At 60.7% G+C, this 57671-nt stretch carries 50 protein-coding genes (1 of these 50 running past the window's edge); 24 read left to right on the forward strand and 26 right to left on the reverse strand.

Annotated elements, in window-relative coordinates; translation table 11 throughout:
* The 3 genes from dnaA to gyrB all read left to right on the forward strand — a co-directional run bounded on the left by dnaA (position 1) and on the right by gyrB (position 5292).
* Positions 1-1398: a chromosomal replication initiator protein DnaA gene (dnaA, locus tag KI617_RS00005; protein ID WP_226449463.1), complete on the forward strand. Its 1398-nt coding sequence runs from the start codon at positions 1-3 to the stop codon at positions 1396-1398.
* A gap of 209 nt (positions 1399-1607) precedes the next feature.
* The gene (gene dnaN, locus KI617_RS00010; RefSeq protein ID WP_226449465.1) at positions 1608-2714 is read left to right on the forward strand and encodes a DNA polymerase III subunit beta; all 1107 of its coding nucleotides are present in this window, start codon (positions 1608-1610) and stop codon (positions 2712-2714) included.
* Positions 2715-2808: 94 nt separating this feature from the next.
* Complete coding sequence (gene gyrB, locus KI617_RS00015; protein WP_226449467.1) at positions 2809-5292, forward strand: DNA topoisomerase (ATP-hydrolyzing) subunit B; 2484 nt, start codon at positions 2809-2811, stop codon at positions 5290-5292.
* Positions 5293-5356: 64 nt separating this feature from the next.
* On the opposite strand, the gene KI617_RS00020 is transcribed toward gyrB, so the two are convergent.
* A protein-coding gene (locus KI617_RS00020; protein ID WP_226449469.1) for an IS3 family transposase occupies positions 5357-6534 on the reverse strand; the annotation gives its coding sequence in 2 pieces (ribosomal slippage) (positions 5357-6285 and positions 6285-6534; 1179 coding nt in all).
* Positions 6535-7136: 602 nt separating this feature from the next.
* Between KI617_RS00020 and KI617_RS00025 the strand changes: the two genes are divergently transcribed.
* Positions 7137-7586, forward strand: coding sequence for an HIT family protein (locus tag KI617_RS00025; RefSeq protein ID WP_226449471.1), 450 nt, complete (start codon positions 7137-7139; stop codon positions 7584-7586).
* Between the two features lie 12 nt (positions 7587-7598).
* Complete coding sequence (gene dtd, locus KI617_RS00030) at positions 7599-8051, forward strand: D-aminoacyl-tRNA deacylase (protein ID WP_226449473.1); 453 nt, start codon at positions 7599-7601, stop codon at positions 8049-8051.
* Between the two features lie 3 nt (positions 8052-8054).
* Here the strand turns inward: dtd and KI617_RS00035 are convergent, their stop codons facing one another.
* From KI617_RS00035 to KI617_RS00045, 3 genes are all read right to left on the reverse strand, one after another.
* A complete protein-coding gene (locus KI617_RS00035; RefSeq protein ID WP_226449475.1) occupies positions 8055-8870 on the reverse strand; it encodes an SIR2 family NAD-dependent protein deacylase in 816 nt (271 codons plus the stop codon).
* A gap of 87 nt (positions 8871-8957) precedes the next feature.
* The gene (locus KI617_RS00040) at positions 8958-10097 is read right to left on the reverse strand and encodes a response regulator (RefSeq protein WP_226449477.1); all 1140 of its coding nucleotides are present in this window, start codon (positions 10095-10097) and stop codon (positions 8958-8960) included.
* A gap of 26 nt (positions 10098-10123) precedes the next feature.
* A complete protein-coding gene (locus KI617_RS00045; RefSeq protein WP_226449479.1) occupies positions 10124-14293 on the reverse strand; it encodes a response regulator in 4170 nt (1389 codons plus the stop codon).
* On the opposite strand from KI617_RS00045, the gene KI617_RS00050 reads away from it, so the two are divergent.
* Complete coding sequence (locus KI617_RS00050; RefSeq protein WP_226449481.1) at positions 14288-14464, forward strand: hypothetical protein; 177 nt, start codon at positions 14288-14290, stop codon at positions 14462-14464. The two genes, KI617_RS00045 and KI617_RS00050, sit on opposite strands and share 6 nt — an antisense overlap.
* Positions 14465-14574: 110 nt before the next feature.
* Here the strand turns inward: KI617_RS00050 and KI617_RS00055 are convergent, their stop codons facing one another.
* From KI617_RS00055 to KI617_RS00070, 4 genes are all read right to left on the reverse strand, one after another.
* Positions 14575-15615, reverse strand: coding sequence for an FAD:protein FMN transferase (locus tag KI617_RS00055; protein WP_226449483.1), 1041 nt, complete (start codon positions 15613-15615; stop codon positions 14575-14577).
* Positions 15600-16619: a glutathione synthase gene (gshB, locus tag KI617_RS00060; protein ID WP_226449485.1), complete on the reverse strand. Its 1020-nt coding sequence runs from the start codon at positions 16617-16619 to the stop codon at positions 15600-15602. Before gshB ends, KI617_RS00055 begins: the two co-directional genes overlap by 16 nt.
* 6 nt (positions 16620-16625) lie before the next feature.
* A complete protein-coding gene (gene gshA / locus KI617_RS00065; protein WP_226449487.1) occupies positions 16626-17912 on the reverse strand; it encodes a glutamate--cysteine ligase in 1287 nt (428 codons plus the stop codon).
* Positions 17913-17979: 67 nt separating this feature from the next.
* Positions 17980-19113 (reverse strand): response regulator, encoded by a 1134-nt coding sequence (locus KI617_RS00070; protein ID WP_226449489.1) that lies wholly within the window; start codon positions 19111-19113, stop codon positions 17980-17982.
* 130 nt (positions 19114-19243) lie between these two features.
* Here KI617_RS00070 and KI617_RS00075 point away from each other — a divergent pair, with 130 nt between their 5' ends.
* A complete protein-coding gene (locus tag KI617_RS00075) occupies positions 19244-20866 on the forward strand; it encodes an ABC-F family ATPase (RefSeq protein WP_226449491.1) in 1623 nt (540 codons plus the stop codon).
* Positions 20867-20965: 99 nt separating this feature from the next.
* On the opposite strand, the gene KI617_RS00080 is transcribed toward KI617_RS00075, so the two are convergent.
* Complete coding sequence (locus tag KI617_RS00080) at positions 20966-21460, reverse strand: hypothetical protein (RefSeq protein WP_226449493.1); 495 nt, start codon at positions 21458-21460, stop codon at positions 20966-20968.
* Between the two features lie 78 nt (positions 21461-21538).
* Positions 21539-22009, reverse strand: a complete 471-nt coding sequence (locus tag KI617_RS00085; RefSeq protein WP_226451921.1) for an SRPBCC family protein — start codon at positions 22007-22009, stop codon at positions 21539-21541.
* 115 nt (positions 22010-22124) lie between these two features.
* Between KI617_RS00085 and KI617_RS00090 the strand changes: the two genes are divergently transcribed.
* Positions 22125-22832 carry a pseudouridine synthase gene (locus tag KI617_RS00090; RefSeq protein ID WP_226449495.1) on the forward strand — a complete coding sequence of 236 codons (708 nt, stop codon included), beginning with the start codon at positions 22125-22127 and terminating at the stop codon, positions 22830-22832.
* Positions 22829-23743 carry a hydrogen peroxide-inducible genes activator gene (locus KI617_RS00095; protein ID WP_226449497.1) on the forward strand — a complete coding sequence of 305 codons (915 nt, stop codon included), beginning with the start codon at positions 22829-22831 and terminating at the stop codon, positions 23741-23743. The genes KI617_RS00090 and KI617_RS00095 overlap by 4 nt, the downstream gene beginning before the upstream one ends.
* A 98-nt stretch (positions 23744-23841) precedes the next feature.
* Here KI617_RS00095 and KI617_RS00100 read toward each other — a convergent pair whose 3' ends face one another.
* From KI617_RS00100 to KI617_RS00110, 3 genes are all read right to left on the reverse strand, one after another.
* Positions 23842-26361, reverse strand: coding sequence for a DNA topoisomerase III (locus KI617_RS00100; RefSeq protein WP_226449499.1), 2520 nt, complete (start codon positions 26359-26361; stop codon positions 23842-23844).
* Positions 26362-26437: 76 nt separating this feature from the next.
* Entirely contained in the window at positions 26438-27514 is a 1077-nt protein-coding gene (gene dprA, locus KI617_RS00105) for a DNA-processing protein DprA (RefSeq protein WP_226449501.1), read from the reverse strand.
* Entirely contained in the window at positions 27511-28542 is a 1032-nt protein-coding gene (locus KI617_RS00110) for a LysM peptidoglycan-binding domain-containing protein (protein ID WP_226449503.1), read from the reverse strand. Before KI617_RS00110 ends, dprA begins: the two co-directional genes overlap by 4 nt.
* 143 nt (positions 28543-28685) lie before the next feature.
* Between KI617_RS00110 and def the strand changes: the two genes are divergently transcribed.
* From def to htpX, 3 genes are read left to right on the forward strand one after another with little or no spacing between them, the layout of a single operon-like run.
* The gene (def, locus tag KI617_RS00115; RefSeq protein WP_226449505.1) at positions 28686-29189 is read left to right on the forward strand and encodes a peptide deformylase; all 504 of its coding nucleotides are present in this window, start codon (positions 28686-28688) and stop codon (positions 29187-29189) included.
* On the forward strand, positions 29186-30109 hold the full coding sequence (fmt, locus tag KI617_RS00120) for a methionyl-tRNA formyltransferase (protein WP_226449507.1): 924 nt from the start codon (positions 29186-29188) through the stop codon (positions 30107-30109). The genes def and fmt overlap by 4 nt, the downstream gene beginning before the upstream one ends.
* A 58-nt stretch (positions 30110-30167) precedes the next feature.
* Positions 30168-31010 carry a zinc metalloprotease HtpX gene (gene htpX, locus KI617_RS00125; RefSeq protein WP_226449509.1) on the forward strand — a complete coding sequence of 281 codons (843 nt, stop codon included), beginning with the start codon at positions 30168-30170 and terminating at the stop codon, positions 31008-31010.
* Between the two features lie 9 nt (positions 31011-31019).
* Here htpX and KI617_RS00130 read toward each other — a convergent pair whose 3' ends face one another.
* The 4 genes from KI617_RS00130 to KI617_RS00145 form a co-directional block, all read right to left on the reverse strand.
* Positions 31020-31370: a ribbon-helix-helix domain-containing protein gene (locus tag KI617_RS00130; RefSeq protein WP_226449511.1), complete on the reverse strand. Its 351-nt coding sequence runs from the start codon at positions 31368-31370 to the stop codon at positions 31020-31022.
* A gap of 50 nt (positions 31371-31420) precedes the next feature.
* Complete coding sequence (locus KI617_RS00135) at positions 31421-32002, reverse strand: DJ-1/PfpI family protein (protein ID WP_226449513.1); 582 nt, start codon at positions 32000-32002, stop codon at positions 31421-31423.
* A 99-nt stretch (positions 32003-32101) separates the two neighbouring features.
* Positions 32102-32500 (reverse strand): adenosylmethionine decarboxylase, encoded by a 399-nt coding sequence (gene speD, locus KI617_RS00140; RefSeq protein ID WP_226449515.1) that lies wholly within the window; start codon positions 32498-32500, stop codon positions 32102-32104.
* Between the two features lie 9 nt (positions 32501-32509).
* The gene (locus KI617_RS00145) at positions 32510-33424 is read right to left on the reverse strand and encodes a S1/P1 nuclease (RefSeq protein WP_226449517.1); all 915 of its coding nucleotides are present in this window, start codon (positions 33422-33424) and stop codon (positions 32510-32512) included.
* A 34-nt stretch (positions 33425-33458) separates the two neighbouring features.
* Here KI617_RS00145 and rsmB point away from each other — a divergent pair, with 34 nt between their 5' ends.
* The 9 genes from rsmB (at position 33459) to KI617_RS00190 (ending at position 46052) form a co-directional block, all read left to right on the forward strand.
* Positions 33459-34718, forward strand: coding sequence for a 16S rRNA (cytosine(967)-C(5))-methyltransferase RsmB (gene rsmB, locus KI617_RS00150; protein WP_226449519.1), 1260 nt, complete (start codon positions 33459-33461; stop codon positions 34716-34718).
* Positions 34711-35292: a DUF4390 domain-containing protein gene (locus KI617_RS00155; RefSeq protein ID WP_226449521.1), complete on the forward strand. Its 582-nt coding sequence runs from the start codon at positions 34711-34713 to the stop codon at positions 35290-35292. The genes rsmB and KI617_RS00155 overlap by 8 nt, the downstream gene beginning before the upstream one ends.
* Positions 35289-37445 carry a sensor histidine kinase gene (locus tag KI617_RS00160; RefSeq protein ID WP_226449523.1) on the forward strand — a complete coding sequence of 719 codons (2157 nt, stop codon included), beginning with the start codon at positions 35289-35291 and terminating at the stop codon, positions 37443-37445. The genes KI617_RS00155 and KI617_RS00160 overlap by 4 nt, the downstream gene beginning before the upstream one ends.
* Complete coding sequence (locus KI617_RS00165) at positions 37423-38688, forward strand: sigma-54-dependent transcriptional regulator (RefSeq protein ID WP_226449525.1); 1266 nt, start codon at positions 37423-37425, stop codon at positions 38686-38688. The genes KI617_RS00160 and KI617_RS00165 overlap by 23 nt, the downstream gene beginning before the upstream one ends.
* A 21-nt stretch (positions 38689-38709) precedes the next feature.
* The gene (trkA, locus tag KI617_RS00170; protein ID WP_226449527.1) at positions 38710-40143 is read left to right on the forward strand and encodes a Trk system potassium transporter TrkA; all 1434 of its coding nucleotides are present in this window, start codon (positions 38710-38712) and stop codon (positions 40141-40143) included.
* A gap of 10 nt (positions 40144-40153) precedes the next feature.
* On the forward strand, positions 40154-41608 hold the full coding sequence (locus tag KI617_RS00175) for a TrkH family potassium uptake protein (RefSeq protein WP_404826762.1): 1455 nt from the start codon (positions 40154-40156) through the stop codon (positions 41606-41608).
* A 58-nt stretch (positions 41609-41666) separates the two neighbouring features.
* A complete protein-coding gene (gene hemE, locus KI617_RS00180) occupies positions 41667-42734 on the forward strand; it encodes a uroporphyrinogen decarboxylase (RefSeq protein ID WP_226449529.1) in 1068 nt (355 codons plus the stop codon).
* A gap of 300 nt (positions 42735-43034) precedes the next feature.
* Entirely contained in the window at positions 43035-45017 is a 1983-nt protein-coding gene (locus tag KI617_RS00185) for a primosomal protein N' (protein ID WP_226449531.1), read from the forward strand.
* A 51-nt stretch (positions 45018-45068) separates the two neighbouring features.
* Positions 45069-46052, forward strand: a complete 984-nt coding sequence (locus KI617_RS00190; protein WP_226449533.1) for a hypothetical protein — start codon at positions 45069-45071, stop codon at positions 46050-46052.
* On the opposite strand, the gene KI617_RS00195 is transcribed toward KI617_RS00190, so the two are convergent.
* The 4 genes from KI617_RS00195 to KI617_RS00210 are packed head-to-tail and all read right to left on the reverse strand — an operon-like array spanning position 45996 to position 49476.
* Positions 45996-47213, reverse strand: a complete 1218-nt coding sequence (locus KI617_RS00195) for an MFS transporter (RefSeq protein ID WP_226449535.1) — start codon at positions 47211-47213, stop codon at positions 45996-45998. The genes KI617_RS00190 and KI617_RS00195 overlap by 57 nt on opposite strands.
* Positions 47210-47914: an MOSC domain-containing protein gene (locus KI617_RS00200; RefSeq protein ID WP_226449545.1), complete on the reverse strand. Its 705-nt coding sequence runs from the start codon at positions 47912-47914 to the stop codon at positions 47210-47212. The genes KI617_RS00195 and KI617_RS00200 overlap by 4 nt, the downstream gene beginning before the upstream one ends.
* Before the next feature lie 18 nt (positions 47915-47932).
* Entirely contained in the window at positions 47933-48826 is an 894-nt protein-coding gene (locus tag KI617_RS00205) for an ROK family protein (RefSeq protein WP_226449547.1), read from the reverse strand.
* Positions 48826-49476: a class I SAM-dependent methyltransferase gene (locus KI617_RS00210; protein ID WP_226449549.1), complete on the reverse strand. Its 651-nt coding sequence runs from the start codon at positions 49474-49476 to the stop codon at positions 48826-48828. Before KI617_RS00210 ends, KI617_RS00205 begins: the two co-directional genes overlap by 1 nt.
* An 83-nt stretch (positions 49477-49559) precedes the next feature.
* On the opposite strand from KI617_RS00210, the gene KI617_RS00215 reads away from it, so the two are divergent.
* Positions 49560-49889, forward strand: a complete 330-nt coding sequence (locus KI617_RS00215) for a DUF1840 domain-containing protein (protein WP_226449551.1) — start codon at positions 49560-49562, stop codon at positions 49887-49889.
* 7 nt (positions 49890-49896) lie between these two features.
* Here KI617_RS00215 and KI617_RS00220 read toward each other — a convergent pair whose 3' ends face one another.
* The 4 genes from KI617_RS00220 to KI617_RS00235 are packed head-to-tail and all read right to left on the reverse strand — an operon-like array spanning position 49897 to position 54854.
* The gene (locus KI617_RS00220; protein WP_226449553.1) at positions 49897-53490 is read right to left on the reverse strand and encodes a PAS domain-containing hybrid sensor histidine kinase/response regulator; all 3594 of its coding nucleotides are present in this window, start codon (positions 53488-53490) and stop codon (positions 49897-49899) included.
* A 24-nt stretch (positions 53491-53514) separates the two neighbouring features.
* Positions 53515-54084 (reverse strand): hypothetical protein, encoded by a 570-nt coding sequence (locus tag KI617_RS00225; protein ID WP_226449555.1) that lies wholly within the window; start codon positions 54082-54084, stop codon positions 53515-53517.
* Positions 54085-54121: 37 nt separating this feature from the next.
* The gene (locus tag KI617_RS00230; protein WP_226449557.1) at positions 54122-54484 is read right to left on the reverse strand and encodes a cupin domain-containing protein; all 363 of its coding nucleotides are present in this window, start codon (positions 54482-54484) and stop codon (positions 54122-54124) included.
* 1 nt (position 54485) lies between these two features.
* The gene (locus tag KI617_RS00235; protein ID WP_226449559.1) at positions 54486-54854 is read right to left on the reverse strand and encodes a c-type cytochrome; all 369 of its coding nucleotides are present in this window, start codon (positions 54852-54854) and stop codon (positions 54486-54488) included.
* A 55-nt stretch (positions 54855-54909) separates the two neighbouring features.
* Between KI617_RS00235 and KI617_RS00240 the strand changes: the two genes are divergently transcribed.
* The gene (locus KI617_RS00240) at positions 54910-55620 is read left to right on the forward strand and encodes an N-acetylmuramoyl-L-alanine amidase family protein (protein WP_226449560.1); all 711 of its coding nucleotides are present in this window, start codon (positions 54910-54912) and stop codon (positions 55618-55620) included.
* Between the two features lie 6 nt (positions 55621-55626).
* On the opposite strand, the gene murB is transcribed toward KI617_RS00240, so the two are convergent.
* Positions 55627-56640 carry a UDP-N-acetylmuramate dehydrogenase gene (gene murB, locus KI617_RS00245; protein ID WP_404826763.1) on the reverse strand — a complete coding sequence of 338 codons (1014 nt, stop codon included), beginning with the start codon at positions 56638-56640 and terminating at the stop codon, positions 55627-55629.
* 167 nt (positions 56641-56807) lie between these two features.
* Here murB and KI617_RS00250 point away from each other — a divergent pair, with 167 nt between their 5' ends.
* Positions 56808-57671, forward strand: the 5' portion of a protein-coding gene (locus KI617_RS00250; protein ID WP_226449562.1) for an ABC transporter ATP-binding protein/permease. The gene runs 855 nt beyond the window's last position; only the first 864 of its 1719 coding nucleotides appear in the window; it begins with the start codon at positions 56808-56810; its stop codon lies beyond the right edge, outside the window.

Raw genomic sequence — 57671 nt, forward strand, 5'->3', positions numbered from 1 at the left:
ATGGCTGGTTTTTGGGAATCCTGTTTGCAGCGCTTCGAGCAGGAATTGCCCGCGCAACAATTCAACACCTGGATCAAGCCCCTCCGGCTCGAAGGTGAAACCACAGCCCTGGAAGACGGCCTGCGCCTGATTGCGCCCAATGGCTTCATCCTGAAGTGGGTGCGCGATCGTTACCTGACGCGGATCGAAGATTACAGCCGCACTTTCTTCGAAGGACCCGTCACCATTGCGCTGGTCATTGGCAGTGGCAAGGCGACAGCCGCCCGGATTCAGACATCAACGGCTGATTCCGGCCAAAATGCCCCGGCCAATCCGGCGACGACCTCGGAAAAACGGACTGCAGCCTCAGAGAAGGCGCGCGGCAAGGGCAGCAATTACGAAAAATCACGGCTCTTCCCATCCTTTACCTTTGACAATCTGGTGGTTGGCAAGGCCAACGACCTGGCCCGTGCCGCCGCCGTCCAGGTCGCCAATAATCCGGGTGGCGCCTACAACCCGCTTTTTATCTACGGCGGGGCTGGTCTCGGCAAGACTCACCTGATTCACGCGATTGGCAACACGATTGCCACCGAGAATCCGGAAAAGATCGTTCGTTACGTACACGCGGAAGATTATTACTCCGACGTCGTTCGGGCTTATCAGCAGAAGTCTTTCGACAGCTTCAAGCGAACTTACCGCTCGCTCGATGTGCTGTTGCTGGACGATGTGCAATTCTTCAATGGCAAGAATCGTTCACAGGAAGAGTTCTTCTTCCTGTTCAATGCGCTGATCGAAGCCCGCAAGCAGATCATCATCACCTGCGATACCTATCCCAAGGATATCAACGGTCTTGACGATCGTCTGGTCACCCGTTTCGACTGGGGTCTGACAGTGCAGATCGAGCCGCCGGAACTGGAAATGCGCGTCGCCATTCTGAAAAAGAAGGCGGAAGCAGAAGGTATCCAGCTCGACGATGAAGTTGCCTTCTTTATTGCCAAGCATCTGCGTTCCAATGTTCGTGAACTGGAAGGCGCCCTGAAGAAGGTGCTGGCCTATTCTTCTTTCCATGGTCGTGCCATTGCGCTGGACCTGGCCAAGGAAGCCTTGAAGGATGTCATCGGCTCGGTGCGCAATGTGGGCATGGACAACATCCAGAAGACCGTCGCCGACTATTACAAGATCAAGGTTGCCGAACTGTTCTCCAAGAAGCGCACGCGCGCCATTGCCCGGCCGCGTCAGGTTGCCATGTGGCTATGTCGCGAAGTGACCTCGCACAGCTTTCCGGAAATTGGTGATGCCTTCGGTGGCCGTGATCACACCACGGTCATCCACGCAGTGAAAACGATTGATTCCCTGCGCACCAAGGAAAATGAACTCAATCACGACCTGCATGTTTTGCTGCAAGTATTGAAAGGATGAGTCTGTAGATAAGCCTGTGTACAAGTTGTCTATCAATTGTGAGTCATCTGTTGATTCCCGCTTTGTGGGAAAATTATCCGGATTTCATCCACAGGCAATTCAGGCACTTTCGCAGAACCGAAAATCTGATTCAGTACATTGAAATTAAAAGTAATTTTTCAGTTATCCACAGAATTGTTCCCGATATAGTCTATTAAGGAATTTAATATATGATTCTTATTAAAACCCAAAGAGACACGCTTCTGGCCCCGTTGCAGTCTGTGTCGGGAATTGTCGAACGTCGTCATACGCTGCCTATCCTCTCCAACGTGCTGCTGGAGAAGAAGGGCGACCGCCTGACCTTGTTGGCGACTGACATCGAAATCCAGATCACCACCTCCACGCAATGTGCTGGTGGCGAGGGCGATGGTGCGGTCACTGTGGGTGCTCGCAAAATGCAGGAGATCCTGCGCTCCTTGCCGGATACTTCCGAAGTCAGCCTGGTTCTGGAAGACAAGCGCCTGCAAGTGCGCGCTGGCAAGAGCCGCTTCAGCCTGCAGACCCTGCCGGCCGATGACTTCCCGCGCATGACGATGAGCGAAGGTGAAACCAAGCAGTTCTCGATTTCGCAAAAGGCATTCCGCCAACTGGTCGGCAAGACCCAGTATTCGATGGCAGCGCAGGACGTGCGCTACTACCTGAACGGCCTGCTGTTGCTGGTCGAAGGCAAGGAACTGCGTGCCGTGGCCACCGACGGCCATCGTCTGGCTTACGCCAGCGTCGAAATCGACACCGATCTGCCGCGCCAGGAAATGATTCTGCCGCGCAAGACCGTGCTCGAACTGAACCGCCTGCTGGTCGATACCGACGACGCGCTGAACATTACGCTGACCCCGAACCAGGTGCGTTTCTCCTTCGGCTCCGTGGTGCTGGTTTCCAAGCTGATCGACGGCAAGTTCCCGGACTACGAGCGTGTCGTGCCGGCAACCTTGAAAAACCACATGAAGGTTGGTCGTCAGACGCTGATGCAGGCCATGCAGCGCGCCGCCATTCTGACCAACGAAAAATTTCGTGGCGTTCGCGTTGTGCTCGGCGAAAACAGCTTGAAGCTGATCGCCGCCAACGCCGAACAGGAAGAAGCCGTTGAAGAAATTGAAGTTGATTACACCGGCGACGTCATCGATGTCGGCTTCAATGTCGGCTACCTGCTCGATGTGCTGAACAACATCCACGCCGATGAGATTCAGTGGAGCTTCAACGACGCCAATTCCAGTGCCCTGATCACCCTGCCTGGCAACGACCGCTTCAAGTACGTCGTGATGCCGATGCGCATCTAGGAATCAAAGCAGCAATTGAATGAAGGTCAGCCCGCCGGGCTGGCCTTTTGCAGTTTCACGTGGAACACAAAGTATGAGCGAAGAAAACACGCCAATGAGCAGTCCCCAGGACGCCGCATCGCCGGCCTACGGCGAAGCCAGCATCCAGATCCTCGAAGGCCTGGAGGCCGTCCGCAAGCGCCCGGGCATGTACATTGGCGATACCTCCGATGGCACCGGCCTGCATCATCTGGTCTTCGAAGTCGTCGATAACTCGATCGACGAGGCGCTGGCCGGGCATTGCGACGACATCATCGTCACCATTCACACCGACAACTCGATTTCCGTCATCGACAACGGCCGGGGCATCCCGACCGGCGTCAAGATGGACGACAAGCATGAGCCGAAGCGTTCGGCCGCTGAAATTGCGCTGACCGAACTGCACGCTGGTGGCAAGTTCAACCAGAATTCCTACAAGGTGTCCGGCGGTCTGCACGGGGTGGGGGTTTCTTGCGTCAATGCGCTGTCCAAGTTCCTGCGCCTGACCATCCGTCGCGACGGCAAGAAGCACTTCATGGAGTTTTGCCGTGGCGTGCCGGTTGACCGCAGCATTGAGGTTCGTGACGGCTTTGAAGTCTCGCCGCTCAAGGTGCTTGGTGATACCGAAAAGCGCGGTACCGAAGTGCACTTCCTGGCCGATGACGAAATCTTCGGTCACGTTGAATTCCACTACGAAATCCTCGCCAAGCGCCTGCGCGAGCTGTCTTTCCTGAACAACGGTGTTTCCATCAAACTGGTTGATCAGCGTGCCGGCAAGGAAGAGCTTTTTGCCTTTGCCGGTGGCGTGCAGAGCTTCGTCGAATACATCAATCGCACCAAATCGGTTCTCCACCCGACCATTTTCTACTCGGCTGGTGATGCCAAGGTGGGCCAGGGTGCTGCCGATTCCGCCATCACCATCGGTGTCGAAGTGGCGATGCAGTGGAACGATTCCTACCAGGAACAGGTGCTCTGCTTCACCAACAACATTCCGCAGTCGGATGGTGGTACCCACCTGACCGGCCTGCGCGCCGCGATGACCCGCGTCATCAACAAGTACATCGACGAAAACGAGATCGCCAAGAAGGCCAAGGTCGATATAGCCGGCGACGACATGCGCGAAGGTCTGGCCTGTGTGCTGTCGGTCAAGATGCCCGACCCGAAATTCGCCTCGCAGACTAAGATGAAGCTGGTTTCCTCCGAAGCGCGTGCGGCCGTCGAGGAAGTCGTCGCCCAGAAGCTCGCCGACTTCCTGCTCGAACGCCCGGTCGATGCCAAGATGATTTGCGGCAAGATCGTCGAAGCCTCCCGCGCTCGTGAAGCTGCCCGTCGTGCCCGTGAAATGACGCGGCGCAAGGGTGTTCTCGACGGCGTTGGCCTGCCCGGCAAGCTGGCTGATTGTCAGGAAAAAGACCCGGCGCTGTGCGAAATCTACATCGTCGAGGGTGACTCCGCCGGCGGCTCCGCCAAGCAGGGTCGTGACCGGAAGTTTCAGGCCATCCTGCCGTTGCGCGGCAAGGTGCTCAACGTCGAGAAGGCCCGTTTTGACAAGCTGATCTCGTCCGAACAGATCGTCACGCTGATTACGGCGCTTGGCACCGGCATCGGCAAGGACGATTTCAACGTCGACAAGCTGCGCTATCACCGCATCATCATCATGACCGACGCGGACGTCGACGGCGCGCACATCCGCACTCTGCTGCTGACGCTGCTCTATCGCCAGATGCCGGAGCTGATCGACCGTGGTTACGTCTATATCGCCCAGCCGCCGCTCTACAAGGTCAAGCACGGCAAGACTGAGCGTTACCTGAAGGACGATCAGGAATACCACCAGTTCCTGCTCAACATGGCGCTCGATGAAGCGGTCCTGACGCCGCGGGCCGGCGCCGAAGGCATCACCGGCCCGGCCCTGGAAGGTCTGGCCCGCTCGTGGCTGGCCACCGAGGCTGTGATTGACCGTCTGTCCCACCTGATCAATCCCGAAGTGCTGCAGTCCATCGTTCGTCACAACATCGCGATCGACCTGTCCAGCGAAGAAAACGCGCGGGCCAGTGCCGAGCGTATCGCCGGGTTCATCCCGGCCGGAACCCGCATGGTGCCGAAGTTTGACGATATTCAGGAACGCTGGATACTGCGCGTCGAGCGCATGCACCACGGCAACCTGAAGGTTGGCCTGATCGATGAGGACCTGCTGCTTTCCGGCGACTTCACGCAACTGCGCCGGACAGCCGAAACGCTGGCTAACATGTTCGGGGCCGGTGCCATCATGGCGCGCGGCGAGAAGAAACAGGTTGTCACCAACTTCGCCGATGCCATGAAGTGGCTGCTCAACGAAGTCGAGCGTGGCATTGCCAAGCAGCGCTATAAAGGTCTGGGCGAAATGAATCCGGGCCAGCTCTGGGAAACGACCATGGACCCGAAGGTACGCCGCCTGCTGCGCGTGCAGATCGACGATGCCATTGCCGCCGACGAAATCTTCACGACACTGATGGGCGAGGATGTCGAGCCGCGTCGAGCCTTCATTGAAACCAACGCCTTGAGTGCCCGGGTCGATATTTGACCGATTTGTCGGATGACAGAGAAAGTGAGCTTCCCTCGGTTTTTCGTCTGCCAACGGATGGGTTTCATGCTACCCGTTTTTCCTGATGCTGCTCTCTGATCCAGGTCTCCAGAAACTGAACAGGCGACTTGTAACCGAGCGTCGAATGCTGCCGTTTCCGATTGTAAAAAACCTCGATGTATTCAAAGGTTGTGGCCTTGATCTCGGCGTGCGTGGCGTAGCGAACACCATGGACTCGCTCGTTCTTGAAGCTGTTGAACCAACTCTCCGTCGGCGCATTGTCCCAGCAGTTTCCTTTCCGGCTCATCGAGCAGGTCATGCCGTAGGCTCTGAGCTTCTCCTGAAAGACCTGGCTGGCGTATTGGCTGCCCCGGTCGGAGTGATGCATCAGCCCCGGCGCCGGCCGCTTCCTGAACCAAGCCATGGTCAGCGCATCCGTCACGATGTCCGCCGTCATGCGCGGCTTCAACGACCAGCCAACCACTTCGCGGTTAAACAGGTCGAGAACGATCGCCAGATAGAGCCAGCCTTCATCGGTCCACAGGTAGGTGATGTCCGACGTCCAAACCTGATTCGGCGCCGTCGGCATAAAGTTTCTGGCGAGCAGGTTCTCCGCCACCGGCAGGCCGTGCTTCGAGTCGGTCGTAACCTTGTAGCGCCGCTTGTGGCGGGCGTAGATGCCGTTGTCACGCATCAGCCGTTCAACCCGTGCCTTGCTCGCCGAGAAGCCTCTTGTCCGCAGCTCGCGCACCATGCGCGGACTGCCGTAGGCCCCTCTGAGTTCGGCATGAATAGCGCGGATCAGGGCCAGCATCTGGCTGTCGGACAGGCGCTTGCGATCCGGTTTGCCGCCGCGCTTCCAGGCGCGATAGCCGCTGATGCTGACGTCGAGGACATCGCACATTTCTGTCAGGGAATACGCCTTGCCCTGCGCAGCAATCCAGGCGTACTTCACAGAACATCCTTTGCGAAGTACGCCGTCGCTTTTTTTAGGATTTCGTTCTCCCGCTTGAGCCGGAGATTCTCGGCACGCAGCCGGGTGAGTTCCATCTCTTCTGGCGTCACTACTCTGCTACCCGCCCCGGCAAGCTTGCCTTCTGCTGATGCCTTGACCCAGTTGCGCACGGTCTGGTCGCCGAGGCCGAGTTCCTTGCACACCGTGCTGACGCTCTGGCCATCTTTGATTCGTTTGACCGCCAGTTCCTTGAACTCGATCGTGTATGCCTGTTTCGGTATCTTCATTTCCTGCCTTCCAAAAGTGACTCGATTTTATGTCACCCTTGGCAGACGAAATTTCGGGGGAAGCTCACCGTATTGTTGGGCTAGATTTGGTTCCTCATCCGAATAAGCCATACCATGAAATTATTGCGATGGACTACGGGATGGCTCTAACGGAACAGGTGCTCAGGGTGAATGTACGTGCAGCTCTAGTTGGCTATTTCCTGAGGCAGTGGAGCGTGGATTGTTCGCCTGCGCACACGTTGGATGGTCCGGCGGTCAGATTGTGGCTCCGTAATCCATTGGCGCTTTATGATGTAGAAAGCGCTAATTTAGCCCCGGGATATCCACCTGCTGATGAGTCGGGGCACAATAACCCGGCAAATTAATCGTAGGCACGAAGCCACGCCAATTGTCGGAAGTTTTCACTAACCGTGGCACAAAGTTCGAGTTTTTTCACTATCAGTGACACTACCGCCTAATAGTGATGACACAAAAAATGAAAAATCGTAAGCAAAGCAAGAACCTGTTTTTTCACTTTCTGTGTCATCCGACACGATTCCGTCGCGTACCGCCAAAATGAAGGCCAGCCGATTTCCGGCTGGCCTTTTTCTTGACTTGCGGACATGCCCAAATTCATCGATAACTCACCACCCGGCCAATGTATTTTCTGTCGCCTGATTGCCGGCGAAATCCCAGCCGCCAAGGTTTATGAGGATGAGCAGACCCTGGCCTTCATGGACCTCGGGCAGGTCAATCCCGGCCATACGCTGGTGACCGTCAAGCGCCACGCCGCGACCTTGCTCGATCTGACACCCGATGAAGCGGCAGCGGCGATGCGCACGGCCCAACGGGTGGCGCAGGCGGTGAAGGATAGCTTTGATCCTCCCGGACTGACCTTGCTGCAGGCCAACGGCAAGGAGGGCGACCAGACCGTTTTCCACTTTCACCTGCACGTCGTCCCCCGCCATGGCGACGACGGTATCGCCTTGTCCTGGCCACGCAAGGATCCGTCGCGCGAAACGCTTGAGGGCTACGCCCTGCGTTTGCGTCAGGCCATGCTGACAGTCGGCTGAGCGGAGAACGGCATGCGCGTGGTGGTACAGCGTGTCCGTGCGGCTTCGGTCGCGGTAGATGGGGACATCGTCGGGAAAACTGGTCCTGGTCTGCTGGTGCTGGCCGGTTTCGAAGAGGCTGATACTGAGACTGATCTCGACTGGATGGCCGGGAAAATCATTCGCCTGCGGCTTTTTGCTGACGAAAACGGGGTGATGAACAGGAGTGTGCTCGACGTTGGCGGCGAAGTTCTTGCCGTGTCGCAGTTCACGCTCTATGCCTCGGTCAAGAAGGGTAATCGGCCGTCGTGGAGCCGGGCCGCACGGGGTGAGGTGTCACAACCGCTGTTTGAGCGTTTCGTTGCCAAGTTGTCGGTGGAACTGGGCAAGGCAGTGCCGACCGGTGTGTTCGGGGCCGATATGCAGGTCAGCCTGATCAACGATGGGCCGGTGACCTTGTGCATCGACTCCAAGGCGCCGGATTAGGCGCTACAAAGCCTGGCTGAGCAGGGAAATACCGGCCAGGCCACCCAACTTCAGACTGATGCCGGTCGCCGGGTTTGGCACCTCGGGTTCTCCAGGATTGATCCGGATCAGCTTGCCCCCGCAGTCTTCGGAGAAGTGCCGGACGGTCGGGATGTTGGTGCCGGCCCCGATTTCGATACAGACCAGCCGCTCAACCGTCGCCAGCCATTGCTGCAGTCGCTGATATTGCAGGGTAGTGCGTCGCTCCAGCCAACCCCAGTCGTTGAACATCAGGATATTGGGCCGGGCGAGGGCGCCGCAGTGCGGGCAATGGGGCTGCTCGCCGAGCAGGCGGCAGTTCTCGGCATCGACTGCAGGCTGAAATTCGTCGGCAGACCAGATGTGTTCGCCACAGCCGGCGGTGCATTGCAGGTGATGGATGGAGCCGTGGATTTCACAGATCCGGTCAGCGGCAAAACCGGCTTTCTGGAACTGGCCATCGACGTTACTGGTGAAAACCCGGATGCCATGCTGCATCCCCTGCGCCATCTCGAGCAGCATCCGGAACCCGGGATGAGGCGTGGCATGCCGGTAGAGATCGAGGCGGTGGCCGTAGAAGCCCCAGGCTTGCTGCGGGTCGCATTCGAAGGCTGCCGGGTTGGCGATGGACTCAAAAGCGATTCTGGCGCGCCCCAGGGCGGGATAAACGGACCAGAAGCCACCCGGTCCGCGAAAGTCGGGCAGGCCTGAATCGATGCCCATGCCGGCCCCGGCGGTAATCAGCAGGCCATCAGCGCTGCGCAGCCATGCGGCGGCTTGTTCGAGAGCGGAGTCAGTCATCGGCCAGTGCTTGTTCGTGTCGGCGGGTGGGCCATCGTATCCGGTTTGGCGAGCAATTTGCCCCGCGAACTTTAAGAGCGACGGGGCTTAGTCGAGCCCGCCGTCCGTGCTGGCCAGCACTTCCGGATAGCCCTTGGGATCGTCCTTGTGGTCGTAAATTTCCTTGATGTGAAATTCCAGATCGGTCAGGGCGCCGTTTTCGTCGGCGTAGATTTCCTTGATGCGGAGGATTTCGGGCAAGGCTTTTCTGAAGGCCTCCATCAGGCTGGGGTCGAAGTGCCGGCCGCTTTGCGACTCCAGATATTGCAGCGCTTCATTGAGTGGAATGGCGGCCTTGTAGGGGCGGATGGAAACGAGGGCATCGAAGACGTCGGCAATGGCGACGATGCGGCCTTCGAGCGGAATGGCCTCGCCCTTCAGGCCTTGCGGGTAGCCGCTCCCATCCCATTTTTCGTGATGGGTCAGGGCGATGATACGGGCGGTTTCGAGCAGTTCGTTATCGTGCTTGCCGATGATTTCGGCGCCCATGATCGGGTGCTGGTACATCACCTTCCATTCCTCTGTATCCAGTTTTCCCGGTTTGAGCAGGATGGAATCGGGGATGCCGATCTTGCCGATGTCGTGCATCGGCGAGGTGTTGAAGATGATCTCGGACGCTTCCTGGCCCAGGCCGTGCGCTTCTGCGATCAGCCGCGCGTAGTGGCTCATACGCAGGACGTGGTTGCCAGTTTCGTTATCCTTGAACTCGGCGGCCCGGCCCAGGCGGCGGATGATCTGCTGGCGGGTGGTCAGCAATTCATGGGTACGCTGCTTGACCATGTGTTCGAGTTCGCGCGATTGGTCGTAGAGGGCGAGGTGGGTGCGGACGCGCGCCTTGACGATGGGCGGGCTGATCGGCTTGGTGATGTAGTCGACGGCACCGGTTTCCAGACCCCGCTTTTCGTCCTCGATGCTGCTCATGGCGGTGACGAAGATCACCGGAATGCGGCGCCGGTCCGGATTGGCCTTCAGCCGCCGGCAAATTTCGAGGCCGCTGAGGCCGGGCATCATGATGTCGAGCAGGATCAGATCAGGCGGCTCGTCCGAGTAGACGATTTTCAGCGCCTTTTCACCGGATGTGGCCACCCGGATACGATATTCGTCGCGCAGCACTTCGCTCAACAGGTCGATGTTTTCGGGACTGTCATCGACGACCAGGATGCTTTGTTTGGGCAGGAGGGGGGACATGGGCTAGCGACTCTCGATTAGGTGGCTCAGACTGGTTGCCGGGTGATGCTCATCTGCTGCAGTGTTTCCATGGCTTCATCGAATTCGTATTGGCCGATCTGGCGAGCCAGATGATCGACCAGCAGCGGGTCGAATTCCTGTTTGAGCCAGGATGATATTTGCTCGAAATAGCGTACGGCGGCCGCATCGTCATTATCGAGAAGCTGTTGAAGTTCGGCTAGCGTGCCGTGCTGTATTACCTGCAGTGGCGCTGGCGTGACCGGCGGCGTTTCCTGGCGCAGGGTTTCAGCGAGTGCCAGGACCTTGGGCAGATTTTCACCCAGCCGGAGCAACAGGCTTTCGATGGCGGCCTCGTTTCCGGGCCTGTTCTCTTTGAGGCATTCCTCAAGCTCGCCGGCCAGCCGGGCCAACCCGGTTGCCCCGATATTGCCGGCCAGGCCGCGCAGGGTATGGGCGCGCAGAATCATCGCCGCAGTGTCGCCCCTGGCTTGATCGGCCCGCAGACATTCGACGGCGTCGCCCTGGTTTTCGTGGAAACGCAGGAGCAGGCGGTCATACATGCTGCGCTTACCTCCCATGCGGGCGAGGGCGGCAGCGCTATCGATGTCGGCGACCGGCAGCGCCTGATCGTGGCTGGGTAGAGTCGGCAGCGGTGTCGGGGTCGTTGGCGTTAATGCCTGACCCAGCCAGTGCGACAGCGTGGCGTGGAGGACGGCAACGTCGATGGGCTTCGGAATATGGTCGTTCATGCCGACGGCCAGACAGTGCTCCCGGTCCCGGGTCAGGGCATTGGCCGTCATGGCGACGATGGGCAATTGGGCCAGCTTCAGGTCGTTGCGGATATGTTCGGTCGCGGTGTAGCCATCCATGACCGGCATGTGGCAATCCATCAGGACGAGGTCGTAGGCGTTTTGCCGTATGCGGTCGATGGCTTGCTGGCCGTTCTCGGCCACATCGACCAATAAGCCGATGTTGCCGAGCATTTCCTCGGCCAGTTCGCGGTTTACCTCGTTGTCCTCGACCAGCAATATGTGCCGGCCGGCAAATTGGCGAGAGAGTACGGCTGGCGTGATACTGGGCAGCGCCGGGGTGACTGGCGCCCGATGCAGTGCGAGCATGATGCTGTCGAACAGCGAAGAGGGCGTGGCCGGCTTGCTGAGGATGGCGCCGACCGCGTGCTGGCCAAGGGCGGCCAGCAGTTCTTCATGGTCGTAGGCGGTGGCCATGACGATGGCGGGTGAGCTTGCCGGGGAGTTTCCCTGGCTGATCCGCTCGACCAGCGCTACCCCATCCATGCCGGGCATTTTCCAGTCGATGATGAGCAGGCCGTAGGGCTGGCCGGCTTCAGCCGCCGTCTCCATTTCGAGCAGCGCCGCCGGTGCGCTGCGGACGGCCTGACAGGCGATGCCGAAGACCTTGAGCATGTGCTGGAAGATTTCGCAGGCGCCGGGGCTGTCATCGACAATCAGGGCGCGCAGATCGTTTGGCAGGCCGATGCGCCGCGGTGCGTCAGCCTGTTCCAGAGGGATGCCGAATGGTAGCCGGAAGGTGAAACTGCTGCCGATTCCCGGCCGGCTGCTCACGCTGATGCTGCCGCCCTGCAGGTCCACGATGCGCTTGCAGATCGACAGGCCAAGACCGGTACCGCCGTACTTGCGGGTGGTCGATGTGTCGGCCTGGGTGAAGGCGGAGAACAGTTGCGACAGCTGCTCGACATTCATGCCAATGCCCGTATCGATGACCTCGAAGCCAAGCTCGACCGTGTTTTCCCGATTTTCAAGTCGTTTGACCGTGACCGTGATTTCACCCGCTTCGGTGAATTTGATGGCGTTGCCGACCAGATTGAGCAATACCTGGCCCAGGCGCAGGGGGTCGCCGATCAGCTGATCCGGAACTTCCGGCGCAATGTCGTAGAGCAGTTCGAGACCCCGTTCGCGGGCTTTCAGGGAACACATGTCGCTGAGGTGGCGCAGGGTGGCATCCAGGCTGAATGGTGCTTGCTCGAAATGCATCATGCCGGCTTCGATCTTGGACAGATCGAGAATGTCGTTGATGATCCCGAGCAGGCCCTTGGCCGCGTTGTCGACCTTGGTCAGGTAGTTCTTCTGGCGCGCGTTCAATTCGGTCTGCAAAGCCAGATGGGTCATGCCGATTATGGCATTCATCGGGGTCCGGATCTCGTGGCTCATGTTGGCCAGAAAATCCGCCTTGGCAGCAGCGGCGGATTCAGCGATGGCCCGCGCCCGCTCGGCTTCGCGCTCCGCTTCCTTGAGGGCGGTGATATCGACGATGACGCCGATCAGGCCATCCGGCCGACCATCGGGGGAGCGGAAGCCGCTGACCGAATAAAGGGTGTCGTGCAGGTTTCCATCGGCACCCGGCAAACGCACTTCACGGGTAACCCGCTTGCACTCGGCAATGACCTCTTCATCTTCGGCCTGATAAGCCAGGCGAGCCTCTTCCGGGAGGTATTCGAGATCGAGCACCCGTTTGCCGACGAATTGTCGCCGGTTGACGCCAAAAAAGGCTTCATAGGCCTGGTTGCAGCCCAGAAAGTGGGTATTCGCACCCTTGTAGAAGATGGGGTTGGGAATGGTATCGAGCAGCGCTTGCAGGAAGGAGAACTGCCGGATCAGTTCGGCTTCGATCTCGCGCCGGTCGGAAACATCCAGCACGGTGATCAGCAGGGAATCGAGCTGGCCATTCGGATCGCGGACGGCAGCGATCTGCACGTCGCCCCAGCGGGATTCGCCTTTCGGGTCAAGGAATTCGAATTCGTTGCGCAGGCTTTGCGGCTGATCGTTCCCGCTCTGGCTGAGCAGATCATTGATCCTTCCCAGTACATCCTCAGGCAGGGCAATGCTCTCCGGGTGCGAAAGCAGGGTATTGATCGGCTGGTTGATGAATTTGGCGAAGGCCGGATTGACCAGCACCGGCTTTCGCGCCGGGTCGAGGCTGACGATGCCGACCGCCGCATTGTCGAAGACCGCCCGGAAGAAGGCTTCGCGTTTCTGCAGGATGTCCTGATTTTGCCGCAAGGCGAGGGTGCGCTTGGCGACCTGGTGTTCGAGCTCGATATTGGCGTCCTGCGACGCTTGCTGGGCGTGTTGCAGATGTTGGCGCATGCCTTCCAGAGCCTTGGCCAACTGGATGACTTCTCGCCAGGGGGCATCGGTGGTGACTGGCTTGCCCAGATCCAGGCTGCCGATACGGGCGCTGTCCTCGGCCAAGGCAATCAGCGGTTCGCCGAAGCGATTGGCGATGCGAATGGCGACGGCCATGCCCAGGGCGAGGGCGGAGAGGGTGATCAGGCCGAGCAGCAGCAGGTCTGAACTGGAAATCGGGACAAAATCGCTCTCCGGCGCGACCACCCCCAGCCAGATACCGCTGGCACTGCCGTCCAGTCGATGAAAAAGGCTGATCCAGTGACCATCGGGGCGATCGAAACCATGCAGGTGCTGGGCCGGATGAGGGTCCATCTGCCATAGCCGGAAGGCTTCGGCGAATTCGGGGAGATCAAGCTCTTCGGAGGTTTTCAGCAGCGCCTGGTTGATCGCATTGCGGTCGGAAAAACGCGGATCGCTGGGCGGGGCAATCAGCCGCCCCTCCTGCAGGAACAAGCCGACCTTGCCCTGAGTGCCGACCTTCATGCGGGTGGTGAATTCGGCAATGTCGATCAGACGGACGTCATGGGCGATGACGTAATTCGAGCCGTCTTCGGCCTGCCAGCGCATGGCCGCGGTGATCCCGGGTTCCTTGGTCGTGAAGAAGATGTAAGGCTCGGTCCAGAAGACGCTTTGCTCATTGGGCAGGGCCATCGAGCCTTTGAACCACGGGCGTTCGCGGGCGTCGTAATTGCGTTCCCGCATTTCGACGTTTTCAATCTGCCGGTTCTTGTCCCAGGTGATCCAGTAGGTCTGGTTGCCCCATTCGGCCGGGTTGCTGATCCGGTTGATCCAGCGCCCGTCGTCGGTCATCAGCAGCAGGATCTCGCGGCCCGACTCGTGGGCAAAAATGACCGAGGTGATCTCGCCGTGATTGGCGATGATGGGGAAGAAAAATTCGTTGAAACGCAGTAGGCGGGTCTGATCGATATCGCTGTTTTTTCCCCAGCCCTGGCTGCTGCGCAAGGTGACCTCGACGGTCTTCAACAGGCGGGTAAAACGCGCTTCCAGCTGATCGGCGGCCAGTTGCATCTGGGCTTCGGCCAGTCGATCGACGGTTGGCCGGCCGATCAGGTGGTAAAGGCTGATCGTGAAGGCGGCCAGTGCAAGCAGGATCAGCAGGCCGATACGCAGTACCAGACTGTTGGCGAACCCCGGCTTTCTGAAGGATATTCCGCGCAGAATCCCTCTCCCTTGATTTGATGGCTACTCGACGATAACCCTTCTTATGGCGAGGATTTTCATTATTCTGGCATCAATGTGAGGAGATATACGTTTCCCGCATAAAAGTGTCAAGGAAACGCTCCGCGGTGCTACTCGACGACGTTCAGGTCCGGTGGAGTGCCGATGAATTCCAGTCGCCGGCGCAGCGCTTCGGTGACAAAAATCCGGTTGCTGCGATCGACGCGGAGGACGAGGCCGATTTCCATTTTTTTCGCCATTTCCCGCCAGCCATCCGGCCCGGCGATGAAGATCGGCTTGGAGGCTGCGTCGGACAGGGTGCCGGCCTTCGGCCCGGCCGGGATGAGCACGGTGACGGCCTGGGTGTGATCGGCTGGATAGCCGGTGCGCGGATCGAGCAAATGGGCGTAGCGCTTGCTGTCGACTTCGAAGAAACGCTGGTAGTCGCCCGAAGTGCCGATCGCTTCGCCATCAGCCAGCATGACCGTGGCCAGCGGGCCGGGCTGGCGCGGGTGCTGGATGCCGACGCGCCAGGGTTTGCCCTCTTTGCTGCCGAGCGCCATGACGTTGCCGCCGATGTTGATCAGCGCGTTGTGGATGCCCTGGGCGCGCAGGATGGCCGCAGCGCGGTCGAGGGCGACGCCCTTGAGGTAGCCGCCGAAATCGAGGGCGACGTTGCGGTTGCGGCTGCTGATCGTTTGGCCATCGATGCCGATGTCGGCAATCGACGGTTTGCTCGCCAGCCAGTCCGTGATTTCGCTTTCGCCGGGTAGTTCGGCCTTGAACTCGTCGGCCTGGAAGCCCCAAAGCTGGATCAGCGATCCGATGCCGGGGTCGAACAGGTAGTCGCCCTGTTTCGACAGCGCCTGGGCTTCGCGGACGAATTCGGCCAGTTCTGGGGTCACTTCCTGTGGCCGACCGGAAGAAATGGCCGAATTCAAAGTCGTCAGTTGCGACGCTTGCCACGCATGGTAGGCGCGGTGCAGGCGGTCGAATTCGCGCAGCACGGCGGCGATGGCCTTGCGGCCCTGTTCCGGATCCTCGCTGACGACCAGCACTTCGACGCGGGTGCCGAAGACGTAGGCCTGCTGTTCCTGCAGCGGCGTGCGGCTACAGGCGGTGACTGTCAGCGCCACCAGAGCGATCAGGAAAAGCCTCAGGCGAGGCCGCATGCGTGTTCGACTGCCGTGATGAAAGCGCCGGCCGCATCGAAGCCGGACTGCTGGCGGATCTCGACCATGCAGGTCGGGCTGGTGACGTTGATTTCGGTCAGGTAGTCGCCGATGACGTCGATGCCGATCAGCATCAAGCCACGCTTGAAGAGCACGGGGCCGATGGCTTCGGCGATTTCCCGGTCACGCGCCGATAGCTCCTGGGCAACGCCCGTGCCGCCGACGGCCAGATTGCCGCGCGTTTCACCGGCTTTGGGAATGCGCGCCAGGCACCACGGCACCGGTTTGCCGGCAATGAGCAGGATGCGCTTGTCGCCGGCAGCGATTTCCGGCACGTAGCGCTGCGCCATGATCGTTCGCGCGCCGTCGTTGGTCAGCGTTTCGACGATGACATTGCGGTTAGGATCGTTGCGATGGACGCGAAAAATCTGGCTGCCGCCCATGCCGTCGAGCGGCTTGAGGATGACGTCGCGCTGCTCGTCGATGAAATGGTGGATTTGCGCCATGCTGCGCGTCGCCATGGTCGCCGGCGAAAAATGGGCAAATTCCATGATCGCCAGTTTTTCGGAATGATTGCGCAGCGCCCGCGGCCGGTTGAAGACCTTGACGCCGTCTTCCTCGGCTCTTTCAAGCAGCCAGGTAGCGGTCAGGTATTCGAAATCGAAGGGCGGATCCTTGCGCATGATGACCGCATCGAAGGCCTTCAGCGGCATCCATTCGCGGCCGGTTTCGCGGTACCAGTCGTGGTCGTCCGGGCGCAGGTGGAGGTGCAGCGCCTCGCCCGAAACGCCGCCAACATGCGCAGCGTCCGGCTTGCGCCAGCCGAGCGTCGCGGCATCGATGGCGAAAACCTCATGGCCGTGGTTTTCGGCCGCCCGCATCATGGCCACCGAAGAATCCTTCCAGGCCTTCAGGTGATCGAGCGGGTCGAGAACAAAAGCCAGTTTCAGCGACTGGCTGCTGCCGCCCAGCAGGTGTTTTTCAAAGTGTAGTTGCTGAGCCATGCCGACTCAGACGTCTTCCGGCGCGGTGCGTTCCAGCTCAATGGCAGCCGCCAGGCAGGCCAGACGACCGACCACGCCGTAGGCGTAGAAGCGGTTGGGTGGCGAGTCCGGATTGCCGCAGCGGTAGTCGGGCATGTTGCAGCCGGTGTCGAAGGCCAGCGGCTCGAAATGCATGCCCGGCGCGTTGAGGTTCTCGTCCTTGCCGCGCCCGGTATGTACGCGATAGAAGCCACCGACCACGTAACGGTCGATCATGTAGATGACCGGCTCGGCGACCGCCTCGTTCAGCGTTTCAAACGAATGCACGCCTTCCTGGATCAGCACCTCGGAGACTTCGAGGCCTTCCTTGACGACGCTCATCTTGTTGCGCTGCTTGCGGTTCAGCGCGATGACCTCGTCGACGTTGCGCACCGTCATCACGCCCATGCCGTAGGTGCCGGCATCGGCCTTGACGACGACGTAGGGCGTCTCTTCGATGTCGTACTCGCGGTACTTTTCCTTGACGATGTCGAGCACGGCCGAGACGTTGGCGGCCAGACATTCCTCGCCCTGACGCTCGTGAAAATTGATGCTGCGACAGACCGAAAAGGCCGGGTTGATGCGCCACGGATCGATGCCGATGGCCTTGGCGAAATCGTTGGCGACCTGGTCGTAGGCGGCGAAGTGGTTGGATTTGCGGCGTACGGCCCAGCCGGCATGCACCGGCGGCAGCACGACCTGTTCGTTCAGCCCTTGCAGGATGGCAGGAATGCCGGCCGACAGGTCGTTGTTGAGCAGGATGGCGCAGGGATCGAAGCCGTCCAGCCCGAGGCGGTGCGGTGTGCGGACCAGCGGTTCGAGCAGCAGGCTCTGGCCGTTCGGCAAGTCGACGGTCGTCGGCTGGGTGATCTCCGGGTTCAGCGAACCGAGGCGCACATTCAGCCCGGTCTGCTTGAGGATGGCGGCGATCTGGGCGACGTTCTGCAGGTAGAACTGATTGCGCGTGTGGTTCTCGGGAATCAGCAGCAGGCTGCGCGCTTCCGGGCAGAATTTCTCGATGGCGCTCATCGCCGCCTGCACGCAGAGCGGCAGGAAGGCCGGATTCAGGTTGTTGAAGCCGCCGGGGAACAGGTTGGTATCGACCGGCGCCAGCTTGAAACCGGAATTGCGCAGATCGACCGATGAGTAGAACGGTGGCGTGTGTTCCAGCCACTGGCTGCGCAGCCACTGCTCGATCTGCGGGCTGGCCGCGAGGAAGCGACGCTCGAGTTCGAGCAGGGGGCCGGTGAGGGCGGTAGTGAGGTGTGGAACCATGTGCTGTGTCTCAATCCGAGGTTTTTATTTTGGTGGCAAATCTTACACCGCAGTGCAGCAATTGGGATTACAGCCGGTAGTCGGCCTGGGCCAGCCGTTGCAGGCGGGTGATCACGTCGGCGAAGTCATTTTCGCTTTCGGCGACCTCGTCGAAGTAGCGCTGGGTATCATCGACCGCGTGGCGGATCAGATCGTCCATGTAGTCCACTTGTACTTCGGTGAGGCCTAGCGTCAGTATTGTTCGGCCCAACTGTTCGATGCTTTCGAGCAGCACTGCCTGGCCCTTGCGATGGCTGGTGCCGGAATGACGCGTGGCTTGCTGCATGGCGGCTTTAAGTTCATCCAGTGCGGCTTCGATGCCCTGTTTCTGCAGGTCGCGTTCGATGGCGGCATCCAGCGCCGCCATCCGCATGTCGGCACTTTCGGTCAGCACCGCCAGGTGATCGCGCAGGCGGCCGACCTTGTCCGGATCATCCACCGGCAGGTTTTCAACCAGCAGGGAGACATGGTCGAAGTTGATCACGGCCCGCGAACCCATCTCGAAGATGCGGCCGATATCGCGCAGCTTTTCCAGCACCGCTGCCTGCATGGCCGTCATGGGCCCCTCGGCATTCAGTGCTACCTGCTCATGCCGGCCACGGACTTGAACGGCGCCTTGCAGGCCCCAGGCTTTCATGGCGGCGACCAGCCGGGCGGCAATGGCCGAATAGCTGGTGGCCTGAGCCGATTTGCGCAGGAATTCGATGACTACGCCAAGGTCACCCATGCTGGTCATGGCCGCAAAGGCGACGCGCTGCGCATCGGTAGACTGGCTGGCCAGGGTGCGCACCTTTTCGCGCAACTCAATGGCGTTGCCGAGCTTGTGGCGCAATTCGTGCGCGGCGATCGGCTTGGTCAGGAAATCGTCGCCACCCGCGTCGTAGGCGGCAACGCGTTCCGGCGTGGTGTCGTGAGCCGAGACGAAAATGACCGGTATTTCGGCACCGCGCGCCTGCTCGCGGAAGCGGCGGCAGGTGTCGTAACCGCTGAGTCCGGGCATTTCGATGTCGAGCAGCACGGCGTCGAAAGAAGCTTCGCTGGCCAGAAAGGCTGTCCCGCTGTCGAATGATTCGACCTGGTAATCCTTCTCCAGCAGGCGGGTCAGGATCATGCGCTGGGGGGGATTGTCCTCGACGATGGCAACACGAAAAAGCTGGCTCATGCCGGCGCTCCTGATTGAATGGCAATTTTGACAAAAATACCATAGCTGGCCGCTGCTGTCACCGCAAGTCCTTGAAAAAAGGTAAAATTCGCGCCTTCGTTTTACCGCTTTACAGCAGATCGGAATTCCAGTGCTCGTCGCCGCCAATATCACCATGCAGTTCGGGGTCAAACCCCTTTTCGAGAACGTCAACGTCAAGTTTGGCGAGGGTTATCGTTACGGTCTGATTGGTGCCAATGGTGCCGGTAAATCGACCTTCATGAAGATTCTTTGTGGCGCGCTGGAGCCTTCGGCCGGCAATGTCTCGAAAGACAAGCACGAGCGCATGGCCTACCTGAAGCAGGACCAGTTCGCCTACGAAGACATGCGCGTGCTCGACGTTGTGCTGATGGGCCACGAGGAAATGTGGGCCTGCATGAGCGAGCGCGACGCCATCTACGCCAACCCGGAAGCGACCGAAGACGACTACATGAAGGCGGCGGAGCTGGAGCATCACTTTGCCGAATACGACGGCTACACCGCCGAATCGCGGGCCGGCGAACTGCTGCTCGGCGTCGGCATCCCGACCGAACAGCACAATGGCCCGATGAGCCAGGTCGCACCGGGCTGGAAGCTGCGCGTGCTGCTCTGCCAGGCGCTGTTCGCCAACCCGGACATCCTGCTCCTCGACGAGCCGACCAACAACCTCGACATCAACACCATCCGCTGGCTGGAAGACATCCTGAATGCCCGCGAGTCGACGATGATCATCATCTCGCACGACCGCCACTTCCTGAACCAGGTCTGCACCCACATGGCCGACCTCGACTACGGCAAGATCACCACCTACGCCGGCAACTACGACGACTTCATGGAAGCCGCGCAGGCTGCCCGCGAGCGCCAGCAGAATGCCAACGCCAAGGCCAAGGAACGCATCGCCGAACTGCAAACCTTCGTCCGCCGTTTCTCGGCCAACGCCTCCAAGGCCAAGCAGGCGACCAGCCGCGTCAAGCTGATCGAAAAACTCAAGCCGGAAGACATGAAGCCGTCGTCCCGCCAGTACCCGTGGATTCGCTTCGACTACGACGAGAAGCAAAAGCTGCACCGCCAGGCCGTCGAGATCGAGAATGTTTCCTTCACCTACGAAGGTGGCGAGCGCAAGATCTTCAACAACCTGACGCTGACCATCAATGCCGGTGAAAAGATTGCCGTGATCGGCGAAAACGGCGTCGGCAAAACAACCTTCCTGAAGTTGCTGATGGGCGAAGTCGTGCCGCAGTTCGGTACCATCAAATGGGCCGAAAAAGCCTTCCCCGGCTACTACGCGCAGGATCACAGCGCCCAGTTCGCCGGTACTGAGAGCCTGACCGACTGGATCGCCGGCTATGCCCGCGCCACGATCGAAGACGGCGGCGACCTGGAAACCCTGATCCGCGGCACCCTCGGCCGTCTGCTCTTCTCCGGCGACGAAGTGAAGAAGCCGGTCAACGTCATTTCCGGCGGCGAGCAGGGCCGCATGCTGTTCGGCAAGCTGATGCTGTCGAAACACAACGTGCTGCTGATGGACGAACCGACCAACCACCTCGACATGGAGTCGATCGAAGCGCTGAACAGCGGCCTGGAAAAATTCCCCGGCACCCTGATCTTCGTCTCGCACGACCGTGAGTTCGTGTCCTCGCTGTCTACCCGAGTGTTGGAGGTCAAGAACGATGGTCGCATCATCGATTACCTCGGCGGCTATGAGGACTATCTGGCTTCGCAGGGCGTCGAGTAAGATTTTTTGCCCGCACTGCGGGCAAAGCAAAAAGGCCGAAGACGCATCGCGCTTCGGCCTTTTTTTCAGTCTGGATTTTTGCTTATCGATCCAGACTGATCACCGGTCGTGACCATGCCCGTGGCCGTGTCCCCGGCCACGATCGTTGTCATCGCCGCGCCGACCGTCGCCCCGGCGGTCGTTGCGCTCATCCCGGTAGTTGTTGTCGCGATAGCCGTCACGACGGCCATCGTCCCAACGATCGCGGTCACCACGACCGCGTTGCTGATAGCGCGGTACGTATTCGCGTTCGTACCAGCGATCCTGGACGAAATAGACGCGCTCGCCGCAGGCACGGTATTCGTGGCAGTGCTTGCGCCAATGCTTGGCATGACCGGGCGGGACGCGCAGGTAGATCGGCGGGCGATGGACCGGGACGCGCTCGACCAGGATCGGCTGCCCATAGATGACCGGCGGGCGGGGATAGCCGCCGATGTCGATCTGGCCATAGAAACCGGGCTGGCCGATGCTGACCGAGACACCGACGTCGGTAGCGTGGGCCGTGGCAGTCAATGAGGCAGCGACGATGGCGGCGATAGTCAGAAAACGTTTCATGATTCCACTTTGCAGGTTGTGTGTTCCAAGTAACGCAGGAAGGGGTGATCCGATGACACCGGGCCAGTCGCGACGGGCTTATTGCAGCGGGATGCCGGCGGCCAGGCTGCGAATCAGGCGCACGCAATCGACGTCTGACTGGTGGTAGGCCGATTTCACATAGTCGATATAGGCCCGGTCTTCCGAATTCGGATTGTTGGCCAGGGTAGTCTCGTAGGCAAAGCGCAGGAACAGGAAGCTGGGCTCCGGTTCCTCGATGGTGATGGTCAGACTGCCGCCGGGATGGACTTCGGAGGGCTGGATATCGAAGCGCACCCAGTGCCGGTCGGCCATCGTCACACGATCCTGGATCACGGCCGGACCAAAATCGAGTTCACGGAGCAGGGCATCCGCCGCACGTTCGAGGATGGTGCAGGACTCCAGCCCGGGCAGGAAGGGAACGGGATTCTCGACGCGGTGCAGCAGTCCCAGCCACAGTTGGTCGCGAGTCAGTGATTCGACCAGCGGATTTTCCGGGTCGTTGATCTGGATAAGGTGTTCGAAATTCATGGCCATATTGTATTTCATCACCCGGCCACCCATTGCCTTGCCGTCTCTTTCTCACCCTCTGCGGCGTGCGGTCTCCCGGGCAACGAAACTATGGGGCCGTGTTAACATCGCTGCCATGCAACTAGAACGTATCCTCCAAAAACACGGGTTCGGTTCCCGTCGGGAATGCCGGGGCCTCATCCGCCGCGATCGCGTGGCGATCAATGGCCAGGTTTGCGACGATCCCTTCGTCGAACTCGATATCGAAGGGCTGATTTTCACCGTCGATGGCGTCGATTGGCCCTACGCTGAATTCGCCACGCTGATGCTCAACAAGCCGGCCGGCTACGAGTGTTCGCGCAAGCCCAAACATCACGCCAGCGTCCTTGAACTACTGCCAGTGCCGCTGCGCGAACGCGATGTTCAGCCGATTGGCCGGCTCGACGAAGATACGACCGGCCTGCTACTGATTACCGACGATGGACAGTTGAATCACGTGCTCTCCTCGGCCAAACGCAAGGTGCCGAAAGTCTATCTGGCGACGACCAAGCACCCGCTCGATCAGGCACAAATCGACCAGCTCTTGGCCGGCGTCCTGCTCGCCGACGAGTACGAGCCGATTAGCGCGGCGGCTGCCGAAATCGTCGGCGAAAACCTGCTCCGCCTGACGCTGACCGAGGGCAAGTACCACCAGGTCAAACGCATGGTGGCGGCCGTCAGCAACCGCGTCGAGGCGCTGCATCGTGAAGCCGTTGGTGAATTGACGCTGCCGCCTGACCTCAAACCTGGCGAGTGGCGCTGGTTGTCGGCGGCCGACCTGCAGAAACTGGGCTATTCCAAATGACCCTGACCGAAATGCGCTACATCGTGGCTCTGGCTCGTGAGCGGCATTTCGGCAAGGCAGCCGATGCCTGCCACGTCAGCCAGCCAACGCTATCGGTGGCGCTGAAGAAGGTCGAAGGCCAGATTGGTGCGCCGCTTTTCGAGCGCGGCACCAACGATATCCGCATCACGCCGCTGGGCGAGCGCATCGTCGCTCAGGCGACGCGCGTGCTGGAAGAAGCGGTCAAGCTCGAAGAAATCGCCGAGGCCACCGGCGACCCGATGAGCGGCCAGTTACGTGTCGGCATCATCTACACCATTGCGCCTTACCTGCTGCCGCAACTGATTCCGGCCCTCAATCGCGAGGCGCCGAAGATGCCGCTCTTCCTCAAGGAAGACTTCACCGGCAACCTGATCCCCGCGCTGAAGGCCGGCGAACTCGACGTCATCATCATTGCGCTGCCCTTTGCCGAACCCGGCCTGGTTGCCCAACCGGTTTACGACGAGCCCTTCCGGGTGGTTGTTCCGGCGACTCATCCGTGGGCTTCCCGGGCGGAGGTGAATGGCGATGAACTTGATGGCCAGAACCTGCTGCTACTCGGCCAGGGCAACTGCTTCCGCGATCAGGTACTCGAATCCTGCCCCCGCCTGAATGCCCCGGACGCCTTGGAGCACTCGCTCGAAGGCAGCTCCCTCGAGACTATCCGCTACATGGTCGCCAGCGGCGCCGGCGTCGCGGTCATGCCCAGTACGGCGGCCGATCCGTTGATAAGCAAGGAACCGATGGTCAAGGTACTGCCATTTGCCGGCGCCCAGCCCAAACGCACCGTCGGTCTCGTCTGGCGCATCACCTTCCCGCGCCCCCAGGCTATTGATGCGGTGCGGGCGGCGCTGCTGTCCTGCCAGCTACCGGGAGCTTTGGCCGTACGTTGAAGTTTCACGTGGAACGAGGGTGGAAAATACGTTCCGACGCCTGAAGCGAAAAAGCCCTCGATTTTGTCGAGGGCTTTTTGTTGTAGGCAGCAGGGCTATCAGGCTTCAGCCTTCTTCTTGGCCGGCGCCTTGGGTTTGGCCACCTTCTTTTCGAACTCGAAGCTGACCTTGCCATCCTTGGCCATCAGATAGGCCGAGAACTTGCGGCGGGTGCGGTTCGAAACGAACTCCTTGAGCAGATCAGTCTTGCCTTCGGCCAGCAGCTTCTTCATCTGAGCGGCATCGATCGGCTGCTGCAGGATGATTTTGCCGGAGCGGAAATCGCAGGTTTTGGCCGGGCCGACCGATTTTTCGCAGACGTAGGAAGTGCCGTGCTCAAAGACATTGGCCGCACACTTGGGGCACTTGCCGAGACTTTCCTGTGCGGAGAAATCGACGGGTTCGGCATCGGCGGCATCCGCCTTGTCCTGGCCGAAATCGAATTCCGGCTGCAGATCGTCGTTGAGCTTGATGGCTGCGGCAAAGCTGCGGCCCATCTTGTTGCGGAAGCCGGTCAGCGGGCCGACCTGCTTTTCGGTTAGCAATTGCTCTATTTCAGCCGGCTCATACTGACGACCAGCCACAATCTTCCACAGCGCGTAGTCGCAGCCGCCGCACTGGAACTTCTTGTAGGTCTCGCGAATCTGACCGCCGCACTTCGGGCAGGGGGCAGTCAGCACGCCGAAATCACCGGGAATGGTGTCGGCTTCGTATTGCTTGGCGCGTTCGACCATGTGGCGGGTCATTTCGGCGATTTCGCGCATGAATTCGTCGCGCGTGAATTCGCCCTTTTCGATGCGGCCGAGTTTCCATTCCCAGTCGCCGGTCAATTCCGGTTGGGTCAGCTCCTTGATGCCGAGGCCGTTGAGCAGCGTCATCAGGGTAAAAGCCTTGGCGGTCGGGATCAGTTCCCGGCCTTCGCGGTGCATGTATTGCTCGCCGATCAGGTTTTCGATGATCTGGGCGCGGGTGGCCGGGGTGCCGAGGCCACGGCCCGCCATGGCGGCCTTCAGTTCCTCGTCGTCGACCATCTTGCCGGCGCCTTCCATGGCGGAGAGCAGGGTGGCTTCAGAGTAGCGTGGCGGCGGCTTGGTGGCGTTGGCCTTGACGGTCACTTCGTCGGTATTGACCTCTTCCTTGGCATCGACGGCAACCAGGTTGCCTTCGTCGCCATCCTGGCCTTCCTTGCCATAAACGGTGAGCCAGCCCGGATTGACCAGCACCTTGCCCTCGGTCTTGAAGGGGTAGCCTTCGACGCGAGTGATGCGGGTGGTGACCATGTACTCGGCGGCTGGGAAGAAGACGGACAGGAAGCGACGAACGACGAAGTCGTACAGCTTCTGTTCCATCTCGTTCAGGCTCTTGGGTGCCTGCGGCGTCGGGATGATGGCGAAGTGATCGCTGATCTTGGCGTTGTTGAAGATGCGCTTGTTCGGTAGTACCCAGTTGCGGGCCAGGATCTGGTGGGCGAAAGGCGAATAGCGGGCGAGCAGCACTTCATCGTGGCCCTTGCCGGCGCCTTGGCCAGTCAGTACGGCCAGCGTTTCCTTGACGGTCGGCAGGTAATCTTCTGGCAGGCAGCGCGAATCGGTTCGCGGGTAGGTCAGGACCTTGTGCTTTTCGTACAGGGCCTGGGCCAGTGACAGCGTGGTCTTGGCCGAGAAGCCGAAGCGAGCGTTCGCTTCGCGCTGGAGGGTCGTCAAATCGAACAGTGCGGGCGATAGGCGGGTTTCCGGCTTGGCTTCTTCGGTGACTTCGCCGGGCTTGCCTTCGGTGGCGGCGCGGATGGCTTCGGCGCGCGCAACTTCCCACAGGCGATCGGCGCGAGCATGTTCGTCGTCGTTCTTGCCCTTGAAGGCTTCGTCGAACCATTTGCCCTTGTAGGAGCCAGCCTTGGCGCTGAAATCAGCCTCGACTTCCCAGTAGTCGCGCGACTTGAAATCGCGAATCTTGCGTTCGCGTTCAACGACGATGGCCAGCGTCGGTGTCTGGACGCGACCAACGGTGGTCAGGTGGAAGCCACCGGTCTTGGAGTTGAAGGCGGTCATTGCCCGCGTGCCATTGATGCCGACCAGCCAGTCGGATTCGGAGCGGCAGACGGCGGCATCGCCGAGGCCTTCCATTTCCTGGCCGGGACGCAGGCGGGCGAAGCCGTCACGGATCGCGCCCTGGGTCATCGACTGCAGCCACAGGCGCTGGACCGGCTTGCCGGACTTGGCGTTCTGGGCGATGTAATTGAAGATCAACTCGCCCTCACGCCCCGCGTCACAGGCATTGATCAGGCCGGTAACATCCTTGCGCTTGATCAGCTTGTTGAGCACCTTGAGGCGGGATTCGGTCTTTTCGATCGGCTTCAGGGCGAAGTGCGGCGGGATCACCGGCAGATGGGCGAAGGACCATTTGCCGCGTTTGACCTCGAATTCTTCGGGGCAGGCCAGTTCCAGCAAGTGACCGACAGCCGATGAGAGCACGAGCTCTTCGCTTTCGAAGTAGTCGTCGTGTTTGGTAAAGCCACCCAGCGCCCGCGCGATGTCGGCGGCGACGGAAGGTTTTTCGGCAATGATCAGCTTTTTGGACATGGTTTGGCCTGTTGAGTGCCGGGGCATGATAAGTGCCCGGCGAGCGGCTTGGCAAGCCGTCAATATATATAGGTGCCTAGTTCAGGCGCTGGTAGCGGTTACCGGGCAGGGTGCCTATAAGGCCGCAAAGCTCCAGTGTCAGGAGTTCCGGCAGCAACTGGTCGGCGCTCATTGCAGTTCGTTCGACGAGGTCGTCAAGGCTGCATGGATCGTGGCCAAGCGCAGCGAGAATCGGACCTTCTTCAGCGTTATCTGATGGAAGCTCCGGTTCGGGAGCTTCGTTGAAACTGCCCAGTTCTTCCAGAATGTCGGTAGCGGTTTCAACCAGTTTGGCACCCTGCTTGATCAATTTATGGCAGCCGCGGGCAACGGGCGAGTGGATCGACCCGGGTATGGCGAAAACCTCACGCCCCTGTTCAGCGGCAAGCCGCGCTGTGATCAGCGACCCGCTTTCCGGCGCAGCTTCGACGACCAAGACACCACGCGAGAGTCCGGAGATGATTCGGTTGCGCCTTGGAAAGTTGGAGGCGATGGCGGGCGTACCGAGCGGAAATTCAGAAACGATCGCCCCATGCTCAACGATGGCCAGCGCCAACTCCTTATTGCGGGCCGGGTAGATACGGTCGGGGCCGGTGCCAATGACCGCAATGGTTTCTCCCTTGGCGGCCAGTGCGCCACGGTGGGCGGCGGCATCGATGCCTAGCGCCAGGCCACTAATGATCGTCAGCCCCCTGGCGGCCAGTGTTTTGGCGAAGTTCTCGGCCGTTTGCACACCTTGAGGCGTTGCGTTGCGGCTGCCAACCATGGCTAGTCCGCGCTTCTGGAGCAGGGCAAGGTTGCCGCGCACGTAGAGTAGGCTGGGAGGGTCGGCTATTTCGAGCAGCGCTTTCGGGTAGGCTTCATCAGCCAATGAGATGATGTGCTGACTTGGTTGGTTGGCCCATTCGAGGCTATGTTCGACCGCCTCTGTCGGATCAAAATCGAACAGCAGGTCGGCGCGGTGACCGATGATGCCACGCGCTTCCAGGCGGCCGGCCGAGAAAATGGCTTCCGGTAAACCGAAAGCGGCGAGAAGCTTTCGTTGCGTCTCGCCGCCAATGCCTGGAATCAGGGTCAGCCGCAACCAGGCGGCCAAGCCGTCGGTATTTATCATGGATTCTTTGCAATATCCCCGGTGATCACGGACTTGGAGGAATCGACGACCAGAGCGTAGGCAATATTGTCGAAGACGCGGAAGACAAAGGCCAGCCCGTAACGTTCGTCAGGAACGGGGGTTTTGATCCGGTGGCCATCTTCGTTAATGCTGACTGAAACACGGGTGCGGTAGAGCGCAACGACATGGCCGATTTCTAGGCCATCGTTCTTGCCACGATTCAGCGAAACAACGGAACTGGTACCGCCTTCGTTGATGCCGCCGTAGATTCCGATGATCCGGGCCGATACATCACGTTCCGGACGGTGCGGAACATAGGAGATGATTGCTGGCGGGGGGGCTGGAAGCAGGCTATCGCCGCGACCAATTTCCTCCTTGGCCAGCGTAACGCGCAGGGTGGCTGGCTCACCTGGCTTGGTCAGCCGGGCATTGCCGAGGAAAAAGGCTTCGTAGGCGATAACCTTGTCGGTATCGGGGTCCTTGAGGGCTTTTCCTTTGCGGAAGATATGCCATTTTTCCACGCTGGCGTCCGGGATGCCGCTGGCGTAGAAGGAATCACTGCTGCCAACCATCATGCGATCTTCTTCAGTCGCGACAATGCGGACGGCGCTGGCATCATCATCCGTCTCGATGATCAAGGGTTGGGAAATAAACGGTTCGATCACGTTCGGCGGAATGCTCGGTATGACCTGCTGAACAGGGGTGCTATACACGGTCGGCTGAACCTTGCCGCTTTGTCCACCAACCGACTTGCCAAGCCTCAGGCGGGGCGTACCGCTCGACGTGTCGAGCATGACGACATCGCCCGGATAGATCCAGTGCGGGTTCTTGATCTGTTCCTTGTTCATCTGCCAGATTTCCGGCCAGCGCCATGGCTGCTTGAGAAACTTGCCGGAAATGCCCCACAGGGTGTCACCCTTGACGACGATGTGACGATCGGGCGGGTTGTCCACGAGTTGTAGCGGCTCGGCGGCCGATGCGCAGACGGCCGTCACGGCCAGGATGAGCGCGGATATAATGCGAACCATAGTCGTAACCTCACGTGCCGGTGGAACGCAATAACGTCGTCACTGTCTCATTAAGTGCCAATCATTTGCGTTCCATACCTCGGAATTGCTTTAGATTCTGCACGTAATAACCTAAGCGAGCAAGCTTTTATTCCGGTTTTCATATGGCCCTTTTACCCATTCTGCGTTTTCCCGACCCGCGCCTGAAAAAGGTGGCGCTCCCCGTTGCCAAAGTTGATGACAGCATTCGAAAACTGGTCGCCGACATGGCTGAAACCATGTACGAAGCACCCGGTATCGGGTTGGCAGCGACGCAGGTTGATGTACACAAACGCGTTGTGGTCATCGACGTTTCAGAAGACAAGAGCGCACTCCAGGCTTTTATCAATCCGATGCTGAGCCGTTGCGAAGGCTCGCAGACTGGAGAGGAAGGTTGTCTGTCGGTGCCGGGTATCTACGACAAGGTCGAGCGGGCCGAAAGCGTTGTCGTGACCTATCTTGATCTCGAAGGTAAAGAGCAGACTCTGGCGGCGGATGGTTTGCTTGCCGTTTGTCTGCAACACGAACTCGATCATCTGAACGGCACGGTCTTCGTCGATCACCTTTCGCTGTTGAAGCAGACCCGCATCAAGAACAAGCTGGCCAAGCAGGCGCGCGTCACGGCATGAGGGTCATCTTTGCCGGAACGCCGGAGTTTGCCGCGCAGGCCTTGCAGGCGATAGTTGAAGCTGGCCACGATGTTGCACTGGTGCTGACCCAGCCGGATCGCCCGGCCGGGCGCGGCATGACGCTTCAGCCATCGGCGGTCAAGAAAGTGGCGCTTGAGCACGGCATCGAAGTATTTCAGCCGCTGACCCTGAAGGATGCCGAGGCACAGGCGAAAGTTGCGGCCGTTGGTGCTGAAGTGATGATCGTCGCCGCTTACGGCTTGATCCTGCCGCAGGTTGTACTCGATATGCCGCGCTTGGGCTGCATCAACATCCATGGTTCCCTGCTGCCGCGCTGGCGTGGCGCGGCGCCGATCCAGCGTGCTTTGTTGGCAGGTGATGCCGAAACCGGTGTTTGCATCATGCAAATGGAGGCTGGCCTGGATACCGGGCCGGTGCTGCTGCGTGGTGCCTTCCCGATTGCGGCTACAGATACCACGGCAACGCTGCATGATCGCTTGGCCGAACTGGGGGCAAAGCTGGTCGTCGAGGCCTTGGGGAGGCTACCTTTGGCTGCCGAGCCGCAGCCGGCCGAGGGGGTGACCTACGCCCACAAGATCGAAAAGGCAGAGGCGCTGATTGACTGGCGCAAGAGTGCCGCCGAACTGGATCGCCACATTCGCGCCTTCAACCCTTTCCCCGGGGCGCAGGCCTTGTTTCGCGGGCAGACGGTCAAACTTTGGCAAGCGACACCGGTGGCAGAGCAGGGTGAGCTCGGCACCATTCTGGCTGTAGACCGGCACAGCGTCGTCATTGCCTGTGGCGAAGGTGCGCTGGCCGTGACCGAATTGCAGAAGGCCGGTGGCAAGCGCTTGCCGGTCCAGCAATTCTTGGCCGGGCATCCCTTGACCGTGGGTGACCGTTTCGACATCCCGGCTTGAATTTTTGCCGGACGACTATAGTTAACTTCCCGGGTCAGACAGCCGCAAGGAGTTAAACATGTTCAACTGGGTGAAGACAGCCATTCTGATGGCGGCCATCATGGCGTTGTTCGGGATTGTTGGCGGCATGATCGGCGGCCAGTCCGGGATGTTGATGGCCTTGGTTTTCGGTGGTGCGATGAATCTGTTTTCGTACTGGTTCTCCGACACCATGGTGCTGAAGATGTACAACGCCCAGCCGGTGGACGAAACAAGCGCGCCGCAGTTTTACGCGATGGTGCGCGAGCTGGCGCAGCGGGCGAACCTGCCGATGCCCAAGGTCTACATCATCAACGAAGCCCAGCCCAACGCCTTTGCCACCGGTCGCAATCCGGAACATGCGGCAGTGGCGGCGACGACCGGCATCATCCAGTTGCTGTCGGCGCGTGAATTGCGCGGGGTAATGGCGCATGAACTGGCCCACGTGAAGCATCGCGACATCCTGATCTCGACCATTTCGGCCACCATGGCCGGGGCGATTTCGGCGCTGGCCAACTTCGCGATGTTCTTTGGTGGGCGCGACGAAAACGGTCGCTCGGTTAACCCGCTGGTCGGTATTCTGGTGGCGATTCTGGCGCCCTTGGCCGCCAGCCTGATCCAGATGGCGATTTCCCGGGCTCGCGAATTTGAGGCCGATCAGGGCGGTGCCGAGATCAGCGGCACACCAAATGCCCTGGCCGACGCCCTGTGCAAAATCCAGATGTATGCCGAGGGCCGCATCCCGATGGCTCCGGCCGAGGCGCATCCGGAAACGGCGCAGATGATGATCCTGAACCCGCTCTCCGCAGGCGGTATTCGTGGCCTGTTCTCGACCCATCCGCCGACCGAGGAGCGCATTGCCCGCTTGCGGGCAATGTCCTGAGCTTCGCGATCAGGCGTTCCCGACGCTTCGCGGTAATTCCCGAATCGCCGGCGGCAGGGTGCCAACCACGGCCAGACTGGGCCGTTCCCCGGTTTTCTGGTGGCGTAGCGTCAGGTAGCGCAGACAGGTGACGCGCAGGAAGGATGCGAAGTTCTCCACTTCGCCGCGATAGACCTCTATTTCGTCGTAGAGCTTGGCGATCAGCTGGTTGGTCGTCATGCCCTCGTTGCCCGCCAGTTCGGCGAGGATGTCCCAGAACAGGTTTTCCAAACGGATCTTGGTCACGAAACCGTGAATCCGGATGGAACGGGCTCGTGACTCGTAGAGCATCGGATCGGCCTTGACGTAAATTTCGCACATGCAGCCTCCTGAACGAACGGGCAGCCGGCAGGCCAGCCGCCCTCGGTGCTTCAAAGGGTGATTTGCGTGCCGAGCAGGGGCAGAAACTTCGCCAGCCAGTCCGGATGCGCTGGCCAGGCCGGTGCAGTGACCAGATTGCCATCGACGTGCGCCTGGTCGACCGGGATGTCGGCGTACTGCCCGCCGGCGGCCCGGACTTCGGGGGCACAGGCGGGATAGGCGCTGCATGAACGTCCGTTCAGAACACCGGCGGCGCTGAGCAGTTGGGCGCCGTGGCAGATGGCCGCGATCGGCTTGCCGGCGTTGGCAAAGTGCTGGACCATGGCCAGTACCTGCGGATTGAGGCGCAGATATTCTGGCGCGCGGCCGCCCGGAATGACCAGGGCGTCGTAGGACTCGACTGAAATATCGGCGAAGGTGGCATTGAGGGTGAAGTTGTGGCCAGGCTTCTCGCTGTAGGTCTGGTCGCCTTCGAAATCATGGATTGCGGTGCGCACGAATTCGCCGGCTTTCTTGCCCGGACAGACCGCGTGTACCGTGTGGCCGACCATCAGGAGTGCCTGGAAGGGCACCATGGTCTCGTAGTCTTCGGTGTAGTCACCGGTTAGCATCAGAATTTTCTTTGCAGCCATTATTGTCTCCTTGATTGGTGTGAACCCTCCGGCCAAGCGGTCGGAAAAGGGTGGACTCATTGTGGAGAGAATGGTGCCCCGGCGGGTAGCAACGGGCTGCTACGCCGGCTTGTCTTTGTCTTGGGAAAGGCGGCCGCGGTGGACGGCGGATTGCTCGATTCGGTCCGGCTGGAAGGTGGCAATGACTTCGGCGAACAGTGCTTTGGCCTGCTCGCTGTTGTCGCCACTGAAATTGCAGACATAGACGTCCAGCGTGACGGCGGCGATTTCCGGCCAGGTATGCAGGGCGAGATGCGATTCGGCGAGAACGACGGTGCCGGTGACGCCGGCCGGCTGGTCGGTGGCGTCGCGGAAGGCGTGGAATAGTCGGCCGACCACGGTTAGCCCATGGCGCTGGCAGGCATCGACGCAATAGGCCTCCAGCCGCGGTGCATCGAGCAGCAAACCCGGAGTGCAGCGGCAGTCATGCAGGTCGGCGATCAGGTGCAGGCCATTCATGACGGAATTCTATTGCGTTTCACGTGAAACGGGCTGGCCGAAGATGCTTTCGAGCCGGTGGCCCAGGCGGTAGCCGGCCTCCACGATGCGTCGATTGGCGATGTCGCGGCTATCGCGGTGAAAATCATCGCTGATGATGGGGAGCAGGCTGCCGTTGGCTTTCGGGTAGGCGACGGCGAGCAAGCGGTGGCTTTCTTCACGCCACAGCGCAACATCGCCCTGAACCGGTTTCGGGTAGCTCTCGAGCAGTCGGGCGGCGTTCTTTTCAAGGCGTTTGCCGCGCAGCCATGGCGGGCCGGGCAGGTCGTCCCAGTAAAGATGCAGGCTGCTGAAGGGCAGGCGTTTGTTGAACGGGTTCTCGATTTCGACCTTGTTTCCGCCTTCGTCGCCGTGTTGCCCGACGTGGAGCGGCTGATGGATATCGGCAACGAGATGCAGCAGCCAGGGCAGGGCATAGGAAATCTGGCTGCCATTGCCAGCTGCGCTTGCTCCGCCAGAAGATGCCTTGACCTGAAGTAAGCGGCTCAGACGTTCGATCTGGCGCTCGAGTTCCCCGTCGCGAACCTTGCCGGCGGCGTCCAGGTCAACGTAGTGCCAGCGCTTGTGGCGTCCGGTATCCGGGAAGCCGGGCAAGGGCGGGGTGGGCGCTTCTCTGTCCTCGTCATGGAAGCGCGGATCATTGCGGATATCGTCCGGCCAGGTTGAGGCTTCGGCAAACAGGTCGATGGCATCGCTTGAGCGGGCTTTTGCGAGCCAGCGCTCGTGGTCCGGATGGCGGGCCAGCGCTGCCGAGATTGCTTCGCGCGTTGGCGGTGTCAGTTGTTGCCAGGCGATGACGGCCACCAGGCGGTGGCCGGCTGCGTTCCAGGCGTAGGCCGGCAGGGTCAATGAAAAGAAAAGCAGGGCAGAGAGGATTTGACGCATTGGCCCATTATGCCGCGTGCGATAATCGCGCACTATGTCCAGATTGCCCTTCAATTCACTCGCTTTTGCCCTGTTGCAGGCCGCGCGCATCGATGCGGCCGTCTTTGCCGGGCAGAGTCTGGCCGACGGCCTTCTTGCTCGAGTCGATCCGGCCGCCCGCCCCGCCGTGCAGGATCTCGTATACGGCAGCCTGCGGGCTTACGGGCGAGGTGATTTCTTTCTAAGTCGCCTGCTCGACAAGCCCCTGGATGCCGAAGAAGTCCGCGCGCTGTTGCTGGTCTCGATTTATCGACTGGAAACCCGGCCGGATGCAGCGCATACCGTCGTCGATCAGGCTGTTTCGGCAGCTGGAGAATTGGCGAACGGGCGTTTTCGCGGGCTGGTCAATGCTGTGTTGCGCAATTTCCTGCGTCAGCAGGAGTCCTTGGTCGTCGCGCTGGCGGCCGATCCGGTCGCCGCATCCCAGCACCCGGACTGGTGGCTGGCCCAGTTGCAGGCTGCTTTCCCTGATGACTGGCAGCGCATTGTCGCGGCCGGAAATGCTCCGCCGCCGATGGGGCTGCGGGTCAATGTTCGCCGCGCCTCGCGTGATGATTATCTGGCGCGATTGACCGTCGCCGGGATTGCCGCCACGGCGATTGGTGAATCCGGTCTGGCCTTGGCCAAGCCGGTGCCGGTCGAATCCCTGCTCGGTTTTGCCGACGGGCAACTGTCCGTGCAGGACCCAGGGGCCCAGATGGCGGCAGCGCTGCTCGATCCGAAGCCAGGCAGCCGGGTGCTTGACGCCTGTGCGGCGCCCGGTGGCAAGACGGCGCACCTGCTGGAACGCGCCGATCTCGATTTGCTGGCGCTGGACTTGAAGCCTTCCCGTTGTCGCCGAATCGAAGAAAACCTGGCTCGTCTCGGCCTGACCGCCAGCGTCAAGGCGGCTGATTGCGTCAAGCTGGACACCTGGTGGGATGGCCAGCCCTTCGATGCGGTGCTGGCCGATGTGCCCTGTACCGCCAGCGGCGTTGTCCGTCGCAATCCCGATACCAAGTGGCTGCGCCGCGAGGCCGATATCTTCAGTTTTGCCAAGACCCAGGCCCGCATTCTCGACGCCTTGTGGCAGGTCGTGCGGCCGGGAGGTAAACTGCTTTACGTGACCTGCTCGGTTTTTCCGACCGAGAATGGTGAGCAGATAGCGCGCTTTCTGGCGCGCCAGCCGGAAGCTCGCCGCTGTCACGAAGAACAGCTTTTACCCACTGCCGACCATGATGGCTTTTTCTACTGCCTCCTCGAAAAGCATGCTTGAACGGCTGCGCCTCTGCTTGGCGCTGCTTGTTTTTGTGCCGTTCGTGGCTTGGGCCGCAGAAATCGACATTAGCAACCCCCAGCTGGTGGCAGGGGAAGACAGCTATGTGCTGTCGGCCGATTTCAAATTCGATTTGACCCCGCGTCTTGAAGAGGCGGTGACCAAAGGCGTCGTGCTCTATTTCGTCGCTGATTTCGAGCTGACCAAGGGCCGCTGGTACTGGCTGGACGAAAAACTGGCCAGCCGCAGCCAGACCTATCGTCTCTCCTACCATGCGCTGACCCGGCAATATCGCTTGTCTACCGGTGGATTGCACCAGTCCTTCCCCACCCTGTCCGAGGCAGTGCAAGTGCTGTCTCGCCTGCGCAACTGGGGAGTGATCGAGCGTGGCGAGAAAGGCATTCGGGTCGGCGAGCCCTACGAAGCGTCGCTGCGTCTGCGCCTTGATGTGACCCAGCTACCGCGCCCATTCCAGATCACGGCGCTGGGTAACAAGGAATGGAACCTGGCTTCCGACTGGAAGACCTGGCAGGCGATCCTGCCGGCCATCACCCCCCCGGTGGAGGCCAAGTGAAGCGTTTTGTTGCCGCCGGCGGGGCCTTTGCCGCAGCCATCGGAGGCATCCTGTGGTTCCTGCTGCTGATGTCGACAGCCGCCGACACGGTGATCTTTTCGCGCAATTACCCGCTGCTCATTGCCCTCAACGTGGTGCTGGCGCTGGGCATGGTCGGCCTGGTCGGCTGGCAGTTGCGGACGCTGTGGCGCGATTATCAGGCCCAGGTTTTCGGGGCGCGCCTGAAGCTGCGCCTGATGCTGATGTTCGGGGTCATTGCCGTATTGCCCGGTGCGCTGGTCTATGGCGTTTCGGTGCAGTTCGTGACGCGTTCGATCGAGAGCTGGTTCGATGTCCGGGTGGAGAAGGCCCTCGAATCCGGCCTGCAACTGGGGCGTTCGGCCCTCGATTCCCTGTTGGCCGACCTGGTCGAGAAGGGACGCAGCATGGCGACCGAGCTTTCGGATATCCAGGAAGTGTCGCGCCGTTCGGCCTTGCTGCGTTTGCGCGAGGAGAAGGGTGTCCAGACAGCGGCGCTGTTCTCGGTGGGCGGGCAGTTGCTGTCGAGTGCGACCAGCGAATTGTCCAGCCTGTTGCCCGACCTGCCAAATCAGTCCCAGCTCAAGCAGGCGCGCAATACGCGGGCACTGGGGACGGTCGAGGGCGAGGGCGGCAAACTCTATCTACGCGTTCTGGTGCCGGTTTCGGCGCGCGACATGTTCGAGGAGCCGCGCATCCTGCAACTGATCCAGCCCGTGCCTTCCAGTCTGGCTCATGATGCCGATGCCGTGCAGGATGTTTATCGCGACTATCAGGAGTTGCAACTGGCCCGTGAGGGGCTGACGCGAATCTACGCGCTGACCCTGACGCTGACCGTGCTCGTCGCGCTGTTCGGCGCCTTTGCGCTGGCTTACCTGATGGCTCGCCGGCTGGTGGCGCCGCTCTATATTCTGGCCGAAGGCACGCAGGCGGTGGCGCAGGGTGACTTTTCGCCACGCCAGGCCATTTATAGCGGCGATGAACTTGGCGTGCTGACCCAGTCCTTCAACCGCATGACGCGCCAGCTTGACGACGCCCGGCGTGAAACGGAACGGCATCGGGCGGAACTGGAGTCGGCCCGCGGCTATCTGGAATCGATTCTGGCCAATCTGTCGACCGGTGTGCTGGTTTTTGACCGCCGTTTTGTCTTGCGCACCGTCAATGAAGGGGCGCTGACCATACTGAACGACGACTTCATCGGGCTGATCGGTGCCCTGGTCGATGAATGGCCGCGCCAGCAGGCGCTTGGCACCTTTATCCGGGAAAATTTTGCCGCCACGGAAGAAATCGAGTGGCAGGCCCAGTTGGAAATGGAGCGGCCGAACGGCATGCCGCAGGTCCTGCTGTTGCGCGGTTCGCGTCTGCCGGAAGCCAGCGGTGGCGGTGATGTGGTGGTGTTTGACGATGTCACCCGACTGATCGCTGCGCAGCGCAGTGCGGCCTGGGGTGAAGTGGCGCGCCGCCTGGCCCATGAAATCAAGAATCCGCTGACGCCGATCCAGCTTTCCGCCGAGCGCCTGCAATTCAAGCTGGCCAGCAAGCTGAGCAATGGCGATGCCGACATGCTGGCCCGCGGTACGCAGACCATCATCAATCAAGTGCAGGCCATGAAGCGCATGGTCGACGATTTCCGTGATTACGCCCGCCTGCCGGCACCGGAAGTTGCCCCGCTTGATCTGAATGCCTTGATCGGCGAAGTGCTGGGGCTTTACGAAAGCTCTTCGGCCGTCATCGAGAACCGGCTGGACAGCGCGCTACCGCCAATTCTCGGCGACGCCACGCAGTTACGGCAGATCATCCACAATCTGCTGCGCAATGCCGAAGATGCCCTGGAGAACCATGCAGGGGCGCGTATCCTGATCCAGACCGAGCAGCTTGGGCGTTATGCCCGCCTGACCATTGCCGACAACGGTCCCGGTTTTCCGGTCGAACTGCTGTCGCGCATCTTCGAACCCTATGTCACGACCAAGGCGCGCGGTACCGGCCTTGGCCTGCCCATCGTCAAGAAAATTGTCGAGGAACACCTGGGCACTATCGAAATCAGCAATGCACCCGAGGGCGGAGCGCGGATCGACATCCGCCTGCCTCTGGTGAAGGAGGAGGAAGCCAAGCATGGCCATCATTCTGGTCGTTGATGACGAAGTTGGTATTCGCGAACTGTTGTCGGAAATCCTGATCGACGAAGGCTACGACGTCCGCCTGGCGGAAAACGCCACGGCAGCGCGTCTGGTCCGCGAAGAACTGCGTCCCGATCTGGTGCTGCTCGATATCTGGATGCCGGATACCGACGGCATTTCGCTGCTCAAGGAGTGGCATGCCGCCGGGTATCTCAACATGCCGGTGGTCATGATGTCGGGGCACGGCACGATCGATACGGCGGTCGAGGCAACGCGTTTCGGGGCTTTCGATTTCCTCGAAAAGCCGATCGCGCTGCAGAAGCTGCTGTCGACGGTACAGAAGGCGCTCAAGCACGACAAGCCGCCGGCCCGCCCGGCGCTGACGCTGGAAGCTTTCAGTCGCTCGGCCTTCGTCAAGGAATTCAAGCGGCGCCTCGAACAGGCGGCCGCCAAGTCGCCGGTGCTGCTGCTCAAGGGCGCCAACGGCGGCATGGCGGAAATCTGTGCGCGCACCCTGCAGCCACCACGGGCGCCGTGGCTGGATCTGTCCAGTGTGAGCAGTGCGCTGACTCAGGAAATGCTGGAAAAGGTCACCGGTGGCATCCTGTTCGTGCCCGATCTGGCCGTGCTCGGCAAGATGCAGCAGATGAACCTGGCGTTCGCGATCGAGCGTCTGGAGAAATTGAATTTGCAGTTGATCGCCGCCAGCGTGTCGTCGATGACCGCGCTCAACGAGTCCGGCTGGGACAGCAAGCTGCTGACCCGACTCAGCGAAATCTGGGTGGCCATGCCGTCCTTGACCGGGCATGGCGACGAATTACCGGAAATTGCCAGCCTGCTGCTGAGCAATTTTGTCGAGCGCGGCGAAGTGCCTTTGCGCCGCCTTTCAACGGGGGCCTTGAACGCGCTGCGGTCCTTGCCCTGGAAGCGTCAGCCGGAATCGAGCTGGAGCGACCTTTATGCGCTGGTGCGCAATCTGGCGGTGACCTCGCTCGACGAGGAAATCAGCGCTGAGGATGTGGCCCGGGTCATGCCGCACGACGGGGTGGAGAGTCCGGAAGTGCTTTCCTTGCTGCCCTTGTTTGATCAGCCGCTGCGCGAGGCCCGGGATGCTTTCGAAAAAATGTATTTCGAGCACCACCTGCGGCTGGAAGGTGGCAACATGACCAAGCTGGCTGAGCGCTCCGGGCTGGAGCGGACCCATCTTTATCGCAAGTTGAAGCAACTGGACGTCAAACTCGGCAAGCGCGGGGAAGAATAAATCTCAGGATCCGGGGGGGTCATGAAAGTCATCATTCTTGGAGCGGGGCAGGTCGGCGCCAGTGTCGCGGAGGGGCTGGTTTCGGAAGAAAACGACATCACCGTGGTGGATAGCGACGGGCCGCGCCTGATGGCGCTGCAGGACAAGCTCGATTTGCGGACCGTCGTCGGCAATGCCGCAACGCCGAGCATCTTGCGTGAAGCGGGGGCGGAAGACGCCGACATGATCATCGCCGTGACGCAGAGCGACCAGACCAATCTGGTGGCCTGCAAGCTGGCCCAGAGCGTCTTCAATGTACCGACCCGCATTGCCCGGTTGCGGGCGCGGGATTTCCTCGAAGACGATTCGCTGCTGTCGATCGAGAATTTTGCCGTCGATTACGCCCTCTGCCCCGAGCAGGTCATCACCGAATACATCCGGCGCCTGATTGAGTTTCCTGAAGCCCTGCAGGTGCTCAATTTCGCCAAAAACCGGGTCAGCCTCGTGGCCGTGCGCGCCTATGAGGGCGGCCTGCTGGTCGGCAAGCCGATCAAGGAGATGCGTGAGCTTTTGCCGCTGGGCTTGGATGCGCGGATAGCCGCGATTTTCCGGCGCGACCAGCCGGTCTTTCCCGAGGGCGATACGGTGGTCGAGGCAGGGGACGAGGTCTTTCTGCTGGCGGCGGCCGAGCATATCCGGCCGGTCCTTCGCCAGTTGCGGCGGATGATGACGCCAGTCCAGCGCATCATGATTGCCGGGGGTGGCAATATCGGCCTTCGTCTGGCCAAATCACTCGAAAAACGCTATGAAATCAAGCTGATCGAGGGCAGAAAAGAGCGCGCCGAGTTTATTGCCAACGAGCTGGACAACACGCTTGTCCTGCTCGGCGATGCGACCGACGAGGAATTGCTGGAGCAGGAAAATATCGCTGAGATGGATCTTTTCCTGGCGGTGACCAATGACGATGAAGACAACATCATGTCCGGCAGCCTGGCCAAACGGCTGGGCTCAAAGCGGGTGGTGGCCCTGATCAACCGCCGCGCCTACGCCGAGATGATTGAAGGCGGGCCGATCGACATCGGCATCTCGCCGGCCCAGGTGTCGATCGGTACCTTGCTGGCCCATGTCCGGCAGGGCGATGTCGCTGAAGTACATTCGCTGCGTCGCGGGGCGGCAGAAGCGCTTGAGCTGATTGCCCACGGCGATGCCAAGACCTCCAAAATTGTCGGTAGGCGCATCGACGAGATCGACTGGCCGCATGGCGTGACCGTGGCGGCAATGGTCCGCAATTTCGACCAGGCGGTCATTGTCGGCCAGACCGACGAATGGACTTCGATCACCCGCCATGGTGAGGTGGTCATTGCGCACCACGATACGGTGATCCAGCCCGGAGATCACGTGATCGTCTTCTGCACCCGCAAAAAGCTGGTCAAGAAGGTCGAGAAGCTGTTCCAGGTCGGTTTCCACTTCCTGTAGGGGGTCGCTCGTGACACGTTTTGCCCCTGTCTATCGTGCGCTGGGCATGATCATCATGCTCTTCGGCCTGACCATGCTGGCGCCACTGATCCTTTCCTACCTGACAAATGACGGCGCCCAGACTGCCTACGACGAGGCTTTCGCGCTGACCATGCTGAGTGGCGCCTTCCTCTGGTACCGTTATCGCCGCTGCAAGCGTGAGCTGAACATCCGCGACGGTTTCCTGATGGTCGTGCTGGTGTGGACGGTGCTGCCTGCATTTGCAGCAATTCCCTTGATGTTGCAGCTCGGCATCAGTCATACCGACGCCTACTTCGAGACGGTTTCTGGGCTGACGACAACCGGCTCGACGGTGCTGTCGAATATCGACACCCTGCCAATGTCGATCAATCTATGGCGTCACCAGCTGGTCTGGGTGGGCGGCATGGGCCTGATCGTGCTGGCCATCGCCATTCTGCCCCTGCTCGGTATCGGCGGTCGGCAGATGTTCAAGGCCGAAACGCCGGGGCCGATGAAGGACTCGAAGATGACACCGCGCATCGCCGAGACGGCGAAGGGGCTGTGGCTGGTTTATCTGGGGGTGTCGATCGCCTGCATCGTGGGTTACCGCTGGGCAGGAATGAACTGGTTCGATGCCGTCTGTCATGGCTTTTCAACCATGGGGCTGGGGGGCTTCTCAACGCACGATGCCAGCTTCGGCTTTTTCAACTCACCGGCCATTGAACTGGTGGCCATCGTCTTCATGCTGATTGCCGGCATGAACTTCGGCACGCTGTTTCTCGCCGTCAGCGGGCGCTCGATTCGCCCCTACATGCGTGACCCGGAGGCTGGCTGGTTTCTCGGTGTGACGCTGTTCAGCATCCTCGTGGTAGCCATCTATATCTGGAAGGATGGTGCCTATCCGGATCTGGATACGGCGGTACGCCATGCGGCGTTTAACGTGATTTCGATCGCGACAACAACCGGGTATGCCAGCGTCGACTATGCGTTATGGCCAATTTTCGCATCCTTGTGGATGCTATTCCTGTCCAGCTTCGTCACCAGCGCCGGCTCAACCGGTGGCGGTATCAAGATGATGCGGGCGCTGCTGCTTTACAAACAGGTCTATCGCGAATTGGTGCGCGCCATGCATCCCAGCGCGGTGTACAACATCCGGATCGGCGGCCAGGTGGCGCCCCAGCCCATCCTGTTCGCGGTGCTTTCCTTTGCCTTTATGTACATGGTCAGCATCGTCTCGCTGACCTTGATTCTTGCCTTCACCGGGCTCGACATCATTTCGGCCTTTACGGCCATTGTGGCCAGCGTCAACAATACCGGGCCGGGTCTTGGCGTGGTCGGGCCATCGACCACCTATGAAGTGCTGGGTGATTTTCAGACCTGGGTCTGCATTTTCGCCATGCTGCTCGGGCGTCTCGAAATCTTCACGCTGCTCGTTGTGCTGACCCCCGCCTTCTGGCGTAAGTGACCTGAGCCGGAGAAAGGCGGATAATTCCGCCTTTCCGAATTTTCTGGCGGAGTCCGACGTGAGCCGACCCAAGAACGATACTTTCCTGCGTGCCCTTCTCAAAGAGCCGACCGAATACACCCCGCTGTGGCTGATGCGCCAGGCTGGTCGTTACCTCCCCGAGTATTGCGAAACCCGCAAACGGGCCGGCAACTTCCTGAACCTGTGCAAGTCGCCGGCCATGGCCTGCGAAGTGACGCTGCAGCCGCTGGCCCGCTACGACCTCGACGCCGCCATCCTGTTCTCCGACATCCTGACCGTGCCGGACGCCATGGGCCTCGGCCTGTACTTCGCCGAAGGCGAGGGCCCGAAGTTCGAGCGCCCGCTGCGCGAAGAATGGGCGATCAACAACCTGACGGTGACCGATCCCTACGAGCATCTGGGCTACGTCATGGATGCCGTCTCTGAAATCCGCCGCGCGCTCGATAACTCGGTGCCGCTGATCGGCTTCTCCGGTAGCCCCTACACGCTGGCCTGCTACATGGTCGAGGGCGAGGGCTCGAGCGATTTCCGCAACATCAAGGGCATGCTCTACAACCGCCCGGACCTGCTGCACCGCATCCTGTCGGTGACCGCCGATTCCGTGATCGCTTACCTCAATGCCCAGATCGACTGCGGTGCCCAAGCCGTGATGATCTTCGACACCTGGGGCGGTTCGCTGTCCAACGCGGCCTACGAGGAATTCTCGCTGCAATACATGCGCCGCATCGTGGCCGGCCTGAAGAAGGAAAAAGACGGTCAGCGCATTCCGAGCATCGTGTTCACCAAGAACGGCGGCCTGTGGCTGGAAAAGATCGCCGACATCGGTTGTGATGCGGTCGGCCTCGACTGGACTATCGATATCGGCGAAGCCCGTCGTCGTGTTGGCGACAAGGTGGCCTTGCAGGGCAACCTTGATCCAAACGTCTTGTTCGCTCAGCCGGAAATCGTTGCGGCCGAAGCGAAGAAGGTGCTCGATAGCTTTGGCCCGGCCAATACCGGGCATGTGTTCAACCTCGGCCACGGCATTTCGCAATTCACCCCGCCGGAAAGCGTGACGGCGCTGGTTGAAGCAGTTCATTCTCACAGCCGAGTATTACGTAAGTAATACCATAAGTGGGTAGCAAAGCTTGACTTATACACAGAGCTTTGCCGCCCACTGGAAAAATTTCCTGAAAAACCCTTGACGCCAGTGCGTTTATTTAAAATGTTGAATTTAAAGGGTTTTGATTGTTGCTCAATATTTCGGCAGAGTGACAAAATCCTTACCGCACCGTGACTTGGCGCCAATTCGCCAAAGCAATCCACAATGTTATCCACAGTTATTGTGGACAACTTGAAAAGCGGCCGAAATTGATCCTGTCCAGCCTGTTTTTATGGAGAAATGACGGCATCAGCCGCTAAATCCATGCGAGTTTTGCGCGTTGCCCTCGATTTGCCGCTGCATCGACTTTTCGATTATGTCGTCGAGTCGGCGTCGCCCGACGATATCGGTTTGCGCGTCCGGGTGCCTTTTGGCCGTGGCGAGAAACTTGGGGTCATTGTCGAGGTGCTAGCCGAAAGCGACTGGCCACTCGAACAGCTGAAACCGGCGATAGAAATACTGCGTGATCTGCTGCCTTTGCCGGCCGATTTCTTCCGCCTTTGCCAGTTTGCCAGTGCTTACTATCAGGCTGCACTGGGTGAAGTGATCATGCAGGCATTGCCGGTTGGCCTCAAGCGCCTTGATCCGCCAACCCGGCGCAATGCCCGGGCGAGCCGTCCGTCGGTCGCGCTGGCGCCCCCCGCCTTGACCCAAGAGCAAACCATCGCCGTGGCGGCCGTTGATCCAGCGGCCGGGTTTTCTGCCCATCTGCTGCATGGGGTGACGGGCAGCGGCAAGACCGAGGTTTACCTGCGCCTGGTCGAAAGGGCGCTGGCCGATGGCAAGCAGGTCTTGTTGCTGGTGCCGGAAATCAATCTGACGCCACAGCTCGAAGGGCGCGTGCGCTCCCGTTTTCCTGATGCGGGGGTGGTTTCCTTGCATAGCGAACTGGCCGAGGCGGCCCGTGAGCGGAACTGGCGGGCGGCCTTTTCCGGCGAGGCGAGTATCGTGCTCGGCACCCGCTTGTCGATCTTCACGCCCATGCCGCGTCTAGGGCTGATTGTCGTTGATGAAGAGCACGATGCCTCGTTCAAGCAACAGGATGGCATGCGCTACTCGGCGCGGGATGTTGCGGTTTTTCGCGCCCACCAGCTAGGCATTCCTGTCCTGCTTGGTTCGGCGACGCCATCGCTGGAAACCTGGGCCAACGCCCAGAGCAAGCGCTACAACCTGATCACCTTGCTCGAACGGGCCAATCCGGAGGCCTCATTGCCGGCCATCCACATCCTCGATACGCGCAAGATGGTCCTTCAGGAGGGGGTTGGCGCACCGCTGGTTGCCGCCATCAAGGAACGTCTGGCCCGCGGCGAGCAGAGCCTGGTTTTCCTCAATCGCCGGGGTTATTCACCGGTGCTGGCTTGCCCGGCTTGTGGCTGGGTGTCGCGCTGCACGCGTTGTGCCGCCAATATGGTGCTGCATCTGGCCGACAAGCGGCTGCGTTGCCATCACTGCGGCTGCGAGCACCGGATTCCCAAAGCCTGCCCGACCTGCGGCAACCAGGATATCCATCCCTTCGGACGGGGCACGCAGCGGCTGGAAGGCTGGTTGCAGGAGACTTTTCCCGAGGCCCGCGTGCTCCGTGTCGACCGTGACTCGGTCAAGAGCCGCAAGCAATGGGAGGTCATGCTCGACCGCATCCACGGCGGCGAGGCCGACATTCTGGTCGGCACGCAGATGCTGGCCAAGGGCCATGATTTCCCCAAACTGACGCTGGTCGGCGTGCTGGGGGCCGATTCAGCATTGTTTGCCGCCGACTGGCGTGCCCCGGAGCGCCTGTTTGCCCAGTTGATGCAGGTGGCCGGGCGGGCCGGGCGGGCCGAACTGAAGGGCGAGGTGCAGATCCAGACGCAATACCCGGATCACCCGCTGTTCGCCTCGCTGGTCAAGCACGACTACCCGGGCTTTGCCGCCGAGCAGCTCAAGGAGCGCGAACAGGCCGGCTTCCCGCCCTATGCCTTCCAGGCCGTCTTGCGTGCCGAGGCGCCGGAGATGGCCGATGCGATTGCCTTTCTGAAGACAGCCGCCGCCATGCCGCTGATTGGCGAGCACGAAAACATCATGATTTACGACCCGGTGCCGATGAAGCTGGCCCGGCTGGCCAATCTGGAGCGCGGCCAATTGCTCGCCGAGTCCTATTCCCGCCCGGCGCTGCAGGCCTTTCTGCCGCTCTGGCGCGAAGCCATCGAAGGCATCAAGTCGCCCTCGAAACTGCGCTGGCATATCGAAGTCGATCCACTGGAATTCTGACCGGCACGGCCCTTGCAATGATGACAATCCATCAACCGCAAGGAGGGCATCATGAAAATCCTGGATTCAACGGTACAACTCTCGGCCAGCCACGAGGCGAGTAGCAGCCGGAGCATGGAGATCACCAGCAGCAGCGGCTTTCGGCAGGTATTCGACAGCCTGTCCGCCGGCATGCCGGATGATCAGATAGCCGCCCGGCAGCGTGTCCAGAAGCTGCTGCAATCACTGATCGATGCCATTCTCGCCGCCATCGACGGCAAGAAATGCGAGGAAAACATTGCCGCCGGCGAGACCTTGCCGCAGGAACTGCCGCCGGCCGCCCGGGGCCGGGAAATGACCTGGAGCCGCCATGTCAGCGAAACGTTCAGTGAAAGCGAAAAGACCTCGGTTTGCGGCAAGGGCTGCGTAAAAACCAGCGATGGACGCGACATCGCTTTCGATTTTTCACTCAATCTGGCGCGCGACTATCAGCGAAATTCCGTATCGGATGAAAGTGGCAGCGTTACCCTGCGCGACCCGCTGATCATCAATTTCAATGGCAAATCCAGCGAGTTGACCGCCGAACGTATTTCCTTCGATCTGAATGCCGACGGCGTGCCGGAGGAAATCCCCGGCCTTGGCTCTGGCAGCGGGTTCCTGGTATTTGACCGCAATGGCAACGGCAAGGCCGATAACGGCAGCGAGTTGTTCGGTGTCGCCAGCGGCAATGGGTTTGCCGATCTGGCCTTGCTCGACGGCGACCATAACGGCTGGATCGACGAAGGCGATGCTGCGTTCAGCCAGCTTGCCGTCTGGTCTGGCGATGGCTTTGCCTCACTGGCTCAGCGCGGTGTCGGGGCACTCCATACCGCTGCGGTCGATGCGCCATTTGCGCTGAAGACCGACGACAACGCCTTGCTCGGACAGATCCGGGCGGCCGGCCTCTACCTCAGCGAGGCGGGAGAGGTCGGCCACCTGCAGCAGGTTGATCTGGCGGTCTCAAGCCCGGCGAGCGGGCCTAAGAATCCAGCCGAGGGCCAGCACCTGGCCGCCTAGCAGGCAGAAGAAGGCGGCACGGTAAGCCGTGTCGCCTGCCCAGCCATTGGCCTGCAGGGCATCAACGAAGCCGCCGATACCCCATTGCAGGCCGAAAGCCCCGGCGAAGACCAGCAGGTTGAGTGCCGTATTGGCCCGGCCAGAGAGCGCCGGCGGGAATGATTGGGAAACCAGCGAGTAGGAAATGTTGGACAGCGAAAAACAGATACCGAGTATCGGCCACAGCCAGTCGCCAGCCACGGTCGGCAGGCTGCTGATTGCGGCGAAGCAGGCGAGGGCGACGACCATCGCGCCAAGATAGAGCTGCTCCAGCTTGATGCCGCGCCGGACGAGGGCGGTCGCGAAGAAGCCCATGAACAGGAAGCCGGCCAGCATGGCGCCGCTGATCCAGGTCAGGCGGGCGGCGACGGCGGTACCTTCCATGCCTTCGAGCACGCTCATCCAGCGCGATGCCCACAAGCCTTGCACGGCCATGAAACCGCCGGTGAAAAAGAAGCCCATCGGGGCGTAGCGCCAGAAATGCGGGCTGGCAAAAATCTGTTTGACGCCCGCCAGCTGTTCGGCCAAGCCAGCGCCTTTCTGCTCGTTGGCCTTGTCCGGTACTTTCAGCCAAAGCAATGCCGCCACCATCAGCGTCGTCACGGCAAGGGCAAAGGCGATTTCCCGCCAGCCGGCAAAGCCGAGAGCGATTTCCAGTGGTTTGGAAGCAGCCAGCGCACCCAGGCCGCCGGAAGCCATGATCCAGCCGGTCAGCGAGGCCTGGCGTTCCGGGGGGAACCACTGTGAAAAGGCCTTGAACGAAGCCATCAGGCAGGCCGATACCCCAAGGCCGATCAGCGCCCGCCCGGTGGCCAGGCCGCCCAGCCCATCCGACAGGGAAAACACGGCGGCGCCGGTGGCTGCGATGACGAGCAGTCCGGCTTCGACCCGACGGGGACCGAAGCGGTCGAGCAACATGCCAAGCGGCAACTGGGCCAGGCCGAAGGCCAGAAAGTAGGTGCTTGTCAGCAAACCGAGGGCATTGTCGCCGAGGTTCAGCTCGCGGGCCAGGACCGGACCGATGACCGCATTGACCGTGCGGAAAAGGTAGGACAGGAAATAGCCGGCAGCAAAGGGCAGGAACAGCCTGAGCCACAGGGTTCGGGGTTCGGGGTAAGTCACGGATTCTCCGGTTTCACGTGGAACGCCACAGGTTGCGGCGGTGTCGCTTGCGGGTTTTTGCGGAGCCATTCGACACGTGTCGTGATCTTTTGTTTCCAGTTTTCGGCGATACCCGGGGTGGCGGCCAGTTTTTCCAGATCGGCGAGCGCCGGACGATGGGCCTGCCAGCATTGCATGGCCTCGGCCAGGGTAAATGCCTCCGTAGCAGCCCGCTCGATATCTAGACTATCGCCCGGGGCAACCGTGCCCGGTGTGACGACGCGCCAATACCAGCCGGTCAGCCTTTCGTGGGCAATGAATTCCGCCATGCCCTCGCAGGCAAAGCGTTCGTCGATCTTCCAGCATGGATTGCGCGGCTGGCAAAGCTGCAGGCGGGCGCTGCCGAGGCGCCAGATATCGCCAATGCGGACATTGTTCTCGTCGAGATCGGCCGTCGAGATGTTTTCGCCCAGGCTGCCGATGACCAATTGGCCGGCGGCCTCGGGGAAGCGGGCGGCCAGGCGGGCGTAGTGGCGGGCCGGATAGAGATGGACCGCCTTGTCCGGGCCGCCATGTACACGGCGGTCGGCTTGCTGGTCGCCGACGAAGCCTTCGTAACCGAGTTCGAGAGCGGTGACGACTGCCTGCTTGTACATGCCGGTCGGCCGACCGGATTCAGGGAGCGGTCGAATACCGCCAATAAATAGGGAAACGTTTGCCATGGTGGCCCGATTTTGCCATCAATTCCACAGCCACGCCGCGCCGCGGACCCCCGAGGAATCCCCATGAGTGGGCGGCAGGAATTTCGTGTAGATGACGTCAGAAAAGACATGCGGGCGGCAGCGTTCCGGCAGATTGGCATAAAGCCGTTGCAGGTTCGACAGGCCGCCACCGATCACGATGACTTGAGGATCGAGGATGTTGATGACCCCGGCCAGAGCGCGGCCGAGTCTCTCCTCATAACGTTGCAGCGTGGCATCACAGGCCTTGTCGTCGGCACTGGCACGCGAATCGATCTCGGCAGCATCCAGCGTTTCGCCGGTGTGGCGACCATGATCGGCCGCTAGCGCCGGGCCGCAAAGATAGGTTTCGATACAGCCCCACCGGCCGCAATAGCAGCTTGGCATCGGCAGGTCGTTGCCGCTCGCCAGCGGCAGCGGGTTGTGCCCCCATTCCCCGGCGATGGCGTTGGCGCCAGACAGCACCCGCTGATTGACGACGATGCCGCCCCCGACGCCGGTGCCGAGAATGATCCCGAAGACAACGCTGGCATCACGGCCGCTGCCATCGATGGCTTCAGAAAGCGCAAAGCAATTGGCGTCGTTGGCCAGCCTGACCTCGCGCTGCAATAGCGCCTGCAGATCGCGCTTCAGTGGCTTGCTGATCAGGCAGGTCGAATTGGCATTCTTGATCAACCCCGAGGCCAGCGATTCTGCCCCGGGAATACCGATGCCGACGCTGCCTCGCTGACCGAGCCTGGATTCGGCTTCTTCGACCAGTCCGGCCACAGCCATCAGCGTCGCCATGTAATCGCCTTGCGGCGTCGCGATACGCTGGCGCAGCAATTCGCGGCCGTCATCGGCCAGCGCGATGATCTCGATTTTGCTCCCGCCGAGGTCGATGCCGAGTCGCATCAGACTCGGACGGCGATGCCCTTGACGTTACCGTAGGTGGTGGTCAGGGTGCGCAGGACGCTGGCGCCGGCTTCGAGCAGCAGCATGAACAGGTTACGTTCGGTGTATAGGCAGACCGGTTGCCGGATGTCGTATTTCTCCGCGAGGGCGGGCGAAAGCTCGGCAAAACGCTGGTCGACGGTCACTTCGCCGGCGCTATAGCCCTCGCTCAGTTCGGAGTGCAGGCCGAGCACGGATAGGTACAACTTGCCGCCGATCTTCAAGCGGAGCAGCAATTGGCGAACGACCTGACGCGCCTCCTCGTAGGGCATGGCACACAGGCCGCGGCGGACGACGATGATGTCGAAAGGTTCACCAGGAAATTCTTCTGGCAATTCGGACAGCACGCAGGAGGCGAAGGAAATTTCTTCACGCAGACCCGAGGCCAGGATGCGACCCTCGACTTCGTGCAGGAGGCCGGGGTCATCAGCAACGATGACCTGGGCACCCAGTTGGGCGAACTTGATCGCCATTTCGCAGCGTTTGTCGGACATGATCAGGACCGAAACGTGGTGCTCGACCCGCTGTCGCTTGACGCATTCTTCGAGGGCGAAGCGTTCCAACTCGTCAGTCCCTGTCTCCAGTGGATTGGCGGTAATATTGATTGTCATGTCTTGTCTCCCCGCTTTGCTTCATTTTGCATGAAGGCCAGTCGCTGTGACAACATGGAATCGGCGCAGTGAAAGGAAAAACAATGCTAGTTCGCTTTTTATCCAGTGAAACCGGGGAAATCCTGATGTTTGCCGAGGCGGCCAGGCCGCTGTTGCAGGCCATCGGCAAGGAAACCACGGCGCGCGGGGTTTTTACTCAGGAAGAGATGGCCGGCGCCGCACAGGCTTTGCGCGAGGCGGTGCAGCGGGCTGAGGCGCCGCCGCAGGATGACGAATTCGATGAAGCGGGAAAGAAAAAGGAGCCGGTGGTCGCCATTGGCCAGCGTGCCTGGCCCTTGATCGACATGCTTGAACGCTCCAGCCGGGGTGGCGCCAAGGCCAATATCGTCTGGGAAGCGTCGGCGGCGTTCTGAACGCTGGTCAGCCCGCTTGATCGATATTGAAGCCGCGGGCGATGCCGCCGATGACGATGCTCAGTTCATCGGTGAACTGAGCAAAAATTGATTCCGGTGCCGCTTGATTGTCTTTGAGTGCCTGTTCAAGCGCCTTGGCGGCGTTTTGCAGCCCCGATGCGCCGATGGTGCCCGCCAGCCCCTTGGTACTGTGGGCTCGACGTTCGGCAGTTCGGAAATCGCCTGCCGAGACGGCTGTGCTGATGGCCGTTGCTTCATCAATGAATCGGGCGTGGAAGTCGCGCAAGACTTTCTCGTAGAGCGACGGCTTGTTCATCATTCTTCTAAGGCCGTCTGCCTTGTCGATGCCAGGCAGGTCCGGCAGTCCATCGGCGGATGTCATGGGAGAGGTCTCCGGTTTTTTGGGTAGGGCAGATAGGTCTTGTTGGGGGCGCCAGCGGAAAAGCGTCTCTTGCAGCAAGGCGGGATCGATCGGCTTGGTGAGGAAATCATTCATCCCCACCGCCTGGCAACGCTGACGTTCGGAATCGAGCGCATTTGCGGTCATGGCGATGATCACCAGATTCTTGCTGCGCTCATCGGCCCGCAAGCGGCGGGTGGCTTCCAGACCATCCATTTCCGGCATCTGGATGTCCATCAACACGATGTCGTATTTATTGCCGTCAGTGAGGGCTTTCTTCAGGGCGAGCACACCATTGTCGGCGGTATCGACGGTGATGCCGAAGGATTCGAGCATTTCACTGGCGATCAGCAAGTTGGTCGGCATGTCGTCGACCAGCAGCACGCGCAGGCCGGCCAGCGGGGCCGGGGCGCTTGGCGCCGCTGAATTCTGGGCTTCCCTTTCGGCGACCAGCTTGCCGATCTGGGCCGCCGTTACCGGCTTGTTGAGTATCGTATCGACGCAGTGCAGGCGCTCTTCGGCATCCAGCGTTGTAGTATCGCTGGCGGTGACCATGACCAGCCTCGGGCAGGGGGATATCTGGTTACGAATGGCCTCGGCCAGTTCAAGGCCATCCATGCCCGGCATGTTGAAATCGATGGTGACGAATTCGAAGGGGGCTGTTCGCGTATCGGCCAGCAGGCTCAAGGCCTGCCTTCCGGATTCGGCCGGAATCGCCTGGTAGCCGTGTTTTTCGAGCAGACGGATGAGGATGGCACGGGCCAGCGGGCTGTCGTCGACGACCAGCGCGCGGCGCAGGGTACCGTGCGGCAAGCGGGCGTCAAGTGTGCTCAGGCCGAGCTTGACGGTGAAGGTAAAGGTGCTGCCGACGCCAGCCTGACTGCTCACCCAGATGTCGCCCTGCATCAGCTGGGCAAGCCGCTTGCAGATGGTCAGGCCGAGGCCGGTGCCGCCGTATCGGCGGGTGATTGACGAATCGGCCTGGCTGAAGGCCTGGAAAAGGCTACGCTGCTGCTCCTCCGACATGCCGATTCCGGTGTCCTGGACATCGATCTCCAGCTCGGCACACTCGGTATTGCCAGGCAGGCGACGAACGAAAACGGTGACCGAGCCGCTGGCCGTGAATTTCAGGGCATTGCCGAGCAGGTTGATCAGAATCTGTGCGAGGCGCAGCGGGTCGCCGACCAAACTGCCGGGTACATCGGGTTCGACCACATATTGCAGGATCAGGCCCTTTTCCTGGGCCCGGTGCAGCAGAACGCTGGTGACGTTTTCGAGTACGTCATCGAGGGCGAATTCGGTGGCCTCCAGCTCCATCCGCCCGGCTTCGATCTTCGAGAAATCGAGGATGTCGTTGATCAGGCCAAGCAGCATCTGCCCTGAGCCGTGGATGCGCGAAATGTAGTCGCGCTGCTTGCCGGAGAGTTCGCCCTTGAGCAGCAGGTGGGCCAGGCCGATGACCGCATTCATCGGGGTGCGAATTTCGTGGCTCATGTTGGCCAGGAAAGCGGCCTTGGCTTCGGCTGCTGCTTCAGCGGCATGTTTGGCTTCGGTCAGCGCAATTTCGGCCTGTTTGCGTTCGGTAATGTCCTGCAGGGTTTCGATGGCGCCAACGATCCTGCCCTGCTTGTCACGCAAGGGGGCCGCGGTGAAGAACAGCCAGCGGTCGAACATCGGGAAATAGTCTTCCGCCTCGTAACCGCCCTGAACCAGCCTCGAGCGCCGGTATTTGTTGGAATACAAGGCCTGGATCTGCGCCATCTCGCCGGTAATCACCAGGTCGGCCATGATCGGCCGGCGTGAAGGATAGAAGGCTTTCCACTGGTCGCTGGTCCCGACGATATCGCTGGCCTTGACGCCGATGATCTGCTCGCAGGCTTCGTTCCAGTGGGTGATCTTGTGATCGGCATCGAGAACCAGGGTCGGGACCGGGCTGCCGTCGATGATCTTGCTTAGCGTGTCGTGGGCATCTTCGAGCGCGAAAGTACGCTCCTGGACCAGATGTTCGAGGTTTTCGCGATGGGCTTCCAGTTCGCGTTCGGCCTGTAGCTTGCCGGTGACGTCGCGGCTGAAGAGAACGATACCGGTGGGGCGACCGCTTGCATCCACGGTCGTGGTGAACGCCGTGTCGGCATCGAAGCAGGTGCCGTCGAGACGTTGCATCGGCAACTGGCGGCTGGCAATGAAGCCGGTGAATTCTTCCGGGTTGCCAAGAAGACCGATGCTGCCGTCGCGGTCGCTTTCGCCGCCGGGCAACAGGGAACGCACATTGGTTTTACCCGGATCGGCCATTTCATTCAGACCGAACAAGCGGTAGGCCTGCTGGTTGGCCATTTGCAAACAGCCATCGAGACCGAGAAGCAGGATGGCATCGGGCGAGGTTTCAACCAGCGTGCGATAGATCTTTTCGCTCTTCTCGATACGTTGCTGAGCCAGGCGCTCTTCGGTCACATCGAGAACCAGCGACAGGATGCCGACCAGTTTGCCTTGCGGCGTCCGCAAGGCGACATTGTACCAGTTGCATTCAAGCAGCAGGCCGTTCTTGTCCAGGGCGGGGCCGCTGAAAATGCCATTGCCGGAGCCATGCATGACGGCGCGGACGGTCATCGCAAAGGCTTCGTGATGTTCGGCTGGAAGCAGCCGGCGGTGTACCGGCTCGCCGATGATCTCCGCTGCCTTCCAGCCGAACATCTGTTCGGCCCGTTGATTCCACTCGGTGATATGGCCTTGCCTGTCCCACAGGATGAAGGCGAGGGGAGAGGTGTTGTAAAGCGCCCGGAAGCGAAGCTGGCTGTCGCGCAGCGCCGCTTCGGCCTGCTTTTGCTGGGTAATCTCGTTGAAGGTGACGACGACGGAGCTTGTCGTGTCCCCCTGGCTGGTGCCGGGAACCCGCACCTCGAACCACTGCCACAGACCGTCGGCATGCCGCAGACGCAAGGTGAAGGCCGGCTGGCCGCGAGCGGTATTGGCTGCCAGTCTTTCGAAAAGCTTGGCCAGTTGCGGCCGCTCGTCGACATGCGCCAGTGCCAGCCAGGCTTCCGGGGTTTCCGGCAGCACCTCCGGAGCGCAGCCCAGCAGGCTGTGGAAATTGCGGGAAACCCTCAGCTGCCGGGTTTCGGTGTGCCACGACCAGCAGCCCACCCCGGCGATCATTAACGCTTCTTCCAGCGCTTCAGCCGGAATCTGGCTCGAATGCGACATGGTCAAGGGGGTGGCGAATCTGGACTAAAAGAGTTCGATGTCGTCGCTCTTTTCTTTCATTTCCGCCATGTACTTGTCGACGGCTTCCTGAACCGGCATGCCGTTCATCACGGCATCGAACATGGCGATTTCTTCGCGGGTCGAATACTTGGTCTTGATCTTGTCCTGCAGGCCGACCCATTCGGCCGGATTGAACAGGCGGCGGCTATCGGCCACGAGGTCGCTGAGGTCACCCAAGCTGAGTCCGACGTGGGCAAGGCGCTGGACCAGCTTGTCATAAAACTGGAAAGCGATGATGGCTTGATGGACCATGCCGGAAACGTGCTCGGAAACACCGGTCAGGTTCTGCTTGGCGACGCCGACTTCGCCCTGGTCGGGCAGGGTCTGGACGGTATCGGAGATCATCCGCATGTAACCGGCCATGGTGGTGAAGGAGTCGGTCAGCACCTCGACGGAGGTGTTGCTGTCTTTCATCGCGGCTTCGATCTGCACGGCAGAAAGCTCGAGCATCAGCACGGTTTCGCGGACCTGGCTCCAGTTGAGGTCCGGCATGTGGGCGCTGGTGCCGCGCGGTTGATTTGTCTCGTCTGTCATGTTTTCCCCCTTATTAGCCGTCAAACTATAGCGCAATTCATCCTTGCCGTTCTATCAGCACATAGTGTTTGCGGACGGCTTCGAGGACTTCGAAAGTGCCGGTGAAACCGGCCGGGATGATGCAGGCATCACCCGGCCCGAATTCGCTGGCTTGCTGGTCGTTGTCGGTGATCCGCAGGCGGCCTTCGATGACGCAAAAGAATTCATCCTTGCCCGGGCCGAAGGCGATGTTCCAGGCGCCGGGCTCGCACGACCAGATGCCGGCCGACAGATCGCCGTTGGCTGTCAGGAAGTGCTCCCAGGTTGTCCGCAGCGGGTTGCCCTTGACCAGTCGGTCCGGGCGGGGGCGGTCGTAGGCCGGGGTCGGCGTCTGCTGCGAGAAAACGGTCAGTTTTGGCATGTCACTTTTTGCCGCGTTTGTCGGCCTTGGTCCGCCAGCGGGCGAGATCGGCCTGGGTTGGTTCGCTGAATCGGCCGCCGCCGGCGTTGGCCATATGGATGACCGCCCGCGCCACTTCAGCGTCGCTCAGCGCCGGGTTGCCGCCCTTGGCTGGCATTTTCCGGACCCCGCCCAGCGCGGCTGGTACCAGGTCGTCAAGACCTTCGCGGACCAGTTTTCCCCAGCGCTTGGTGTCGCCGAAGACGGGCGCCTTGAATTTGCCGCTGCCGTGGCATTCGATGCAGGTTGCCGCATAGACCTCCGCCCCGGACTTTTCCTGGGCGAAGGCGGGCAGGCTTAAGGCGATGAGTAGCAGGGCAGGGAGACGCATGGCAAACCTCGGCGTTGGTCGGGCGACTATCTTAAATTCCACGGATAATTAAGGCATGAAATTTCTTTTCATTTTTGGCCTGATTTTCGGGGCGACCTTTGCCTTGGCGGCCCCTCCCCTGATCGCTGTCGATGTCGGTCACGGCGGCAAGGACACGGGGGCGATCAGCGCCCGGGGGCGGACCGAATTCGAATTCAATCGCGACTTTGCCGGGCGGCTGGCGGCGACACTGCGCGAACGTGAGCTCGGCGTCCGGGAGGTCAATTTCGATGGCAACATTGGCAGCTTGGCCGCCCGTCCGGTCGCGGCGATCGGCAGCGATTTCTTCATCGCCATCCATCACGATTCGGTCGGCGAACCGTGGTTACTCGACTGGGAATGGAATGGTCAGCCGCAGCGTTATACCGAGGTCAAGCGGGGTTTCGGCATCTTCGTCTCGGCGCAGAATCCCGATCTCGAAACCAGCCTGCGTTGTGCTTCGACCATCGGCGCGATGATGCGCCGGTCCGGCTTCGTGGCATCGGATTGGCATGCCCGCAAGCATGTGCCGGCCGATGCCGAGAATGGCGTCTGGTATTACGACAATCTGGTCGTGCTCTACCGGACGACCTTGCCGGCGGTGCTTTTCGAGGCCGGGGTGATCAAGCATCGCGACGAAGAGCTGGAACTGCTCGACCCCGAGCGCCAGGCGCGCATGGCCGATGCCGTGGCGACCGGCATTGCGGCCTGTCTGTTCGTCAGCGGAACTGACAAGCCGGCCGAATAGGCTGCTTCAGAGGAAGATCGGCTCCGGCGTCAGATCAACGCCGAATTTTTCCCGCACGGCGGCCTGCACGGCCGCCATGGTTCGCTGCACATCGGCGCCCGTTGCGCCGCCATGATTGACCAGCACCAGCGCCTGCTTTTCGTACATGCCGACCGGGCCGAGCGCCTTGCCCTTCCAGCCGGCCTGTTCGATCAGCCAGCCGGCAGCCAGTTTGACCCGGCCATCGGGCTGCGGGTAGCGGGGGAGTGTCGGGTAATCGGTAGCCAGGGCTTCGGCCTGCGTGGCTTCAACGACCGGATTGTGGAAGAAACTACCGGCATTCGGCGTCACAGCCGGGTCGGGCAGCTTTCGCTGGCGAACGGCGATGACCGCCGCGGCAATGTCGCGGGCGCTGGGTGTGGCGATTTGGTGTGCCGCCAGTTCCTGTGCGACGTCGGCGTAACGCATGTTCGGCTGCCAGGCTTTGGGTAGTCGGAAAACCACCGAGGTGATGGCGATCCGGCCATTCAAATGCCAGCCTTGCTGCTTGAACAGGCTGTCGCGGTAGGCGAACCGGCAATCGTCCCGATCGATGGTCAGAACGGCCTTCTTCTCAAAATCCCAGGCGGTGACCGAATGCAGGCAATCAGCGACTTCCAGCCCGTAGGCGCCAATGTTCTGGATCGGCGCGGCGCCAACCGTGCCGGGAATCAGGCTCAGGTTCTCCAGTCCCGGCCAGCCCCGGCTTAATGTCCATTGCACGAAGTCATGCCAGTTTTCGCCGGCGCCGGCTTCGATGAACCATGCCTCGGCATCTTCCTTGAGCAGTCGTTTGCCGGGGATAGCCATGTGCAGCAGCAGGCCATCGAAGTCGCCGGTCAGCACCAGATTGCTGCCGCCGCCCAGGATGAAGCGCTTTTCCCCGGCCAGTTCGGGTGCGGTCAATTGCCCGGGAGCGGTGATTTTTTGGTAGCGCGCTGCCCGACCGGGGAGGGCGAGGGTATTGAACGGGGTGAGGTCGACCTTGGTGCTGGGATTCATAGGCAGGATTTTCGTCGATTTTTGCTCTGCTTTGGGCTTGCTTGTTGGTTGATGGCGGCCAGAGGCAGCGAAGGGTGCTTGACCCGGGCAGCAGCCCGGGAGTACAACATGATCCATACGTGGCGACCGATTTTCGGCGCCCCGGACAACACCATGGCGACACGATAATGAAGCCGGCTGACCGACATCTCTGGCAGCGATTCTGGGCCATAGCCTCGCCGTTCTGGCGTCAGGATGAACGCCTGAAAGCCTGGGGACTGCTGGCGCTGCTGATCTTGCTGCTGTTGGGGCAGACCAAGTTTGCCGTGATGTTCAACGAACAAACCGGAGAGTTCACCTCCGCACTTGCCGCCCGGGACGAAGAGCGCTTCTGGAATTCGATCAAGTTCTGTCTGGGGCTGCTGGTCGCCGCCGTGCCGATCTACACCCTGTATTACTTCGTGCGCGATACCCTGGGCATCCACTGGCGGCGCTGGCTGACCCACCACTTTCTGGAAAGCTATTTCAGCCACCGGCATTTCTACGAGTTGAATGCCAACGCCGGGATCGATAACCCGGACCAGCGGGTGGCCGAAGACATCAATACCTTCACCCAGCGCTCGCTGTATTTCCTGCTCATTTTCATCGGCTCCATCCTGCAACTCGCCGCCTTCAGCAGTGTGCTGTGGTCGATTTCTCACGAGCTGGTCTATTTCCTGATTTTCTATGCGACAGGCGGAACGCTGATCACCATCTTCGTCTTCGGCAGCCGGCTGATGAATCTGAATTTTCACCAGCTACGGCGCGAGGCAGATTTTCGTTTCAGCCTGGTCCGTGTCCGTGAAAATGCCGAGTCGATTGCCCTGTACCGTGGTGAAGCCCAGGAGCTGCAACAGGTCAGGCAGCGTTTTGCCGCAGCCTTCAAGAATTTCAAGCGCCTGATCCGCAGCCAGATGGGGCTCAATTTCTTCCAGCACGCCTATGGCCTGATGACCATCGTGCTGCCCAGCGCCATCATCGCTTCACGGGTGCTTTCCGGTGAGCTTGAGGTT

The organism is Ferribacterium limneticum, from assembly GCF_020510625.1.
Lineage (GTDB): Bacteria > Pseudomonadota > Gammaproteobacteria > Burkholderiales > Rhodocyclaceae > Azonexus > Azonexus limneticus_A.

Coding starts and splice junctions, on each gene's coding strand:
- dnaA (WP_226449463.1), top strand. CDS start 1: ATGGCTGGTTTTTGGGAATCCTGTTTGCAGCGCTTCGAGCAGGAATTG.
- dnaN (WP_226449465.1), top strand. CDS start 1,608: ATGATTCTTATTAAAACCCAAAGAGACACGCTTCTGGCCCCGTTGCAG.
- gyrB (WP_226449467.1), top strand. CDS start 2,809: ATGAGCAGTCCCCAGGACGCCGCATCGCCGGCCTACGGCGAAGCCAGC.
- KI617_RS00025 (WP_226449471.1), top strand. CDS start 7,137: ATGCCCAAATTCATCGATAACTCACCACCCGGCCAATGTATTTTCTGT.
- dtd (WP_226449473.1), top strand. CDS start 7,599: ATGCGCGTGGTGGTACAGCGTGTCCGTGCGGCTTCGGTCGCGGTAGAT.
- KI617_RS00035 (WP_226449475.1), bottom strand. CDS start 8,870: ATGACTGACTCCGCTCTCGAACAAGCCGCCGCATGGCTGCGCAGCGCT.
- KI617_RS00040 (WP_226449477.1), bottom strand. CDS start 10,097: ATGTCCCCCCTCCTGCCCAAACAAAGCATCCTGGTCGTCGATGACAGT.
- KI617_RS00045 (WP_226449479.1), bottom strand. CDS start 14,293: ATGCAACTGGCCGCCGATCAGCTGGAAGCGCGTTTTACCCGCCTGTTG.
- KI617_RS00055 (WP_226449483.1), bottom strand. CDS start 15,615: ATGCGGCCTCGCCTGAGGCTTTTCCTGATCGCTCTGGTGGCGCTGACA.
- gshB (WP_226449485.1), bottom strand. CDS start 16,619: ATGGCTCAGCAACTACACTTTGAAAAACACCTGCTGGGCGGCAGCAGC.
- gshA (WP_226449487.1), bottom strand. CDS start 17,912: ATGGTTCCACACCTCACTACCGCCCTCACCGGCCCCCTGCTCGAACTC.
- KI617_RS00070 (WP_226449489.1), bottom strand. CDS start 19,113: ATGAGCCAGCTTTTTCGTGTTGCCATCGTCGAGGACAATCCCCCCCAG.
- KI617_RS00080 (WP_226449493.1), bottom strand. CDS start 21,460: ATGAAACGTTTTCTGACTATCGCCGCCATCGTCGCTGCCTCATTGACT.
- KI617_RS00085 (WP_226451921.1), bottom strand. CDS start 22,009: ATGAATTTCGAACACCTTATCCAGATCAACGACCCGGAAAATCCGCTG.
- KI617_RS00090 (WP_226449495.1), top strand. CDS start 22,125: ATGCAACTAGAACGTATCCTCCAAAAACACGGGTTCGGTTCCCGTCGG.
- KI617_RS00095 (WP_226449497.1), top strand. CDS start 22,829: ATGACCCTGACCGAAATGCGCTACATCGTGGCTCTGGCTCGTGAGCGG.
- KI617_RS00100 (WP_226449499.1), bottom strand. CDS start 26,361: ATGTCCAAAAAGCTGATCATTGCCGAAAAACCTTCCGTCGCCGCCGAC.
- dprA (WP_226449501.1), bottom strand. CDS start 27,514: ATGATAAATACCGACGGCTTGGCCGCCTGGTTGCGGCTGACCCTGATT.
- KI617_RS00110 (WP_226449503.1), bottom strand. CDS start 28,542: ATGGTTCGCATTATATCCGCGCTCATCCTGGCCGTGACGGCCGTCTGC.
- def (WP_226449505.1), top strand. CDS start 28,686: ATGGCCCTTTTACCCATTCTGCGTTTTCCCGACCCGCGCCTGAAAAAG.
- fmt (WP_226449507.1), top strand. CDS start 29,186: ATGAGGGTCATCTTTGCCGGAACGCCGGAGTTTGCCGCGCAGGCCTTG.
- htpX (WP_226449509.1), top strand. CDS start 30,168: ATGTTCAACTGGGTGAAGACAGCCATTCTGATGGCGGCCATCATGGCG.
- KI617_RS00130 (WP_226449511.1), bottom strand. CDS start 31,370: ATGTGCGAAATTTACGTCAAGGCCGATCCGATGCTCTACGAGTCACGA.
- KI617_RS00135 (WP_226449513.1), bottom strand. CDS start 32,002: ATGGCTGCAAAGAAAATTCTGATGCTAACCGGTGACTACACCGAAGAC.
- speD (WP_226449515.1), bottom strand. CDS start 32,500: ATGAATGGCCTGCACCTGATCGCCGACCTGCATGACTGCCGCTGCACT.
- KI617_RS00145 (WP_226449517.1), bottom strand. CDS start 33,424: ATGCGTCAAATCCTCTCTGCCCTGCTTTTCTTTTCATTGACCCTGCCG.
- rsmB (WP_226449519.1), top strand. CDS start 33,459: ATGTCCAGATTGCCCTTCAATTCACTCGCTTTTGCCCTGTTGCAGGCC.
- KI617_RS00155 (WP_226449521.1), top strand. CDS start 34,711: ATGCTTGAACGGCTGCGCCTCTGCTTGGCGCTGCTTGTTTTTGTGCCG.
- KI617_RS00165 (WP_226449525.1), top strand. CDS start 37,423: ATGGCCATCATTCTGGTCGTTGATGACGAAGTTGGTATTCGCGAACTG.
- trkA (WP_226449527.1), top strand. CDS start 38,710: ATGAAAGTCATCATTCTTGGAGCGGGGCAGGTCGGCGCCAGTGTCGCG.
- KI617_RS00185 (WP_226449531.1), top strand. CDS start 43,035: ATGCGAGTTTTGCGCGTTGCCCTCGATTTGCCGCTGCATCGACTTTTC.
- KI617_RS00190 (WP_226449533.1), top strand. CDS start 45,069: ATGAAAATCCTGGATTCAACGGTACAACTCTCGGCCAGCCACGAGGCG.
- KI617_RS00200 (WP_226449545.1), bottom strand. CDS start 47,914: ATGGCAAACGTTTCCCTATTTATTGGCGGTATTCGACCGCTCCCTGAA.
- KI617_RS00205 (WP_226449547.1), bottom strand. CDS start 48,826: ATGCGACTCGGCATCGACCTCGGCGGGAGCAAAATCGAGATCATCGCG.
- KI617_RS00210 (WP_226449549.1), bottom strand. CDS start 49,476: ATGACAATCAATATTACCGCCAATCCACTGGAGACAGGGACTGACGAG.
- KI617_RS00215 (WP_226449551.1), top strand. CDS start 49,560: ATGCTAGTTCGCTTTTTATCCAGTGAAACCGGGGAAATCCTGATGTTT.
- KI617_RS00220 (WP_226449553.1), bottom strand. CDS start 53,490: ATGTCGCATTCGAGCCAGATTCCGGCTGAAGCGCTGGAAGAAGCGTTA.
- KI617_RS00225 (WP_226449555.1), bottom strand. CDS start 54,084: ATGACAGACGAGACAAATCAACCGCGCGGCACCAGCGCCCACATGCCG.
- KI617_RS00230 (WP_226449557.1), bottom strand. CDS start 54,484: ATGCCAAAACTGACCGTTTTCTCGCAGCAGACGCCGACCCCGGCCTAC.
- KI617_RS00235 (WP_226449559.1), bottom strand. CDS start 54,854: ATGCGTCTCCCTGCCCTGCTACTCATCGCCTTAAGCCTGCCCGCCTTC.
- KI617_RS00240 (WP_226449560.1), top strand. CDS start 54,910: ATGAAATTTCTTTTCATTTTTGGCCTGATTTTCGGGGCGACCTTTGCC.
- murB (WP_404826763.1), bottom strand. CDS start 56,640: ATGAATCCCAGCACCAAGGTCGACCTCACCCCGTTCAATACCCTCGCC.